The 56878-nt window shown below is 61.4% G+C and carries 50 protein-coding genes and 1 pseudogene (1 of these 51 only partly in view); 18 read left to right on the top strand and 33 right to left on the bottom strand.

Annotated features, from left to right (window positions below; all coding sequences use genetic code 11):
- On the bottom strand, positions 1-792 hold the 5' portion of the coding sequence (locus Q1W70_RS05545) for an MFS transporter (protein WP_302098670.1). The gene continues 444 nt to the left of window position 1, outside the view; 792 of the gene's 1236 nt are visible here — the first part of the coding sequence; its start codon is at positions 790-792; its stop codon lies beyond the left edge, outside the window.
- Between the two features lie 110 nt (positions 793-902).
- On the opposite strand from Q1W70_RS05545, the gene Q1W70_RS05540 reads away from it, so the two are divergent.
- On the top strand, positions 903-1784 hold the full coding sequence (locus Q1W70_RS05540) for a LysR family transcriptional regulator (RefSeq protein ID WP_166588690.1): 882 nt from the start codon (positions 903-905) through the stop codon (positions 1782-1784).
- 94 nt (positions 1785-1878) lie between these two features.
- On the opposite strand, the gene Q1W70_RS05535 is transcribed toward Q1W70_RS05540, so the two are convergent.
- The 15 genes from Q1W70_RS05535 to yaaA form a co-directional block, all read right to left on the bottom strand.
- Positions 1879-2703 carry an SDR family oxidoreductase gene (locus Q1W70_RS05535; protein WP_302098669.1) on the bottom strand — a complete coding sequence of 275 codons (825 nt, stop codon included), beginning with the start codon at positions 2701-2703 and terminating at the stop codon, positions 1879-1881.
- Between the two features lie 35 nt (positions 2704-2738).
- The gene (locus tag Q1W70_RS05530) at positions 2739-3203 is read right to left on the bottom strand and encodes a multidrug transporter (protein ID WP_166588688.1); all 465 of its coding nucleotides are present in this window, start codon (positions 3201-3203) and stop codon (positions 2739-2741) included.
- 151 nt (positions 3204-3354) lie between these two features.
- On the bottom strand, positions 3355-4806 hold the full coding sequence (locus Q1W70_RS05525) for a mannose-1-phosphate guanylyltransferase/mannose-6-phosphate isomerase (RefSeq protein ID WP_166588687.1): 1452 nt from the start codon (positions 4804-4806) through the stop codon (positions 3355-3357).
- A 149-nt stretch (positions 4807-4955) separates the two neighbouring features.
- The gene (locus Q1W70_RS05520) at positions 4956-5609 is read right to left on the bottom strand and encodes an alginate O-acetyltransferase AlgF (protein ID WP_166588686.1); all 654 of its coding nucleotides are present in this window, start codon (positions 5607-5609) and stop codon (positions 4956-4958) included.
- Positions 5610-5624: 15 nt separating this feature from the next.
- Complete coding sequence (locus tag Q1W70_RS05515; RefSeq protein ID WP_166588685.1) at positions 5625-6800, bottom strand: alginate O-acetyltransferase; 1176 nt, start codon at positions 6798-6800, stop codon at positions 5625-5627.
- A gap of 11 nt (positions 6801-6811) precedes the next feature.
- A complete protein-coding gene (locus Q1W70_RS05510) occupies positions 6812-8290 on the bottom strand; it encodes an MBOAT family O-acyltransferase (RefSeq protein ID WP_185818250.1) in 1479 nt (492 codons plus the stop codon).
- 214 nt (positions 8291-8504) lie between these two features.
- A complete protein-coding gene (locus tag Q1W70_RS05505) occupies positions 8505-9626 on the bottom strand; it encodes a mannuronate-specific alginate lyase (RefSeq protein ID WP_302098668.1) in 1122 nt (373 codons plus the stop codon).
- 8 nt (positions 9627-9634) lie between these two features.
- Positions 9635-11083 (bottom strand): alginate O-acetyltransferase, encoded by a 1449-nt coding sequence (locus Q1W70_RS05500; protein WP_166588682.1) that lies wholly within the window; start codon positions 11081-11083, stop codon positions 9635-9637.
- A gap of 11 nt (positions 11084-11094) precedes the next feature.
- The gene (gene algG, locus Q1W70_RS05495) at positions 11095-12702 is read right to left on the bottom strand and encodes a mannuronan 5-epimerase AlgG (protein ID WP_371927738.1); all 1608 of its coding nucleotides are present in this window, start codon (positions 12700-12702) and stop codon (positions 11095-11097) included.
- Positions 12702-14189, bottom strand: a complete 1488-nt coding sequence (locus Q1W70_RS05490) for an alginate export family protein (protein WP_166588680.1) — start codon at positions 14187-14189, stop codon at positions 12702-12704. Before Q1W70_RS05490 ends, algG begins: the two co-directional genes overlap by 1 nt.
- Positions 14186-15727, bottom strand: coding sequence for an alginate biosynthesis TPR repeat lipoprotein AlgK (algK, locus tag Q1W70_RS05485; protein ID WP_436799878.1), 1542 nt, complete (start codon positions 15725-15727; stop codon positions 14186-14188). The genes Q1W70_RS05490 and algK overlap by 4 nt, the downstream gene beginning before the upstream one ends.
- A gap of 9 nt (positions 15728-15736) precedes the next feature.
- Positions 15737-16906, bottom strand: a complete 1170-nt coding sequence (locus tag Q1W70_RS05480; RefSeq protein WP_166588678.1) for an alginate biosynthesis protein Alg44 — start codon at positions 16904-16906, stop codon at positions 15737-15739.
- A 35-nt stretch (positions 16907-16941) separates the two neighbouring features.
- Positions 16942-18423 carry a mannuronan synthase gene (alg8, locus tag Q1W70_RS05475; RefSeq protein ID WP_371927735.1) on the bottom strand — a complete coding sequence of 494 codons (1482 nt, stop codon included), beginning with the start codon at positions 18421-18423 and terminating at the stop codon, positions 16942-16944.
- Positions 18424-18500: 77 nt separating this feature from the next.
- Complete coding sequence (locus tag Q1W70_RS05470; protein ID WP_166588676.1) at positions 18501-19817, bottom strand: nucleotide sugar dehydrogenase; 1317 nt, start codon at positions 19815-19817, stop codon at positions 18501-18503.
- A gap of 813 nt (positions 19818-20630) precedes the next feature.
- Complete coding sequence (gene yaaA / locus Q1W70_RS05465; RefSeq protein WP_182343600.1) at positions 20631-21410, bottom strand: peroxide stress protein YaaA; 780 nt, start codon at positions 21408-21410, stop codon at positions 20631-20633.
- Positions 21411-21565: 155 nt separating this feature from the next.
- Here yaaA and Q1W70_RS05460 point away from each other — a divergent pair, with 155 nt between their 5' ends.
- The 6 genes from Q1W70_RS05460 to Q1W70_RS05435 all read left to right on the top strand — a co-directional run bounded on the left by Q1W70_RS05460 (position 21566) and on the right by Q1W70_RS05435 (position 26695).
- Entirely contained in the window at positions 21566-22690 is a 1125-nt protein-coding gene (locus Q1W70_RS05460) for a polysaccharide deacetylase family protein (protein ID WP_302098666.1), read from the top strand.
- A 346-nt stretch (positions 22691-23036) separates the two neighbouring features.
- Positions 23037-24431: a PhoH family protein gene (locus Q1W70_RS05455; RefSeq protein WP_166588673.1), complete on the top strand. Its 1395-nt coding sequence runs from the start codon at positions 23037-23039 to the stop codon at positions 24429-24431.
- A gap of 129 nt (positions 24432-24560) precedes the next feature.
- A complete protein-coding gene (moaC, locus tag Q1W70_RS05450; RefSeq protein WP_095171238.1) occupies positions 24561-25034 on the top strand; it encodes a cyclic pyranopterin monophosphate synthase MoaC in 474 nt (157 codons plus the stop codon).
- Complete coding sequence (gene moaD, locus Q1W70_RS05445) at positions 25031-25273, top strand: molybdopterin converting factor subunit 1 (RefSeq protein ID WP_166588672.1); 243 nt, start codon at positions 25031-25033, stop codon at positions 25271-25273. Before moaC ends, moaD begins: the two co-directional genes overlap by 4 nt.
- 3 nt (positions 25274-25276) lie before the next feature.
- Positions 25277-25729 (top strand): molybdopterin synthase catalytic subunit MoaE, encoded by a 453-nt coding sequence (moaE, locus tag Q1W70_RS05440; protein ID WP_302098665.1) that lies wholly within the window; start codon positions 25277-25279, stop codon positions 25727-25729.
- A 189-nt stretch (positions 25730-25918) separates the two neighbouring features.
- Complete coding sequence (locus Q1W70_RS05435; protein ID WP_166588670.1) at positions 25919-26695, top strand: ABC transporter substrate-binding protein; 777 nt, start codon at positions 25919-25921, stop codon at positions 26693-26695.
- An 83-nt stretch (positions 26696-26778) separates the two neighbouring features.
- Here Q1W70_RS05435 and Q1W70_RS05430 read toward each other — a convergent pair whose 3' ends face one another.
- The 5 genes from Q1W70_RS05430 to Q1W70_RS05410 all read right to left on the bottom strand — a co-directional run bounded on the left by Q1W70_RS05430 (position 26779) and on the right by Q1W70_RS05410 (position 31992).
- Positions 26779-27405 (bottom strand): helix-turn-helix transcriptional regulator, encoded by a 627-nt coding sequence (locus Q1W70_RS05430; protein ID WP_166588669.1) that lies wholly within the window; start codon positions 27403-27405, stop codon positions 26779-26781.
- A gap of 87 nt (positions 27406-27492) precedes the next feature.
- Positions 27493-28620 carry an NAD(P)/FAD-dependent oxidoreductase gene (locus tag Q1W70_RS05425; RefSeq protein ID WP_185818254.1) on the bottom strand — a complete coding sequence of 376 codons (1128 nt, stop codon included), beginning with the start codon at positions 28618-28620 and terminating at the stop codon, positions 27493-27495.
- Positions 28621-28691: 71 nt separating this feature from the next.
- Positions 28692-29642: an ornithine cyclodeaminase family protein gene (locus tag Q1W70_RS05420; RefSeq protein ID WP_302098664.1), complete on the bottom strand. Its 951-nt coding sequence runs from the start codon at positions 29640-29642 to the stop codon at positions 28692-28694.
- 129 nt (positions 29643-29771) lie between these two features.
- On the bottom strand, positions 29772-31238 hold the full coding sequence (gene rhlB / locus Q1W70_RS05415) for an ATP-dependent RNA helicase RhlB (protein ID WP_302098663.1): 1467 nt from the start codon (positions 31236-31238) through the stop codon (positions 29772-29774).
- Between the two features lie 97 nt (positions 31239-31335).
- Positions 31336-31992: an alpha/beta hydrolase gene (locus Q1W70_RS05410; RefSeq protein ID WP_185818256.1), complete on the bottom strand. Its 657-nt coding sequence runs from the start codon at positions 31990-31992 to the stop codon at positions 31336-31338.
- A 468-nt stretch (positions 31993-32460) separates the two neighbouring features.
- Here Q1W70_RS05410 and Q1W70_RS05405 point away from each other — a divergent pair, with 468 nt between their 5' ends.
- The 6 genes from Q1W70_RS05405 to Q1W70_RS05380 all read left to right on the top strand — a co-directional run bounded on the left by Q1W70_RS05405 (position 32461) and on the right by Q1W70_RS05380 (position 38754).
- Positions 32461-33492: an amino acid ABC transporter substrate-binding protein gene (locus Q1W70_RS05405; protein WP_095171222.1), complete on the top strand. Its 1032-nt coding sequence runs from the start codon at positions 32461-32463 to the stop codon at positions 33490-33492.
- A 65-nt stretch (positions 33493-33557) separates the two neighbouring features.
- Positions 33558-34739 (top strand): amino acid ABC transporter permease, encoded by a 1182-nt coding sequence (locus Q1W70_RS05400; protein ID WP_166588664.1) that lies wholly within the window; start codon positions 33558-33560, stop codon positions 34737-34739.
- 10 nt (positions 34740-34749) lie between these two features.
- A complete protein-coding gene (locus Q1W70_RS05395; RefSeq protein WP_166588663.1) occupies positions 34750-35847 on the top strand; it encodes an amino acid ABC transporter permease in 1098 nt (365 codons plus the stop codon).
- A gap of 10 nt (positions 35848-35857) precedes the next feature.
- Positions 35858-36622, top strand: coding sequence for an amino acid ABC transporter ATP-binding protein (locus Q1W70_RS05390; protein WP_166588662.1), 765 nt, complete (start codon positions 35858-35860; stop codon positions 36620-36622).
- Positions 36623-36788: 166 nt separating this feature from the next.
- On the top strand, positions 36789-37448 hold the full coding sequence (locus Q1W70_RS05385) for a FadR/GntR family transcriptional regulator (RefSeq protein ID WP_302098662.1): 660 nt from the start codon (positions 36789-36791) through the stop codon (positions 37446-37448).
- Positions 37438-38754: a CynX/NimT family MFS transporter gene (locus Q1W70_RS05380; protein WP_166588660.1), complete on the top strand. Its 1317-nt coding sequence runs from the start codon at positions 37438-37440 to the stop codon at positions 38752-38754. The genes Q1W70_RS05385 and Q1W70_RS05380 overlap by 11 nt, the downstream gene beginning before the upstream one ends.
- Before the next feature lie 110 nt (positions 38755-38864).
- Here the strand turns inward: Q1W70_RS05380 and Q1W70_RS05375 are convergent.
- The 6 genes and pseudogenes from Q1W70_RS05375 to Q1W70_RS05350 form a co-directional block, all read right to left on the bottom strand.
- Positions 38865-39407, bottom strand: a pseudogene (locus Q1W70_RS05375) (DUF1120 domain-containing protein); the annotation flags it as partial.
- A gap of 193 nt (positions 39408-39600) precedes the next feature.
- Positions 39601-40221, bottom strand: coding sequence for a DUF1120 domain-containing protein (locus tag Q1W70_RS05370; protein WP_302098661.1), 621 nt, complete (start codon positions 40219-40221; stop codon positions 39601-39603).
- 82 nt (positions 40222-40303) lie between these two features.
- A complete protein-coding gene (locus Q1W70_RS05365) occupies positions 40304-41446 on the bottom strand; it encodes a DUF1120 domain-containing protein (RefSeq protein WP_302098660.1) in 1143 nt (380 codons plus the stop codon).
- A 10-nt stretch (positions 41447-41456) separates the two neighbouring features.
- Entirely contained in the window at positions 41457-43934 is a 2478-nt protein-coding gene (locus Q1W70_RS05360) for a fimbria/pilus outer membrane usher protein (protein WP_302098659.1), read from the bottom strand.
- Between the two features lie 129 nt (positions 43935-44063).
- Positions 44064-44777, bottom strand: a complete 714-nt coding sequence (locus Q1W70_RS05355) for a fimbria/pilus chaperone family protein (RefSeq protein ID WP_436799877.1) — start codon at positions 44775-44777, stop codon at positions 44064-44066.
- 182 nt (positions 44778-44959) lie between these two features.
- Positions 44960-45592 (bottom strand): DUF1120 domain-containing protein, encoded by a 633-nt coding sequence (locus Q1W70_RS05350; RefSeq protein ID WP_166588655.1) that lies wholly within the window; start codon positions 45590-45592, stop codon positions 44960-44962.
- Positions 45593-45972: 380 nt separating this feature from the next.
- Here Q1W70_RS05350 and Q1W70_RS05345 point away from each other — a divergent pair, with 380 nt between their 5' ends.
- Positions 45973-46608 carry a response regulator gene (locus Q1W70_RS05345; RefSeq protein ID WP_166588797.1) on the top strand — a complete coding sequence of 212 codons (636 nt, stop codon included), beginning with the start codon at positions 45973-45975 and terminating at the stop codon, positions 46606-46608.
- Here the strand turns inward: Q1W70_RS05345 and Q1W70_RS05340 are convergent.
- Positions 46569-47105 carry a hypothetical protein gene (locus Q1W70_RS05340; protein WP_302098658.1) on the bottom strand — a complete coding sequence of 179 codons (537 nt, stop codon included), beginning with the start codon at positions 47103-47105 and terminating at the stop codon, positions 46569-46571. The two genes, Q1W70_RS05345 and Q1W70_RS05340, sit on opposite strands and share 40 nt — an antisense overlap.
- 283 nt (positions 47106-47388) lie before the next feature.
- A complete protein-coding gene (locus tag Q1W70_RS05335) occupies positions 47389-48018 on the bottom strand; it encodes a DUF1120 domain-containing protein (protein WP_166588653.1) in 630 nt (209 codons plus the stop codon).
- A gap of 682 nt (positions 48019-48700) precedes the next feature.
- Here Q1W70_RS05335 and Q1W70_RS05330 point away from each other — a divergent pair.
- The 3 genes from Q1W70_RS05330 (at position 48701) to Q1W70_RS05320 (ending at position 50547) form a co-directional block, all read left to right on the top strand.
- On the top strand, positions 48701-49171 hold the full coding sequence (locus Q1W70_RS05330) for a nuclear transport factor 2 family protein (RefSeq protein WP_166588652.1): 471 nt from the start codon (positions 48701-48703) through the stop codon (positions 49169-49171).
- Between the two features lie 41 nt (positions 49172-49212).
- The gene (locus tag Q1W70_RS05325) at positions 49213-49524 is read left to right on the top strand and encodes a GIY-YIG nuclease family protein (protein ID WP_166588651.1); all 312 of its coding nucleotides are present in this window, start codon (positions 49213-49215) and stop codon (positions 49522-49524) included.
- 87 nt (positions 49525-49611) lie between these two features.
- Positions 49612-50547, top strand: a complete 936-nt coding sequence (locus Q1W70_RS05320; protein WP_185818260.1) for a glutathione S-transferase family protein — start codon at positions 49612-49614, stop codon at positions 50545-50547.
- 52 nt (positions 50548-50599) lie between these two features.
- On the opposite strand, the gene Q1W70_RS05315 is transcribed toward Q1W70_RS05320, so the two are convergent.
- Both Q1W70_RS05315 and yejK read right to left on the bottom strand, forming a co-directional pair.
- Entirely contained in the window at positions 50600-50950 is a 351-nt protein-coding gene (locus Q1W70_RS05315) for a glutaredoxin family protein (protein WP_166588649.1), read from the bottom strand.
- Positions 50950-51954, bottom strand: coding sequence for a nucleoid-associated protein YejK (gene yejK / locus Q1W70_RS05310; protein ID WP_166588648.1), 1005 nt, complete (start codon positions 51952-51954; stop codon positions 50950-50952). Before yejK ends, Q1W70_RS05315 begins: the two co-directional genes overlap by 1 nt.
- Before the next feature lie 396 nt (positions 51955-52350).
- Here yejK and Q1W70_RS05305 point away from each other — a divergent pair, with 396 nt between their 5' ends.
- Positions 52351-52632, top strand: coding sequence for an HU family DNA-binding protein (locus Q1W70_RS05305; protein WP_007905514.1), 282 nt, complete (start codon positions 52351-52353; stop codon positions 52630-52632).
- 78 nt (positions 52633-52710) lie between these two features.
- Here Q1W70_RS05305 and rlmF read toward each other — a convergent pair whose 3' ends face one another.
- Both rlmF and Q1W70_RS05295 read right to left on the bottom strand, forming a co-directional pair.
- Positions 52711-53733 (bottom strand): 23S rRNA (adenine(1618)-N(6))-methyltransferase RlmF, encoded by a 1023-nt coding sequence (gene rlmF / locus Q1W70_RS05300; RefSeq protein WP_166588647.1) that lies wholly within the window; start codon positions 53731-53733, stop codon positions 52711-52713.
- 166 nt (positions 53734-53899) lie between these two features.
- Positions 53900-56746 carry a valine--tRNA ligase gene (locus tag Q1W70_RS05295; RefSeq protein ID WP_185818261.1) on the bottom strand — a complete coding sequence of 949 codons (2847 nt, stop codon included), beginning with the start codon at positions 56744-56746 and terminating at the stop codon, positions 53900-53902.
- Between the last annotated feature and the right edge of the window lie 132 nt (positions 56747-56878).

The following is a 56878-nucleotide window of genomic DNA, read 5'->3' as shown; positions in this document are numbered from 1 at the left end:
GGCAATCGCCAGCGCCGAGCCCAGCGCCCACGGCAGCATCAGGGCGCCGATCTGCGCGTTACCCCAACCTTGTTGGTGCAGGTACAGCACAGCGATCAGGCTGGTGCCGATGAACACGCCGGGAATCAACAGGTAGACCCACATGGCCAGCCGCAGGGACGGGCTGTGCAACAGCTGCAGATCGAGCCAGGCCGACAGATTGCCCGCGCTATCCTGGGCACGTTGCGTGGCCCGCGGCGCGTCGGCCTGCAGCCAACAGGCCGCGAGCACCAGCGCCAGCAGGGTCAGCGGCAGATTCAGGTAGAACACCCAGCGCCACGACAGCGCTTGCACGATCAGCCCACCCGCGGCCGGCGACAGCGCGGGCACCAGCAACGCCACCGACATCACCCAGGTGGTCAGTTGGGCCCGTTGTTGCGCCGGGAATTGGCGAAACGCCAAGGCCTGGCCGAGGGGGATCAACAGCCCGCCACTGAGCCCTTGCAGCAGCCGCCAGCCGATCAGCGCTTCAATCGACTGGGCACCGGCCACCAACAGCGACGCGCAGCCGAACAGCAGCAGTGACGCGAGGATCAGCCGGCGCTCGCCGAACCGCGCCGCCAGCCACACACTCAGTGGAATGATCAGGGTCAGGCCGAGCATGTAGGCGTTGCTGATCCACGCCAGTTGGGTCACCGAGGCGTGCAATTGCAGCGCGATGTCGGGGTAGGCAATGCTGGCGACGAACATGTTCATCAGGTCGAGGGCGAACCCCAGCAGATACACCAATGCGACTTTCCAGCGATAGGCCATGACAACTTCCCGGTCCAAGAGACGGGCAGGGTAGTGCGCTGCAAATGCTAGAGAAACACTGATTTGCCTGCTAGTTTGTCAAAATTATTTTGACAAGGAACGCCGTCACCATGGTCAGCCTGGACCGTTTCGATACCTTCAAGGCCGTCGTCGAGGCCGGCTCGTTGACCGCCGCAGCCGATCTGCTGGGGCAAACCCGGGCGGTGGTCAGCTTCAACCTCAAGCGTCTGGAAGCCGAGTTGGGGGTGACCCTGCTGACCCGCAGCACCCGGCAACTGGCGCTGACCGATGCCGGTGAGCGCTTTTATCTGCGCTGCTTGCGCACCCTGGATGAAGCACGCCTGGCGATCGAGGAGGCGCGCTCCGAGCACACCCAGCTCAAGGGCACGCTGCGGATCACCACCACCCTGGAGTTTGCCCTGGCCCAGGTGGTGGCCGCGTTGGAGGTGTTCCGCCAGCAGCATCCGCAGTTGAACATTCACTTATCGACGTCCTCGACCCATGCCGACCTGATTTCCGAGCGGTTTGACGTGGCGATTCGTCTGGGGCGTATGCACGACTCCAACCTGCGCGCCGTGCAGTTGTCGACCTTCGAGATTTACCCGGTGGCGACGCGCACGCTGCTCGAACGCCACGGCCCAGTGACCCGCCTGGCCGAGCTGGAGGCACTGCCGACCCTGGGGCACGGGCGGGTGCCCGAGTTGACGGTCACCGACCCCGCGGGCACTGAGCATGTCTATCAACCTCAACCTGGAAAGACCGCGATCATCGCCGACAACTCGGCCACCCTGCGGGCATTTGCCCTGACGGGGCAGGGGGTGGCGATTCTGCCTGAATGGCTGATCGCCGAGGATCTGCAGCAGGGCCGCTTGCAACGCTTGTTGCCCGATCACCGGTTTGCCCAGCAGGGGGTGTATGCCTTGTACCCGGACACCCGGCACCTGCCGCTGAAGGTGCGGGCGTTTATTGATTTCATGAAGGAATGGAGCTGAGGTTGGTAGGTGCCTGTTCGGTCGCCATCGCGGGCACGCCCTGCTCCTGCACCTCTCCTGTGGGAGCGGGCTTGCCCGCGATGCTTTTCGACCTTCAGAGCTGCCCGCGCAAGCCAAACCGCTTCTTCAACACCCACTCCAGCAAGCCCTTGGGCACCCACGCCGCCAGCAGCGGCAGGGCGCGACTGCCGTTGCCCACGCGCAGCAAGCGCGGAGGTCGGTCTTGCTGCACGGCCTTGAGCAGGTCGGCGGCGAACTCGCTGGCGGCGGTTGGCTTGTCCTGGGACGCCTTGGCCCGGGCGCGAATGCCTTCGCGCAGCGGGAACCACGGCGATTGTTCGCTGATCAGTCGCTCGGCTTCGTGGCCGGCATTCTTGGCGAAGCTGGAGGCGATGGCCCCCGGCTGGACTTCCATCACCCGCACACCGAACGGCGCCAGCTCCATGCGCAGGGCATCGCTCAAGGCATGCACGGCGGCTTTGGACGCGCAGTAGGCACCAGCGAACGGCGTGACCAAGACGCCGGACACACTGCCGATGTTCACCACCAGCCCTTTGGTCCGGCGTAGCACGGGAAACATTGCGCGCGTGACGCCAACGATGGCGAACACATTGGTTTCGAACTGACGCTGCATGGCCGGTACGCCTCCATCGAGCAGAGGGCCCATGGCACCGTAACCCGCGTTGTTGATCAGCACATCCAGGCCGCCATGTTGCTGGTTGATGCGCTCGCTCAACTGTTCCAGCGCCGGGCCATCGTTGACGTCCAGTTGCACGGCGGTGAAACCGGCGGCGGTCAGGGTTGCCACGTCTTCGGGTTTGCGGGCGCTGGCCCAGACTTGGTAGCCGGCGGCTTTGAACACCTCGGCCAGGGCACGGCCGATGCCGCTTGAACATCCGGTAATCAACGCAACGGGCATGGCGCGGTCCTTGTGCAAAAAAAGGGGGGGAGGGCTCAGTCGGAGAAACTACCCTGCAAACGCTCGGCGCGAAACTCCAGGGTGTGTGGGCGATAGCCAGGGCGCAGTGGCGGCATTGGCAGGCAGTCTTGCCAATGGGCGCCGGCCTGCAATTCGCCGGGACCTCGGTAGCGCGGTGCGGCGTATTGATTGTCCGCCAGGTTGACCGTATCGCCCGGTGCATAGGCGGCGATCCGCCAACGCAATTCGGTCAGCGGCACAGCGTTGCCGTTGTTCATTGTCAGCAGCAAGGGACGGTCCGCCGGGCACTGCTCGGGGGCGTAGGTGATGCGCAACTCCAGGCGTGCCAGTTGCTTGGCCTCGCGGTTGTCCAGCCACACCACCCAGACAGCCACCAACCCCAACCCGAGCGCCGCCGCCAATGACACAGGCAAGGCCTTGGCCGGGTAACGCAACAATAGGACCAACCAGGTAATGACCAGCAAAACGCCGATGAACATGGAGCAAACCTCGCAAGCGGGAACCCGCATCCTACCTAAGCGTAGGGGAGGTTGGCGATCAGGCTGGCTGGGGACGCAAAAAAGCCCCCGCCCAACCCACTGCGGATAGGGGACGCAGTCGGCTGGACGGGGGCTGGTTTGTTGCCTGTGATTACTGGGCGATGGTCTTCACCGACACCCCACGCTCAAGCGGAGTCGAGCGTCCGTAGATGTCCTCGAACCGCTCGATATCGTCCTCGCCCAGGTAGCTGCCCGATTGCACCTCGATGATCTCCAGCGCGATCTTGCCCGGGTTGCGCAGGCGATGCACCGAGGCAATCGGGATGTAGGTCGACTGGTTTTCGGTCAGCAGGAACACGTTTTCATCGCAGGTCACCTCGGCCGTGCCGCTGACCACGATCCAGTGTTCGGCGCGATGGTGGTGCATCTGCAACGACAGGCACGCGCCCGGCTTGACCGAGATGTGCTTGACCTGGAAACGCCCGCCCATGTCCACCGAGTCGTAGGAGCCCCACGGCCGGTAAACCTCGCAGTGGTTCTGGGTTTCGCTGCGGCCCTGTTCGTTGAGGGTGTTGACCATCTGCTTGACGCCTTGGACCTTGTCCTTGTGGGCGATCATCATGGCGTCCTTGGTCTCGACCACGACGATGTTGTCCAGACCGATCACCGACACCAGTTTGCCGTTGCCGTGGATCATGCAATTGCGGCTGTCCTGGATCACCACGTCGCCCTTGCTGACGTTGCCGTTGCTGTCTTTCTCGTGCACATCCCACAACGACGACCAGCACCCGACATCGCTCCAGCCGGCGGTCAGCGGCACCACGCAGGCGCGCTGGGTTTTTTCCATCACGGCGTAGTCGATGGAGTTGTCCGGGCAGCAGGCGAAAGTGGCTTCGTCGAGGGTCAGGGTGTCGGCATCCTGCTCACTGCGTTCGAGGGTCAGCAGGCAGGTGTCGTAGATGTCCGGGTCGTGTTTTTTCAGCTCTTCGAGGAAACGGCTGGCGCGGAACAGGAACATGCCGCTGTTCCAGAAGTAGCCCCCGGCCTGGACGAACTCGGTGGCGCGCTTGACGTCGGGTTTTTCGACGAAGTGCGAAACCCGGCTGACGCCTTCGGGCAGCAGCGCATCGTTGCAGGACTTGATGTAGCCATAGCCGGTTTCCGGTTTGGTCGCCGGCACGCCGAACAGCACCATCTCACCACGCTCGGCGGCCACGGTGGCCAGGGCCAGGGCGCGTTGCAGGGCTTTCTGGTCTTCGAGCACGTGGTCGGCCGGCAGCACCAGCATCAGCTCGTCGCGCCCTTCGTTGACCAGCATCATCGCCGTCAGCGCCACGGCCGGTGCGGTGTTGCGTCCGAAGGGTTCCATCAGGATGCGCTGGGCTTCCAGCTTGCGGGTGCTCAGTTGCTCATTGACGATGAAACGGTGGTCCTTGTTGCAGACCACGATGGGCGTGTCCATGCCCTCGAACACCAGGCGCTCGAGGGTCTGCTGGAACAACGTGTGCTCACCGGTCAGGGCGAGGAATTGCTTGGGGAACTGTTTACGCGAAAGCGGCCAGAGACGTGAACCGCTACCACCTGACAAGATCACTGGAATCATGGTGTTACTCCTCGACAATCGTTTGATTAGGCCTTTGTGGGAGCTAGCCTGCTAGCGATGGCATCACCTCGGTACACCGGTAAAGCCGAGTTGCCTGCATCGCCGGCAGGCCGGCTCCCACAGAGAGCCAGGACATTTCTGGAAATGTATTAGCGGGTCGACACCGGGCGCTTCACCCACACAGGCGACAGGCTGCTGCCGTTGCCGGTGACGTACAGCACCGCGGCTTCACCGCGCTCCAGGGCGACCGGCTTGAGGTCGCCGACTTTTTTCTCGCCCTCGTACAGCGCCAGGCTGACTTTCACCGGGTTGATTTCCCGCTCGCCACGGCCCTTGGCGGCGACGCTCTTGACCACTTCGGTCTTGCCATCGGCGGTCTTCAGCGTCAGGGCCTTGTCGGTGAGGTTCTGCACCCGTACCAGGGACTTCTGCTTGTTCTTGAACGGCGGTTCTTCGATCAGTTGTGGCTGGCCACTGGCGTTGTTGACCAGGGTGTAATAGTGGTCGGCGGCCAGCTTCACCGGCAGGGTCTGGCTGCCGACCTTGGCGCTGTAGTCGCCGCCGGGCATGAAGCTGAAGTCACTGCTGGCCAGCGGTGCAACTTCGCTCAGCTGGGTGCTGCCGACCGTGGCGCTGACTTCGGCGTTGCTGGCGTTGTAGATGCGCACGAAGCTCGAGCCCTTTGGCGCAACGGGACCGTAGAGGGCGGCATCGCCGGCGAAGGCCGACAACGACAGCATGCTCATGCCGGCAACGAGGGCGAAGGTTTTGGCGAGACGACGAGGAGTGGAAGTGCAAGTCATGGGAGTTACCTCTTTTCAGTTTTGCGCCCGGTCGGGCGTCTCGGATTGAGTGTTTGCGGCTACGTTCTGTTGGCGCGCACCGGCTTGTTTGAGTTCTGCGACCCACTGCGGGTCGGCGTCGCCGATTTCGTTGTTCACGGGCAGATAACGTTCAGGAAACTCCCAGATCAGCACCTGGGGCGGGCTGTTCTTGAAGTCGTCGCTTTTCAGGTAACTGAGCATCGGCAGGATCGGCCCGTGGCCGTCCTCGGCGTAATTGACCACGTCGCTGCGCAGGGCCTGCTGCAATGCACCGACGAAGTTCCAGTTGGGGTTGGCGCTGTAGCTGGTGCCGATCAGCGCTACGGGCACTTCGGTGTTGGCGAACAGTGCGTCGTCACCGGCGGGCTGGTCGGAAGCGGCAACGGTGGTGCGCTTGTGCAGCGGTTCTTGCGCCGGCATCAGGTTTTCGAACAGCGGGTCCAGCGGCAGGAACAGGCGCAGGTCGCCCTTGTGCGTGACGTTCTGCGCGGGTTGGGTGACGAAGTCTTGCGGGGCACCGCTCAGCGGGAACTTGTCGGCAATGGTCTTGGCCAGGCGGTTGGCGGCGACCTCGGCACCCTCCGGGGTCCAGTGGGTGTCAGTGCGCAGGAACACTTGCTTGCCGGCGTGCTTGGCCGCTTGCAAGGGGCCGAGCAAATCAGGTGCAGGGATCCGGTCAGCCGCCAGGCGCTGGTGGAAATCCTGGTAGAGGTTGGCGTGGATGCTGGCCGGCTTCACCTCAGCGAGGTGTTCCGGGTACAGGCGCACCTTGGCCGGCACCACTGCCATCACCAGTTGCACGCCTTTCTCTTTCAGCGTCTGGCGCACGCCTTCGACCAGCGCGTAGTTGCCTTGCAGGTTCAGCTCTTCGTTGACGATCGGGTTGAATTCTTCATCGCTGTACAACCACTGGTCGCGCCCGAGCACCACGCCCGGACGGCCTTCGTTGAACAGCTTGAAGTCCAGCGCGGCCCACAGGTTGGTGCCCAGGCGCTTGATCGGGAACTGCTCGTCGTAGTGGGTTTCCACGGCCTTGCTCCAGCGGCCGTTGAGCACGGTCGCCTCGGCGTTGGTGCTGAAACCGAAGAAGCTGCGTACCGACCACAGGCCCAGGACCATCAGGGTCACCAGGAACAGGGCGATGTAGAACACGCGTAATGAGCGGGTCATGGTCAGAGCCCTCAGAACTGGAAGTAAAGGAACGGCGAGAAGCTTTGCGCCGAGAGTTTCAGGATGGAGGCGAGGAACAGCAGCAGCACCAGGGCGCGCATGGCGTAGCGTGGCCAGACCGCCACCGCGCCACTGGCCAGCACCAGGCTGTCACCACCGCGCGGCGGCTTGGCCGCTGTGCCTTGGGGGGCGGCAGGGCGGTTGCGGTAGAAATCCCGCAGGCCAAAGAACGCCAGGGTCGCGTAGGCCACCACCAGGGTTGCCACTTGCAGGCCGGTCAGGCTGGCGCGGTTGAGCTCCGACAGCGACCAGTCGCTGAAGCTGAACATCGCGCCGTACATGCGCCCGGCGACGTGCAGGTTTTCGGCGCGGAAGATCACCCAACCCATTACCACCAGCAGGAACGTCAGGGCCCAGCGGATCGGGTTGAAGCGGTGCGGCGAGGTGTTCAGGCCGATGGCTTTTTCGATCGCCAGCCACATGCCGTGCCACGCGCCCCAGACGATGTAGGTGATGTTGGCGCCATGCCACAGCCCGCCAAGCAACATGGTCAGGAACAGGTTGCGGTAGGTGGTCAGGGTGCCTTTGCGATTGCCGCCCAGGGTGATGTACAGATAGTCGCGCAGCCAGGTCGACAGGCTGATGTGCCAGCGCCGCCAGAACTCGGTGATCGACTGGCTGATGTACGGCTGCTTGAAGTTTTCCATGAAGCGGAAACCCATCATCAAGCCCAGCCCGATGGCCATGTCGCTGTAGCCGGAGAAGTCGAAGTACAGCTGCGCGGTGTACGCCAGGGCGCCCAGCCAGGCGTCGCCGGTGGTCGGGTTCTGCAGGGCGAAACAATGGTCGGCGACCACCGCCAGGGTGTCGGCGATGAACACCTTCTTGATGAAACCCTGCATGAACCGCGTGCAGCCCTCGGAGAATTTATCGAGGGTGTGGGTGCGGTGGTTGAACTGGTCGGCGAGGTCGCGAAAGCGCAGCACGGGACCGGCGATCAGGTGCGGGAAGATCGCCACGAACGCCGCAAAGTCGATCAGGTTGCGGGTGGCCGGCGTGTCGCCGCGGTAGACGTCGATGATGTAGCTGATGGACTCGAAGATGTAGAACGAGATCCCGATCGGCAACAGCACGTGGGTCAGGATGAACGGCTCCAGCCCCACCGAGGTCATCATGGCGTTGATGCTGTCGACGCCGAAGTTGGCGTACTTGAAGTAGCCGAGGATGCACAGGTCCACGCCCACGCCCAGCAGCAACCAGCGCTGGGCCGGCTTGGTGCGCACGCCGGCGGCACCGACCTTGAGGCCGATCCAGTAGTTCCACAGCGTGACGGCGGCGAACAGCGCGAGGAAGTCCACCCGCCACCAGGCATAGAACACGTAGCTGGCGATCAACAGCAGCAGGTTGCGATAGCGTTGCCCGCTCAGGTAGTACAAGCCGAGGAAGATCGGCAAGAACAAAAACAGGAACACGTTGGATGAAAACACCATCCCGATCTCTCCTAGTTGAACTCACATTCAAGGGCCAACGGCCCCCCCCAAACCCCCCCACGAAAAATCGGGGGGCTAAGTCACACAATTCAAACCTGACACCGACCCTGTGGGAGCGAGCCTGCTCGCGATTGCGCTCGGACATTGATCAACGATGTCGACTGACCCGGCCTCATCGCGAGCAGGCTCGCTCCCACAGGGACTGGTGTTTGCGTTATGAACCTTTGTCCTTTTCACCTGCCGGGTCGTAGACCCTGGTCAGGTCACCTCCCAGGCGAAAGGTTTTGAACGGTTGCATCTCGCGCTTCTTCTCCAGCACGTCGGCCGGGCAGCTGTAGAGGCTGCAGAACGGTTCGAGCCAGGCGAATTTCGAGTCGACTTTCAGGTCGGTCATGTCCTGTTCCTTGCCGCTCTTGTCCTCGAACGCGTCCGGGTCTTTCACCCCGGCGAGCACCCGATCACCCAGGCGCTTGAGGGCACCCTGGTTTTCCTGGCGCAGGTCGACACCGTTGACCTGGGCGAAGCTGGCGATCATGGCCAGCGGCGGCAAGGCGTAGTTGTGGTAGGCCAATGCCCGCTGCTGGCGCTTGAGTTCGTTGGGCAGGAACCCTTCGGCGTCGACCTGGTGGGCGCCGACCTTGAATTCCTTGACGGACCAGTCGAACAGGTCGCGGCGGTTGGTGGCGACGGCGGTGGCCATCACCGACCAGGCGGCCCAGTACGAGTGGTTGTTGGTCTTGTCCAGCGGCAGGTTGTCCCAGTCGCTGACGACCTGGTCGGCCATCCGGCTGAACCAGGCCTCGATCTGTTGCGCTTGCGGTTGGTGAGTCGCCAGCAACTGGGAGCTGGAGAACTTCAGGCGAATGTAGGCCGAGGCCATGCTGCCCAGCGCCCATTTGCGCATCGACTTGCCGGTGTGGTTGAAGTCCTTGGACATCAAGGCGTCGGCGCTGGCCCAGGCGGCCAACTGGTTGAGGGTGCATTCAAGCTGTTGCGGGCGACCGTCACGCATGAACTGCATCACCTGTTTGCTGGTGCCCCGTTCGATGCGGGTGATGTCGGCGGTGGCGTCACGAAAGGCTTTTTCCGATTGCACGTTGAGGGTCGAGCGGGCCTTGTCGGAGCCTTCGTACTTGCTGCGAAATTGCAGGGCGCCGGTGTAGGGCGTCGGCGTGGCATCGCAGTGGCTGTTGCTGTCGCCGGTCTTGAACTTCTCCACCGGGGCCAGATAGCCCTGGGGTGGACGCAGCGGCGCGGCGGCCTGCGTGGCGCCGGCGAACAGGGCCAGGCTGAGCAGGGCGGGTGCCAGATGGCGGTGCAGTTTTCGGTTGTGCATGGCAGACCTCATTGCCCGGCCTGGGCGGTACGTTGCCCAGTGCTCGGGAACACGTTGCGTTTGCAGATTTTCGCTTCGACTTTCTGTGGCGCAGCACCCGCTTGCGGGCCCTGGACTTCAACGGCCAGCAGGTTCTGCGTGGCCCAGTCTTCATCGGTGCGCAGTTCAAAGGCGAAGCGACCGTCGGTGTCGGAGGTTTCCGGTTTGTCGATCTTGATGTCCTCGTGGCGACCGTTCATGTACCAGAGGGTGGCTTGCAGGGTTTTCACCGACGGGTCGGCGAAGCGGATATCGATCTGATGGCTGCTGTTGCGCAGGTCCATGTTCTGGCTGTTGACCATCAACTCGTTCTTGCCCGGCTTGAGGGTCGAGTGGCTGCTCAGGAGCGCGTCCTTGCCTTCGCAACCGTTATCGAGCAGGGCCATCATCTGGCGGTAGATGGTTTCCTGGTCCAGGCGATACAGCGGCGAGAACTCCCAGATGAGGATCTTCGGCGGGGTCTTCTGGAACTCTTCGCTGCCCAGGTATTGCAGCATCGAACCTTCCAGGCCACCGCCGGGGAAGGCGACGTTGAGGATGTCGGCGCCGATGGCCTCTTCCAGGAAACCGGCGAAGTTGTAGTTCTTGCCGCTGTGGCTGGTGCCGACCAGGGTGATCTGCGGGTTGCCGGCATCGCTGAACAGGTCGCCGTCCGCCGCCTCGCCCTTGGGCTCGGTGGTGAACTGGTCCATGTACTGGATGGCGTAGCTGGTGCCGCACAGTTGCCCGGCCATGTTGTGCAGGGTGCCGGTCTTGCCCATGCGCCCGGACTTCCTGGTCTCGAATTCGCGCTTGGGAATGTCGGCGAACCCGGGCAGGTGCTTGACCTTCTCGGCGACGATTTTTGCCGTGCGCTGGGCGCCATAAGGGGTCCAGTGCTGGTCGCCACGGAAGTAGAAGTCATGGGCCGGCAGGGTCTCGGGCAGTGCCTCGTTGGTCAGCGGCGAGAGGTCCGGCACCACGTAGCCCATCTCGGCAAAACGAGCGAGCATGCCCTGGTAGTTTTTCAGGGCCTTGTCGTAATCGAACGCGGCTTTCTCTTGTGGGTTGAGCTTGTTGCGGTTCACCAGGCCACGGGTCGGCTGGTAGACCACCACCAGTTCAATGCCCTTGCTCTTGAAGGCTTCGCGCAGTTGCTTGAGACGGCGAAAGCCCGCCGGCGTGGTGGTGAATTCGGTGCGCAGGTCTTCCTGGGTACGGAATAGCCAGTCGCCCTGGGCTTGTACCAGGGTGGTGAAGTTCTGCTGGTAGCGGGTGGTGTAGTTCTTCGCGTCATGGGCTTCGGGGCACAGGTTGCAGCACGGCTCGGCGCTGAAGTTCGGCGCCTTGGCGGCATCGGCGCTGGCCGCGTCACTGACGCTGAACAGGGCGGCGGCCAGGCCGGTGAGGCCGAGCAGTTTGATCAAGTGGGGTTTCATGGATGTCATCCTCAGTCGCGCATTTCGGTCTGGCGTTCGACGGGGTCGATCAGCACGGCTTTTTGCTGGCGCACCAGCAGGTCGAGGATTTCGTCCTGGCGTTCGCCGAGGATCCCCGAGAAGCTGATGCCACTGGATTTGGTCGGGGCAAGCATCGACACCCGGTACAGCTCGACGCTCAGCGGCGAGTCGATGGACAGCGGTCCGCTGCCGTTGGCGGCCAGTTCACCGCCGACCACGATCAGCGACACCTGGGCGTCGAACGGGTCGAGTTCGATGTCGCGGTCGGTGTCGGAAAGGTCCTTGATGTGGCCGTAGACCCCGGTCAGGCCGTTGGCCATGGCGATGTTTTCGTAGAGGCGGATGTTCACGCTGTTACGAATGCGGATGCCGTGGCGCCGGTTGTTGATGACCTTGTTGCCCCACAGCAGGTTGTCGCCACTCTCGTAGAGGGTGATGCCGTCGGTGTGGTTGCGGTAGATCTCGTTGTAGGCCACCAGGTTGTTGACGCTGTTACGGTCGATCACCAGCCCCGACAGTTTGTTGTCGTAGCTGCGGTTGTTGAAGATGAAGCTGTCGTTCACTTCCCGGGAAATGATGATCCCGTGCTTCTTCTTGGTGCCATGCACGGTGTTGTCGGCAATGATCAGCCCGTGGGAGCGGTCATGGGGGTCGATGCCGTAGACGATGTTGTCTTTGTAGGTGTTGCCCTTGACCACGAAGTCGCGGGTTTCATAGCAGTAGAAGCCGTACCACATGTCCGAGAACTCGGAGTCGACGATCCAGCCGGTCGGCTCAGGGCGCTTGAGCACCTTGGCCATGTTCGGCGTGTACTGGGAAATACTGACCCCGTAGGACTTGCTGTTGGCGTAGCCGAAGCTGGCCATCTGGCTGTTGACGATGTAGGTCTGGGTGCCGCCCCAGGCCAGCAGGAACGGGCGGAATTCCTTGGGTGAGCGGAAGGTGGCCGGGCCGTTGGTTTTCTCGCGCCAGCCGGTGATTTTGCTGTCGCGCACAAACAACTGGCCGTCGTTGACCAGGAACGAGCCGGCTTCCTCGGACAGGCGCAATTCTTGGGTCTGTTTGTCGATGTCGAGGATGCCCTTGGCCCCGACCACGATCGGCAGGCGGGCCAGGAACACCCCGGGTGAGGTTTCGCTGAAGTACTGTTTGGGCAGCTGCTTACTCAGGTCCTTGAGGTTGAGGTAGCCGTCGTCGATGAAGATCGCCTGGGGGATGCCGTGTTGGCGCACCACCCATTCGGCCATCTTGTTGTCGCCGCCGATGAAGTCCTTCAACGCGTCTTCCTGCATCATCCGCCGCACGCTGACCTTGCCGGCCTTGCTGCGCACGATCTTCGCCTCCACCGCTTGCGCGGTGTAGCCGGACAGGTCGGGCAGCGTCGGCGCGGCCAGCTCCAGGGGCGCCGTCGGCGCACTGCTGACGGTGTAGGTCTTGGCCTGTTGCAGCTCCTTGGCCACGGTCGCCGGCGGGTTTTTGCCCACCGCTGCGCCAGGCTCGACGCTGGCGAACGCAGCGTTGCCTGCCAGCAGCAGGGCAGCGGCCAACAGGTTGATCGCGGGGTTGTTCATCCGGGGCACTCCCTTGGCGGCTCGCATCAGAAGCGCCAGATCACGTCGACGAATGCGCGGTGCATGTACGAGTCGACCTGGTTGCCGTAGGCATCGCCGGGCTTGAACACGCCGCCACGAAAGCGCACCAGCGCCGCCGGCTCGTCGATCGACTTGCTCAGGCTGGCTGGCAGCAAGCCTTGCTTGAAGTACTTGGTGACCACCAGGTCGACTTCCTGGCCGAGGTCCTTGTTGCCGTCTTCCAGGGGCAGCGAGGTGCTCGACAGCAGTGCGCCGGTGACGTCGTCGTAGTTGTTGTCCACGGCATTGATGCCGTTGCTGCCCACCGGCTTGTTGCCGTCGACGCGCCAGAACTTGTGGTAGACCAGGCTGGCGTCGTAGTCGTCCTGGAGCATCCAGGAGCCGAACAGGGTGGCGCTTTGCATGTTGTTCATTTCGCCACGGAAGGCCTCGCCGAAACGGTGGACCCGGGCGCGGGTGCCGGTGTAGTTGGAGCGGTTGCTCTGCAGGCCGTTCTGCTCGTAGTCGGCGCTGGAGCGGGCGTAGGCGGCACCAACCTGCCACTTCGGATCAAGGCGCAGGCGCACCCCAAGGTCAGTGGCCCAGCCGTCGACATCGCCACTGCGCTTGGCTTCGGTCGGGCGGCTGCCATCGGCGTTGAGCGGGTTGACCGTGTCGCGGTCGCCCGACATGCCGGTGATGCTGGCCCAGTAGTTGACCGGGTTGGTATTGCGCCAGTTGTAGGCGTCGCTGTTGGCTTCCAGGCCGACCCAGCTCAGGTCGCCATTCTGTTTTTTGTCGGTGGCCTCGCTCGCTTCGCCCGGTGTCGGGTAATCGAGCTTGCCGTCATCATGGGTGTGATGGGCGCGCAGGCCGACCCATTGCCCCGGTGTCCATTGAGTCGCGACGTCGCCGAACACATGCAGGCGGTCCTTGTCCTGGGGGGACAGTTCGGTGAGGTCGGTGCGGTATTCGCTGAAGCGTTCGGCGACCCCGACGTTGGCTTTCAGCAGGGTGGTGTCGAAGGTCCAGTTCAACGCTTCGATGTTGGTGTCGCGCCATTGCCCGTCGTCGTTGCGCAGGCGCTGGCGACCGAACTTGAGGACCTCGCCGGGGTAGGGGGTCAGGCCGCCGTAGGCGACCCAGAACTCGCGCATGGCCAGGTAGTTCTTCTTGCTCTTGCGACCGTCGTCGTTGCTGCCCTGGGTGCCTTCAGTGTCGGACTGCTGCAGGGTGTCGGTCTCGATGATGTCGGTGGAGGTAACGGCCTGGCCCATGGCGTAGGCGCTCCAGTTGCCGCTTTCGCCATAGACCCACGGACGCAGGTCCAGGCCCACGCCGTTGACATCGCCGCCAGGGGCGGTGCCCAGGTCGCGGTCATCTTCGGATTGACCGGTGATCTTCACGTCCAGGCCCATGTGCTGGGTATCAGTCATCGCCGCCAGGGTCGGGCAGGACCACAGCAGGGCGAAGCTCAGGCCGATGCCAGCCTTTACAAAGGGATTCAACTTCATAGGGATTCCTCACCATCTTCTTGCAGGGCCTGCACGTTCAAGGGGGTCTGGCTGACGGCGCCACGGATCGCCTGTTCCTGTTGCAACAGGCGCCGCGCCTCAGCCCGTTGTGCGGGCGGCAATTGGGCTTCGAGTGTCTGTGCCAGCTCAGTGGCTTGCGGGGTGTTCTGGGCCTTGGCCAGTTGGCTGAAGACATAGGCGTTGAGCAGGTTGGGCTGGGTGCCCTTGCCTTGGGAGAACAGCTGGGCGATGGCGAAGTCGGCGCTGTTCTGGCCGTTGCGCGCAGCGGTCAGCAGGTGCTCCAGGGCTTTTTGCGAATAGACCTGGCCCAGGTAGCCACGGCGGTAGATCTGGCCGAGGTAGTAGTCGGCGGCGACTTCCCGGCCCACGGCTTTCTGGAAATGCGCTTGCGCCTGCTGGGCGTCTGCCGGTACCCACTTGCCGTCGTAGTAGAGTTTGCCCAACAGCAGTTCGGCCCGTGGCTGGTCGGCGGCGCGGCCGTTTTCCAGGTACTCCATCAGCGTGTCGACATCCCCCAGTTCAGGGAAGTCGTAGAGCAACTGGGCCAGGCTGACCCAGGCGGCGGGGTAGGCGGGGGCGATCTGCTCCAGCATGGCCTGGGCGGTTTTTTCGTCCGGGGTGCCGAGGCTGGCATCCGCCAGGACCCGCGCCACGCTGTCGATGCGCTGCGCCGACACGGTGCCGCGGCTGAAGCCGGCCTGCAGTTGCTTGAGCAGTTCGGCCTGCTGTTCGGGTTGGGCACGTTTCTGATAGACCGTGGCCAATTCGACGTAGCAGATGTCGGTGCTGTTGAGCTCGGCATTGCAGATTTTCTCGACGTCATCCAGGTGCTGGTCGTAGGTGCCCTGGGTGCGATACAGCAGCACCTGGGCCAAGCCGGCTTGTGGGTAACCGGCGCTGCGCCATTGGCTGATCTGCTGCTGTGCATTCACGTCTGGAAAGCTGTGGGGATATTGCAGGTACAGCATCGCCAGTGGGATCAGGGTATTGACCTCGCCGTTGGCGAAGGCCTTTTTCAGCAGGCCCTCGGCTTCGTGCTGCTCGGATTCGCTGGACCCTGGCTTGGCCACCAGCAGGCGGCCCAGGCGGGCCTGGGCACGCGGCGAGGTTTGGGCGGCGGCACGGTAAGTGGCTTCGGCGGCCTTGATCTGCGCCGGGTCACGGGTTTGCACTTGCAGGTCCGCCAGGCCAACCTGGGCTTCGCTGTAACCCAGCGCTGCCAGTTGCTGGTAGTTCTGCTGCGCCAGCGCCGTGTCGCCACGCTTCAGGGCTTCATTGGCCAGGCGTTGGTCGGGCAGGCCGGCGCAGCCACTGAGGCCGATGGCCAGGGCCAGTGCGCAGAACGCATAACCCTTGTGCAAATAGGCTTTTGTGGGCGCCGGGCTTGCCCGCGATGGGCATGGTTGGGTGTGCCCGGCGGACCGAGGCGCTGCTTTCGCGGGCAAGCCCGCTCCCACAATGGCTCGCTCCCACAGAGGCTGCGGTGTTCTTTGGAATGGGGGCGTGATCACAGGCATGTCCTCCGCTTAAAGACCTTTGGCCATGGCTTTGTCGATCAGCCAGTTGAGGGACGGACCACGGTCGCTGCTGACTTCCACCGGGCGGCCGGCGAAGGTGCTGTCCAGGGGGGCGTCTGGCTTGATCTGCACGCGGATGTCGGAGGACAGGTCGGCGCTGTTGAGGCTGGTGCTGCTGACGATCTTGCCGCTGCGCAGCTCGTCGTCGCCGGCCACCTGGAAGCTCACGGCGGTGCCTGGGCGCACGTCGGCGAACTGGCGGTAGGTGAAGCGTGCCTCGACGTTGGCCTGGCTGTTGCGCGGCACCAACTGGAAGATCACGTCGCCCTTGCTGGCGTACTGGCCGTCGGCAACCATCTGCTGGGCCACGGTGCAGTCGCAGGGGGAGGTGAGGGTGCCGGTCATCTGCTTGCCGAACAGTTCCTCGACCTTGGCCGGCTGCAACTGGTCTTGGTCCAGATGGCCCTTGAGTACGTCGAGCATGCTGGTGCTGAAGGTCGCCAGGGGCGCGCCCTTGGCGGCCACGCCGTCGGTTTGCACCAGGCTCTGTACCGTGCCGTCGCGGGGCATGGTGACGTTCATTCCCGGCACGCTGACCAGCCCGGCCTGGGCGTGGCTGACGAAGTACATGCCGTACACCGACTTGAGGATGAAGCCGAATGCCGCCAGGCCCACGATGAAGATCCCGGCGCTGAAGGTCACGGCGCGCAGGCGACCGAAGGCGGTCATGCCGCTGCCACCGTCCTTGACCTTGCGCGCCTTGGTGAAGTTGTCCCGCTGCAGGGTCGCCAGCACGTCGCCCATGGTCACGATATCGCCGGACAGGTGCGAGGTGATCAGGTGGCGCAGGGTCGAGATGTCCTGGGGTTCCAGGTTCTGGAACTGGCAGCCGACGCGACCGGTCTGGCGGTCGAACGAGCGGACCATCAACTCGACGTCCATGGCCAGGCCAAGGTTGTCGATCAGAAACTGCAGCCGCCCCTTTTTCACCTCGCCGACCTTGAACGGGATCTGCCCGCCATTGAAGCTCAGGCCACCGGCCGACAGGTCGATCAGGCGCGCCTCCACGGGCGTGCGGTCCGGGCCGAAGAAGCGCAGCTTGGCCGGGATCTTGACTCGGGCGTGTTGGCGTTGGGCTTCGGATTCATGCACTACGTTGACGTTCACGGCGGTATTCATAGGGGCGATTTCCTAGTTAATTCAGGCAAGGCGGGTCAGACCATCATCAGCAGCACGGCGACGAAAATGCTGCCGGCGGAGAAGGTCATGGTCCGAGACGACCAGGTGTTGAACCAACGTTGAAAGCTGGCGAGATCACGGGTCAGGGAAGTGGGCTGGCGCGTCCAGGACTGCTGGTCGAGGCGAAAGAACACGTAGATCTTCACCAGCGCGCCGACGATCTGGTTGTAATAGAGAATCACCGGGTAGGCCGGGCCGATCCGGTGACCGGAGCAGGACAGCAGCAGGGTCAGGAGCAGCCGGGTGATGCCGATCCACAGCAGGTACACCAGGATGAAGGCGGTGCCGTACTTGAAGCTGGCGATGATCGCCACGGTCAGGCCCAGCAGTGAGGTCCACATCGACACGCGCTGGTCGAACAGCACCACCGAGGTGAACAGGCCCAGGCGTTTCATCCCCAGGCCCAGGGCCCGGGAGTTCTGCCGCAGGTTGTTGCCGTACCAGCGGAACATCAACTTGCGACTGGCCTTGATGAAGCTCTTTTCCGGCGGGTGTTCCACGGTGTTGATGGCGGCGTCGGGCACGTAGAAGGTGTCGTAGCCCAGGCGCATCAGGCTGAACCAGCTGGACTTGTCGTCACCGGTGAGAAACTTGAAACGGCCCAGGCGCCAGTGTTGCAGCGAGTCGCTTTCGACGTCGGCGATGAAGTCCGGGTTGGTGACCACGGTGGCGCGGAATACCGACATGCGCCCGGTCATGGTCAGCACGCGCTTGGACAGGGCCATCGAGCACATGTTGATGTGGCGCTGGGCGAAACGCAGCTTGTGCCATTCGCTCATGATGTAGCCGCCACGCACTTCGCAGAATTCGTTGGTGGTCAGGCCACCGACGTTTTCGAACAGTTGGAACCAGGGCACGGTCTTGCGCACGACACCTTCGGCGAGCACGGTGTCGCCATCGATCACGGCGACCACGGCGCGGTTGTCCGGCAGGTGGCGGGAGATGGCGCGAAAGCCGTAGGCCAGGCCGTCTCGCTTGCCGGTGCCGGGGATGCGCACGAAGTCGAGTTTGACGTGGGCCGGCGGGTTCATTTTTGCCCACAGGCTTTTCACCAGCAGCTCATCGGACATTTCCACGATCGAGCAGACCAGGGTGGTCGGGAAGCCGCACTCGATGGCTTCGCGGATCACCGAGCTGTACACCTGGGCGGTGGTCAACGCGTCGATGCGAAAACTGGTGACCATCAGAAATACATGGGACGGGTCCGCCGCGCTGCCCAGCTTGCGCACTTTGCGCCGCAGGTGCGGGTAGACCACGTAGAGAAACAGCATGCCGCGCAGAAAGTGCGTGGCACCCATCGAATAGCGCCAGATACCCACGGCGCCAATCAGGAAAATAAAGTCCTTGGACTCGGCGTCGAAGGTGGACGCGGGCAACAGCAAGGCCAGGCCCATCAACAAACATAAAAACAACAGCCAACCGGCGGCCTGGAGTAGGCCGTGCTTTAGCCTGTGCATAAGCTGCATCCGTCTAGATCTCGGGTTAACGCAGGCGTACAAACCCGTAGGAGCGGGTGCCCGCTCCTACAGGGTGCTTACCAGCAGATGCCTTCGGTGCGACCGCTCACGCTGGTGGCCTTGGACATGAAGCCCACCAGGTCGATGACCTGTTTGCCGTGGGGGGCGTCCAGGGCCAGGGCGCGGAATTTCTCGTCGCGGTTACCGAGGATGATCACGTCGCAGTTGTCGATCACCGAGTCGAAGTCCGAGTTGAGCAGGGACGAGACGTGGGGGATCTTCGACTCGATATAGTCGCGGTTGGCGCCGTGAACCCGGGCGTACTCGACGTTGCTGTCGTAGATGCTCAGGTCGTAGCCCTTGCCGATGAGCATTTCTGCCAGGTCCACCAGCGGGCTCTCGCGCAGGTCGTCGGTGCCGGCCTTGAAGCTCAGGCCGAGCAGGGCGACTTTGCGTTTGTCGTGGCTTTCGACGATGTCGAAGGCGTTCTGCACCTGGGACTCGTTACTGCGCATCAGTGAGTTGAGCAGCGGCGCCTCGACGTCCAGGGAGCTGGCGCGGTAGGTCAGGGCGCGCACGTCCTTGGGCAGGCAGGAACCGCCAAAGGCGAAGCCGGGGCGCATGTAGTACTGGGACAGGTTGAGGGTCTTGTCCTGGCAGACCACGTCCATCACATCGCGGCCATCGACGCCGACGGCCTTGGCGATGTTGCCGATCTCGTTGGCAAAGGTGACCTTGGTGGCGTGCCAGACGTTGCAGGTGTACTTGATCATCTCGGCCACGGCGATGTCCTTGCGGATGATCGGCGCGTCGAGTTCTTCGTACAGTGATTGCAGAACGTCGCCCGAGGCGGTGTCGAATTCACCGATGACGGTCATCGGCGGCTGGTCGTAGTCCTTGATCGCCGTGCTTTCACGCAGGAACTCGGGGTTGACCGCAACGCCGAAGTCGACGCCGGCCTTCTTGCCCGAGCAGTCTTCGAGAATCGGGATCACCACATTGGCCACGGTGCCCGGCAACACGGTGCTGCGTACCACGATGGTGTGGCGGGTGGTCTTGTCGCGCAGGACAAAACCAATCTCGCGGCATACCGCCTCGATGTAGTTGAGTTCCAGGTCGCCGTTTTTCTTGCTGGGCGTACCCACGCAGATCATCGACAGGTCGGTGTCGCGAATGGCCTCGGCGAAGTTGGTGGTACCCCGCAGGCGACCGGTCTGGATGCCTTGTGCGAGCAACGCTCCCAGGCCCGGTTCAACGATCGGCGAACGACCGGCATTGATCATATCGATCTTGTCTTTGGCGACATCGACGCCGATAACGTCATGGCCCCGTGCAGACAGGCAACCGGCACAAACTGCACCGACGTAACCCAAACCAAATATGCTGATGCGCATCGCATTTACCTCTGTGTTTATCACGCCATTAAATGGCCGAAGTTAATAGTGTTCAGCGGTCGTCATTAATGCGGAAGTGCGGCAGGCGAACACCGCACTGCCTTTTACTGGCATGCTCAATGGCGAGTGTCTAAATAAGTGCACTCAAGTTGTGCGTAACTTGGCCTGATTATGTTGGCTCGCCCTGACAGGCAGCCGGGCTCCCTTGGGGGAAGCCGTGGTGCAACAGCCGGGTGGTTCCAAGGTTCGGCAAAATGCCAGTAACCTCAATCACTTAGGTGCTCGTGTGAGCACGCTTGTGGGGGCGCAGCCTTGGCCTATTGGGCAATAGTGAGGTGAGGCAGTCTCCTGTCGTTCACTGTTATCCCGATTTAATGGTGCGTCCTGCCAAGTTCACGCTGACAACTTTGTGAGTGGCTTGGCACTTGGCGTAAGTTATCTCCTACAGCGGCGTGGAGAATCGTTACCGGTGGTATGAGCGGCGTATTTTCAGATAGTTCATGGCCGTTCATCCCTCATTCTGAAATTTCTTGAAATATTGGCAAAGATGGCACTGCTCTCATATTGATAGCACTTACCGTTTGGCCCTTTATTAATGGGGCGTTAATTGGCGAAGATAGTTTTATGCCACTACCGGATTAAAAAACCGGTGCCACTAGTGAAAAAAATCACCCCTGTCGAGTGAAATTAAAGTTAGCGCAACGGGCGGGTGGTTTTTTGGCGCCATGAAAATGGCGTGATGGCGCGCAGAGATGGGGGGGAGTCGAGCGGGGCGCACGTACCGCTGGTCGGGCCGTGCGCCAGGAGGGGGCGTCAGTCTTCGGCGTGGTCGCGCAGGAACACTAGGTTGTCGGGTTTCGACTGTTCGGCGCTGTAGCGGTAACCCTGCAGGTCAAACTGCTTGAGGTCGGCGGGGGTGTTGATGCGTTCCTGGATCACGAAGCGGCTCATCATGCCGCGGGCCTTTTTCGCGTAGAAACTGATGATCTTGTACTGGCCGTTCTTCAGGTCCTTGAACTCGGTATTGATGATCCGGGCGTTGAGGGCGCTGCGCTTGACCGCCGAGAAGTACTCGTTGGAGGCCAGGTTGAGCAACACGTCGTCGCCTTGCTCGGCCAGGGCTTCGTTCAGCCATTCACTGATCTGGGTGCCCCAGAACGCGTACAGGTCCTTGCCCCGGGCGTTGGCCAGCTTGGTGCCCATCTCCAGGCGGTATGGCTGCATCAAGTCCAGCGGGCGCAGCAGGCCGTACAGGCCCGAGAGCATGCGCAGGTGCTGCTGGGCGTAATCGAAATCGGTTTCGCTGAAGGTCTGGGCATTCATCCCGGTGTAGACGTCGCCCTTGAAGGCCAGCAGCGCCTGCTTGGCGTTCTCTGGGGTGAACGCCGGGGTCCAACTGCCAAAGCGTGCGGCATTGAGGCCGCCGATCTTGTCGGAAACGTGCATCAGTTCACTGATCTGCGCCGGGCTCAGCTCGCGCAACTGCTGGATCAGCGCCTGGGAATGATCGAGGTATTGCGGCTGGGTGAAGCGCTGGGTGGCCGGCGGTGTTTCGTAATCGAGGGTCTTGGCGGGGGAAATCACCATCAGCATGAAGTCGTCTCCTTTAATCGTGCGGGGATTCTAGGGGGTTGGGCGGTTTGACTCCAGCTATGAGGGCGATAGGCGCCGGGCGGTGTGCGTGAGATCGGAGAGGCGACGTGCGGATGGGCTATAGTGCCGCGGGGTTTTGGAACGGAGACATCCCTTTGCGTATCGCTTTACTGTTTGGCGCCTGGCTGTTCAGTGCGGGCGCGCTGGCCGCGCCCAACGAACCGGCCACCCTCGATCGCAGCACCTGGCCTGAGCAACTGAGCAGCCCGACCCTGTTCGATGTCGCCTCGCGGGCGGAGATCCTCGCGTTCTCTCGGGCCCTGCTCGACAGTGAAGGGCTCGACGAGACGGCCCTCAAGCAGCGCCTGGGCTTGCGCATGATCAATCTCGAGGCGATCAATGCCCTGCGTGAGCGGATGTGGTTGCGCCTGTTGGCCAACTACGGCTTCGCCGAGCAAAGCTGCGACCAGGATGCCTCCTTCTGTTTCCTGGTCGAGGACCGCGAGACCTTGCGCCAGCAGGCTGCCAAGTTCGAACTCGGGCCGGACTCGTTTTACACCCGCTGGGCCGAGCCGAGCCGAGAGTTCCACCAGCGCTACCTGGACGAACAATTGCGCAAGGCCGCGTTGCTGCCCCAGACGAGCAGCGAAGTCGAGCTGTTTGGCGACTATGAGCGCAATGGCGAGCCCCTGCATGACCGGTTGTTTGTCCTGAGTTTCGACAGCGGTGCCAATCTGGTGCCGGATCACACGGCATGGCTGACCGAGTACCTGCGCAAGGCCAATCTGTCCGGGGTGTTCTTTGTCTTGGGCAGCGATATCCAGAGCCGCCTGGCGCAACAGTCGGTGGCCCAGTTGCAACAGCTTTACGCGCGCCAGTGCGTCGGGGTCCAGGGGTGGCAGTTCCGTTCCCACAGCCATTGGCAGGACTGGCAGTACTCGGTGACACGCAGCGTCGAGCTGGTGAAGAACCGGCTGCCGGACAACTACGTGCCGCTGTTCCGCCCACCCAATGGACAACGACGCGCCGATGCCGCGGGGTTTTTCGAGGCTCAGGGGTTACAGGTGGCGCTGTGGGACATCGATCCGGCCGACAGCACCCGGCAACTGACGGGGGAGCAGAGTGCGCAGCGGGTCTTGACCCTGATGCTGCTGTGGCGCCACGGGGTGATCAATTTCAACACTCGGCAGGATGGGGTGAAAACGGCGCTGCCCTGGCTGTTGGCGCGAACGGCGCAAAGCGGGATCGGTTGGGAGGAGTGTCGGCAGGCTTTTCGCTGAAAAGGCAAAAGCCCGGAATCATTGGGCTTGGGCCGATTTCGGGGGGTAATTCGGTGCAGGCGGACTTCCGACTTTAACGGTGCTGGCGCCATGCGCCAAGCGGTATTTATCGGGTTAAAAAATAAACTTCAAAAAAGCATCAAAGTGCTTTTTTCTGTCACGGGTTTTGGAGTATTACGAAGACAGACCGCCGAAACCTGCAACACAGGTGGCGTCTTCCAAGACCCCTTGTGTGCAATTCACTTGAGTCGTGCCGTAGGCGCACGGTCAGTGAATTCGGTGGCCACTTCGAGGCGCAGCACTGTCACGGTATTGCGTCGAATGGCTCCCACAAAGGTGACCGAGTATGGATGATCACGGACGTAGTTCTTCCTCCAACCAGCCAATCCTTTATGTACTCGATACCAACGTATTGATTCACGATCCCAACGCGCTGCTCAACTTTGAAGAGCATCACGTTGCCATCCCGATGACCGTCCTTGAAGAGCTGGACAAGCTCAAGAGTGGTCATCACAGCGTTGCCGCCGAATGCCGCCAGGCCATTCGCCTGATCGACAAGACCCTGGGCGATGCGTCCCCTGAAGACGTTGAACTGGGCGTGCCGATCCAGCGTGGAAAAAGCGGGCCCAAGGGGCTGCTGTCGATTCTGATGAGCAAGCGCGCCGAACCGAACATCGTTCTGCCCGAGCACCTGAACGACAACATCATCATCAACCAGTTGATCGACCTGCACGCGCGCGAGCCGGAGTTGCCCGTGGTGCTGGTCACCAAAGACATCAACATGCGCCTCAAGGCCCGCGCCTGCGGGATCGCGGCGGAGGACTACAGCACCGACCAACTGGTTGATGACGTGTCGTTGCTGCCCAACGGTTATCACACCATGACCGGCTCCTTCTGGGACCGCGTGAGCAAGGTCGAGACCCGTCAGGACCATGGCCGCACCTGGCACCAGGTGCAGTTGATCGACAACCTGCCGGCGGTGCACATCAACGAATTCATCATCGACGAGCAGGGGTTTGTCGGCTGGATCAAGGAAATCCAGGTCGACAAGCTGCTGATCCTCGATCTGCATCAGGAACCCCTGTTGCACCAGGAAGCCTGGGGCCTGAAACCTCGCGACATCTACCAGAGCCTGGCGCTGTACGCGCTGCTGGACCCGGATATCCACCTGGTCAACCTGTCGGGCGCTGCCGGTTCCGGTAAAACCATCCTGGCCCTGGCCGCGGCCATCGAGCAGACCATGGTCAGCAAGCGCTACCGGCGCATTATCGCCACCCGCAGCGTGCAGGGGCTGGACCAGGAGATCGGCTTCCTGCCAGGTACCGAAGCAGAAAAAATGGAGCCTTGGCTTGGCGCCATCACCGACAACCTCGAAGCCTTGCACATGGATGACGAAAGCACCCATGGCAGCGTCGACTACATCCTCAGCAAAGTGCCTTTGCAGTTCAAATCCCTGAACTACATCCGCGGTCGCAGCTTCCAGCAGAGCCTGATCCTGATCGACGAATGCCAGAACCTCACGCCGCACCAGATGAAAACCATCATCACCCGTGCCGGCGCCGGTTCCAAAGTGGTGTGCCTGGGTAACCTGGCGCAGATCGATACCCCTTACCTGTCCGCGACCAGCTCCGGGCTGACGTACCTGACCGAACGCTTCAAGGACTTCCCCAACGGTGTACACATCACCCTGCAAGGGGTGCCTCGTTCGATTCTGGCCGAATACGCCGAATCCCATCTGTAACCTCCTCGGCAAACACGGGCGGCTCAGTGCCGCCCGTGTTCGTTTGTGGAGCGGACTGATCCAATAATCCTGCGTGCGAAAAATTGACCCGCGGGTTTACAATCGGCGCTCCTGATCAGGAGTAACCCCGTGCTGACTCATCTCGATTCCCAAGGTCGCGCCAATATGGTCGACGTCACCGAAAAAGCCGTGACGTCCCGTGAGGCCACGGCCGAAGCGCTGGTGCGCATGCTTCCCGAAACCCTGCAAATGATTGTCAGCGGTGGCCATCCCAAAGGGGATGTGTTCGCCGTGGCCCGCATTGCCGGAATCCAGGCGGCGAAAAAAACCTCCGACCTGATCCCGCTGTGCCATCCACTGATGCTGACCGGGGTCAAGGTCGAGCTCAGTGCCGAAGGGGTTGATGCCGTGCGCATTACCGCGCGGTGCAAGCTGGCCGGGCAGACCGGGGTGGAAATGGAGGCCCTGACCGCCGCCAGCATCGCGGCGCTGACCATCTATGACATGTGCAAGGCCGTGGACCGGGGCATGGTCATTGAAAGTGTGCGCCTGCTGGAGAAACTGGGCGGCAAGAGCGGGCACTATCAGGTGGCCGGACAATGAACCTCACCGTGAAGTTTTTTGCCCGCTACCGCGAGGCACTGGGGGTGGATTCGGTAAAGGTCGAGGGCGATTTCGCCACGGTCGACGATGTCCGGGCCCTGCTGGCGCAACGTGACGGCGCCGAGGTGCTGAGCGAGCAGAACCTGATGTGCGCGCGAAACGAAGAGCTGTGCCAACTGGATGAGCCGGTCGGCGACGGCGATGAAGTGGCGTTTTTCCCCACTGTGACCGGAGGCTGAGCCATGGCGATTCGCGTGCAGGGCTCGCCCTTCGATCCGGGCGCTGAAGTCAACGCGATGCACGCCGCCAATGTCGGCGTGGGCGCGGTGGTGAGTTTTGTCGGCTACGTGCGCGACTTCAACGACGGCCTCGATGTGGCGGGGATGTTCCTGGAGCACTACCCGGGCATGACACAGAAGGCCCTGGCCAAGATTGCCGAGGAAGCCGAGCAGCGCTGGCCGCTGCTCAAGCTGGAAGTGCTGCATCGCATCGGGGCGTTGCAGCCGGGCGAGCCGATCGTGTTTGTCGGCGCCGCCAGCGCCCACCGCCAGGCGGCGTTCGACGCCTGCGCCTTTGTCATGGACTACCTCAAGACCCGCGCGCCGTTCTGGAAAAAAGAACTGACCAGCGACGGTCCGCGCTGGGTGGACGGGCGTGACAGCGATCATGCGGCGGCGGATCGCTGGAAACCGTAACCTCCAACGCTTGATATCCCCCCACTCGACCAATGGCCGAGTTACCTCCGTTCGCCTGATTGACGACCAATACATAAAAGTCCAGTATGGAATTATAAGTATAAAAATACGCTTGAAGCTTCAAGCCTTGAGCGCGCAATTGCTTCTCTTCCTCTTGCCAAACCAACAACAACTCGCGAGAAAATCACCATGAAGAAGCTTCCCCTTATCAGTGGTCTGGCCCTCAGCCTGTTGGCGTGCAGCTCGTTGTTCGCCGCTGAGAAAACCCTGCGCCTGGGCATTGAAGCGGCGTACCCACCCTTCGCCTCGAAAACCGCCGAAGGCACGATCACCGGTTTTGACTACGACATCGGCAATGCCCTGTGCGCGCAGATGAAGGTCAAGTGCGAGTGGGTCGAGGGTGAGTTCGATGGGCTGATTCCTTCCCTGAAAGTGAAGAAAATCGACGCGGCCCTGTCGTCCATGACCATCAACGAAGACCGCAAGAAGTCGGTGGATTTCAGCCACAAGTACTACTTCACTTCGTCGCGGTTTGTGATGAAGGAAGGCGCCGTGGTGGATGACCAGTACGCCAGCCTCAAGGGCAAGACCCTGGGGGTTCAGCGCGCCACCACCACTGATCGTTTTGCCACTGAAGTGCTGGAGCCCAAGGGCGTGCTGGTCAAGCGCTACAGCAACAACGAAGAAATCTACATGGACCTGGCCGCCGGACGCCTGGACGGCATTTTCGCCGACACCATTCCGCTGAGCGACTTCCTGTCGATGCCGCGTGGCAAGGGTTATGCGTTCGTCGGGCCGGAACTCAAGGATCCGAAATACGTCGGTGAAGGCGCCGGGATTGCGGTGCGCAAGGGCAACACCGAACTGGTTGCCGAGTTGAACAAGGCCATCGACGGCATTCGCGCCAATGGCCAGTACCAGCAGATTTCCCAGAAGTACTTCAAGTCGGACATCTACGGCGACTGATCAACCGCGATCGCAGGCACGTCTTGCCCCTACCGATTCACTGATGCCGGTAGGGGCAAGGCGTGTGCGCGAACACAGTCGGTTCAGCCCTTCAGTTCCTTCAGGTGTTTGTACACCGTCGCCCGTCCCATATTCAGCACATTGGCCACATAGTTGGAGGCGCTTTTGCCCTTGAAGGCGCCTTCGGCATGCAGGGCCAGCACCAGTTCGCGCTTGTGCTCGCGAGTCAGGACGCTCAAGCCCAGTTGTCGCTCCCGCAGCCAGTTGTGCAGGAAGGTGTTGATGCGCTCCTGCCAGTCATCGCGAAACAGCGAATCGGGCTGTGGGATCAGCTTGCTGGGTGACAGGAACAGGTCCAGCGCGGCCTTGGCGTTCTCGAACAGCGAAATGTTCAGGTTGATGCACAGCACGGCCATGGGATGGCCATTGCTGTCGCGCAGGACGCTGCTCAGGCTGCGGATTTTCTGGCCATCCCAATTGAGCTTCTCGTAGGGGCCGATGTTGCGCTCGCTGATGTCGTCGCTGAGCATGTCTTCGAGCGCCGCATCGCCGCCGATTTCGCGCTTGGACAGGTTGTTGGCGATGTAGTCGATTTTTTGCGTGCGCAGGTCGTGCAGCACCACCTCGGCGTGGGGGAAAAACAGCGTGGCAATGGCGTCGGCGATTGCCCGGAAGTTATCCAGTGCAGGGTCTTGTAGAGGTGGGGTCATCGGTGTTGCTCCAGGCAATCGGCGCCCCGTGAGCCGGGGCGCTGGAAGTTTGCCGCAATCGGGATCGAACGTCACCCCGGCGCCGGTTCAGCCCAGGCGCGAGGGGGAGAGCATGCTGGCGCTGAGGCCAAACTGTTGCAGTGCCGGCGGCAGGTCTTGCCCACGTACCAGCGCGGCGCTGGCCTGGCCCATGGCGGGGGAAGTCTGGATGCCGTAGCCGCCCTGGGCGGCCACCCAGAACAACCCGGGTACCTGTGGGTCGAAGCCGCTGACCAGGTCACCATCGCTGACAAAGCTGCGCAGGCCGGCCCAGGTGCGGGTCGGGCGGCGGATGGTCAGGGTGGTGGCCTCCTCGATCTGGTAGATGCCCATGGCGATGTCCAGTTCTTCGGGCTGCACGTCGTGGGGCTCGACGGGGTCGGCGTTGGCCGGCGAGCCGAGGAACATCCCGGCGTCGGGTTTCATGTAGAAGGATTCGTCGAGGCTCACCAGCATCGGCCAGGCGTGGCAATCGAGGTCCTTGGGACCTTCGAAGATAAACGCCGCGCGCCGCTTGGGAATCAACCCCAGCGGCCGGGCGCCGGCCATGGTGCCGAGGTGATCGGCCCAGGCGCCGGCGGCATTGATGATGATCGGCGCGCTGAACGTCTGGCCGGCGGTCTGCACGTGCCACTGGCCCTGGGGATCGCGGCTCAGGCCCAACACTTCGCAATCGGTGTGCACCTGTCCCTGATTGCGGCGGATGCCCCGCAGGTACCCCTGGTGCAGGGCATCGGTGTCGATGTCGGTGGCGGTCGGGTCGTAGATCGCGCCAAAGACCTTTTCCCGACGCAGGATCGGCAGGCGCGCCAGGGCCTCGTCGGCGCTGAGCAACTGCATCTGTGGCACGGTGGCCTTGGCGCTCAGGTACTGATTGTGCAACTCGTCGGGGTCGCCGGTGAAGTCCACGGTCATTTCGCCACGGGGGGTGAGCAGCGGGTGTTCGCAGAAACCCGCTGGCGGGGCATCGAAGAACTCCCGGCTGGCCTGGGTCAGTGCGCGCACCTGCGGGGTGCCATACGCGGCGGTGTAGAGCGCCGCGGAACGTCCGGTGGAATGGTAGGCCGGGTGGGATTCGCGCTCGAGCACGATGACCCGGCCGTGGGGCGACAGCCAGAAACCGGTGGAAGCCCCGGCGATACCGCCGCCGATGATGATGAAGTCTGCCTGGGTCATGAGTGTTTCCTTAAAGGCGTAACCCCCACCCCCTGTAGGAGCAAGCGCCTACAGGGGGGGGGCGGCGTGGGTCAGTTGAGCCGCTGGTAGATGGCATTGGCCAGCGCGATGTCTTCCAGGCCCAGGCCGATGGAGCGGAAGAACACGTGGCGCTCGTACGTCGGGCGTGGTGTCTGTCCGCTGAGCAGTTGGGGCAGGTCGCCGACGATCGCCGTCGGGTTCCAGTCGTGTTGTTCGCGGGCGATCAGCATTTCCCCGGCAGCGTCCGGAGTGGTCCGGCGGTAGTCGCAATACACCTGCATCTGGCCGAGGCAGTGCGGCGGGACTTCGTGGGCGCGTACCGCGTTGGTGCTGATGGAGGTGATCAGGGCGGGCTTGCGCAAGCGCAGTGGGTCGATCACCGGGCCGGCAGAGGAGGTGCAGAGCATGATCACATCGGCATCCTCGAGCGCCGCTTCCAGGCTGGCCTGGATCTGCAGGCGCGGGTCCATGGCCATCCAGGGCGCCAGTGCCTCTGGATTGCGCTTGGCCAGGCTTGGCGAATAGAGGCTGATGGTCTGCCACTCGCGCAGTTGCCGGGCGTAGTGCAGGTGCGCTTGGGCCACCGGACCGCTGCCGATGATCACCAGGCGAGTGGCGTCCGGCCGGGCCAGGGCGTCCACCGCCACGGCCGTGGTGGCGGCCGTGCGCGCGGTGGTCAGTTCGCCGGCATCGCACAACAGCAGTGGCTGGCCGGTGTGCATCGACATCAGCAGCGTCCAGGCGGTCACCAGCGGGCCGCCTTGCGGGCGCACGATGTAGGGCGAGGTTTTCACCCCATAGACGCCGTCTTCGGCCAGCACCCCGAGGTAATTGATGAAGTCCCCGGCGCCCTGGGGAAACTCCACCAGTTGCTGGGCCGGCTGCACGGCCTGGCCCGCTGCCAGGTCACGGAACAGCTTGCGCAGGATCTGCGGCACGTCGACCTGTGCCAGCAGTTCGCGAGCCTGGGCTTGGGCGATCACAAAAGGGGAAGGGGGCATGCGCAGGCTCCGTGGATGTGCGATTGAACTAATTTGTCCATTGTGGACTTATTGTTCTGATTGGCAATATCCAGGCGTAAAAAAAGCGCAGTCGGTGGCCGGCTGCGCTTGGGGTGTGACGACCCGATCTTACGGACGCTTGCGCTCTACCGGGCGCAACAGATGGGTCGGCGGGGTTTCGCAGCTGATCTTGCGGCCCAGCAGCGCCTCGATGGACGGTAGCTGGTAGGAGTCGTCTTCACCGGCAAAACTGATGGAGACGCCTTCAGCGCCGGCACGACCGGTCCGGCCGATGCGGTGCACGTAGTCGTCCGGCACTTCCGGCAGGGTGAAGTTGATCACGTGGCTGATGCCGTCGATGTGAATCCCACGGCCGGCGACATCGGTGGCCACCAGGACGCGGATCTTGCCCTCGCGGAAACCTTCCAGGGTCTTGATGCGCTTGTGCTGCGGCACGTCGCCCGACAGTTGGGCGGCGTTGACGCCGTCGCGGACCAGGCGTTCTTCGATGCGCCGCACTTCGTCCTTGCGGTTGGCGAAGACCATCACCCGTTCCCAGCCGTTGTCGGTCACCAGGTTGTAGAGCAGCTTGTACTTATCGGCACCGGCAACGGCGTAGATGTGCTGTTCGACGTTCTCGCTGGCGACGTTCAGGGCTTCGATCTCGACGATGGACGGGTCGGTGGTCCATTGCTTGGCCAGGTTCATCACGTCTTCGGTGAAGGTGGCGGAGAACAGCAGGGTCTGGCGTTCGCTTTTCGGTGGGGTCTGGCGAATGATCTGACGCACTTGTGGGATGAAACCCATGTCGAGCATCCGGTCCGCTTCGTCCAGCACCATGACTTCGACCATGTCCAGGTGCACGTCGCCGCGCTGGTTGAAGTCCAGCAGGCGGCCCGGGGTGGCGACCAGGATGTCGCAGTGACGCGCCTCCAGGTGCTTGAGCTGCTTGTCGAAGTCCATGCCGCCGACAAAGGTCATGACGTTGAGGCCGGTGTACTTGGTCAGGTCGGCTGCGTCCTTGGCGATCTGCACCACCAGTTCACGGGTCGGCGCGATGATCAGGGCCCGTGGCTCACCCATGTAGCGCTCTTTCGGCGGTGGGGTCTGCAGCAACTGGGTGATGATCGAGACCAGGAACGCGGCGGTCTTGCCGGTGCCGGTCTGGGCGCGGCCGATGGCGTCTTTGCCGGCCAGGGTGAAGCCCAATACCTGCGCCTGGATCGGCGTGCAGTACGGGAAACCCAGGTCCTGGATGGCGTGCATCAGTTCCTGGGCCAGCTTGAAGTCGTGGAAGCGGGTCTTGCCTTCCTGGGGTTCGACGACGAAGTCTTCGAGTTTCCAGGCCACGACCGGCGGTTTTGGCGCGCGTTCGCGACGCGGCTTCGGGGTCTCGCTGCGCGCTTTTGGCGGGGCAGCGTCGGTGGCCGGTGTGTTCACCGGCTCGTTTTGCGGTGCCGCGACAGCTGCGGTCCGACCAGGCTGATGACCGTCGGTGCGGTGGCTGGCGGTTGGGGAGGGTGCGCTGGAGCTGGGCGCGAGCTGCTCAGCCTCGCTTTTACCGAACATTTTCTTGAGTGCTTTGAGCACGGTCATCTCATCAATTGGTTAAGGAATGTACGCCGGCCAGTGTAATGCAAGAATCGGGCGCGGCGTAGTGCGTTGGTCACACTGCTACATAGATGTGGGCGGATTAGCGCAAACGGTCGGCGAGCCAGACGCCAATATCGCGAATTTCTTCGGGTAACACTTCATGACCCATTGGGTATTCCTGCCATGCCACGGTGACACCACGGGTCTTCAGGTACTCATAGGCGCTGCGGCCCATGGCGTTTTGCACCACCTCATCGTACTGGCCATGCAGGCACAGCACCGGGATCCGTTGCTGGCTGGCGGACAGCTCGAGGTCTTCAGTGAAGGTTGGGGCATAAGTCGAGAGGGCAAGTACGCCACCCAACGGACCCTGCCACTTGAGGAAGGTGCTGTGCAGGACCACCGCGCCCCCCTGGGAAAAACCCGCGAGGAAAATTCGCGAAGGGTCTATTCCGCTCGCGCGCTGCTCTTCGATCAATTCGATGATGCGTTGCGCCGACGCTTCCAGTTGCTCGCGGTCGATCGCCCGGGCCGGACTCATGGCCAATATGTCGTACCAGCTGGGCATCTCGTAACCACCGTTGATGGTCACCGCGCGGGTCGGCGCCTGGGGCAGCACGAAGCGTGTGGTCTGCAGGGTTTCCTGCAGGGCTTCTGCCACGGGCAGGAAGTCGTAGCGGTCGGCGCCCAGGCCGTGGAGCCAGATGACACAGGCGTCTTCCGGTTTGGCGGGGTGAAGAATCAAGGGCTCGGTCATGGCTGCTCCATTGTTGTGCGTTCGCCCGCTTTGAGTGCGAGCTCAAAGTGCACGGCGGGTCGATCAGTTAAGAAGTTGTCGCAAGGTTGCAAGTTTTGCTCTTGACCTGCGGCTGAATCGCTTTAGCGCCCGGTGTGGTACGGGCCTTGCTATGGGAAAACCTGTACGTGCGATCCTACGCTTGGCGGTAACACTATCAGGCAACCGCCCGGCGCGGGAGAGCAAAAAATCCGGTGATGGACGTTCGCCAATGGCCGCTACGGGCTTGGCAAACAAGAAAGGGCTACAGCCCGTTCGGCCGATTGGTGAGCAGTGAGTTTTCCATGATGTGGATTTTCTCCTACTAGACTCATAGCTAAGGTCTTACGCCGCTTGACCCTAAAACAAGCCAACACGGGTCAACAGCGCCTCATAAGGGTGCGGCAGGACTCAAGCTCCGACACAACAAGAGCAAAACTGGAGGTTTGAATGAAGATGTTGAAATCCACCCTGGCAGTGATGACTGCGGCCGCAGTACTCGGTGTCAGCGGGTTCGCTCAGGCGGGTGCAACCCTGGATGCAGTGCAGAAGAAGGGTTTCGTACAGTGCGGCGTCAGTGACGGTCTGCCGGGTTTCTCGGTACCGGATTCCACCGGCAAGATCCTCGGCATTGATGCCGACTTCTGTCGCGCGGTGGCCGCCGCGGTATTCGGCGACGCAACCAAAGTGAAATTCAGTCAGTTGAACGCCAAGGAGCGCTTCACCGCGCTGCAGTCCGGCGAAATTGACATCCTGTCGCGCAACACCACCATGACCAGCTCCCGTGATGCGGGCATGGGCCTGAAGTTTCCTGGCTTCATCACCTACTACGACGGCATCGGCTTCCTGGTCAACAACAAGCTGGGCGTCAAGAGTGCCAAGGAACTGGACGGCGCCACCATCTGCATTCAAGCCGGTACCACGACCGAGCTGAACGTTTCCGACTACTTCCGCGGCAACGGCCTGAAATACACCCCGATCACTTTCGACACCTCCGACGAAAGCGCCAAGTCGCTGGAATCCGGTCGTTGCGACGTGCTGACTTCGGACAAATCCCAACTGTTCGCCCAGCGCAGCAAGCTGGCCGCACCGAAGGACTACGTGGTTCTGCCGGAAACCATTTCCAAGGAGCCACTGGGCCCTGTCGTGCGTAATGGCGACGACGAGTGGCTGGCCGTGATCCGCTGGACAGGCTACGCCATGCTCAACGCTGAAGAGGCCGGCATCACCTCGAAAAACGTCGAAGCCGAAGCCAAGTCCACCAAGAACCCGGATGTCGCTCGTATGCTCGGGGCGGACGGTGAATACGGCAAGGACCTGAAGCTGCCCAAAGACTGGGTCGTGCAGATCGTCAAGCAGGTCGGCAACTACGGTGAAGTGTTCGAGAAAAACCTCGGCAAGGGCACTCCACTGGAAATCGACCGCGGGCTGAACGCTCTGTGGAACAACGGCGGCATTCAATACGCACCACCCGTGCGCTGATGGTTCTATCACCCGGTGGGCCAACCACCGGGTGATGTTCTGTACCATTACTTCTGGGGCACTCCATGCAAAACTCTATCGGCGCACCAAAGCAGAGGCTCAGCCTCAGCGATCCCAAAGTGCGTGCGTGGCTATTCCAGATCATCACCATTGTGGCGGTGGTCTCGATGGGCTGGTATCTGTTCGACAACACGCAGACCAACCTGCAACACCGGGGTATTACCTCCGGCTTCGACTTTCTTGAGCGCAGTGCCGGTTTCGGCATCGCGCAGACCCTGATCGACTACACCGAATCGGACAGCTATGCCCGGGTGTTTGTCATCGGCCTGCTCAACACCTTGTTGGTGACCTTCATCGGCGTGATCCTGGCGACGATCCTGGGGTTTATCGTCGGCGTATCGCGGCTGTCGAAGAACTGGATCATTGCCAAGCTGGCGACCGTGTACGTGGAAGTTTTCCGCAACATTCCACCGCTGCTGCAGATCCTGTTCTGGTACTTCGCGGTGTTCCTGACCATGCCGGGACCACGCAACAGCCATAACTTCGGCGACACGTTCTTCGTCAGCAGCCGTGGCCTGAATATGCCCGCCGCGTTGATGGCAGACGGCTTCTGGCCGTTTGTGGCGAGCGTCGGCGTGGCCATTGTGGCGATTGTGCTGATGAACCGCTGGGCCACCCGACGCTTCGAAGCGACCGGTGTACCGTTTCATAAATTCTGGGTGGGCCTGGCGCTGTTCCTGCTGATCCCGGCGCTCTGCGCGCTGATCGTCGGCACTCCGCTGCACTGGGAAATGCCCAAGCTGCAAGGCTTCAACTTCGTCGGTGGCTGGGTGCTGATCCCGGAACTGCTGGCACTGACCCTGGCCTTGACCGTCTACACCGCGGCGTTCATCGCCGAAATCGTGCGTTCGGGCATCAAGTCAGTCAGCCACGGCCAGACCGAAGCGGCGCACTCCCTTGGCCTGCGCAACGGCCCGACCCTGCGCAAGGTGATCATTCCCCAGGCGCTGCGGGTGATCATTCCGCCGCTGACCAGCCAATACCTCAACCTGGCGAAGAACTCCTCGCTGGCGGCCGGTATCGGTTACCCGGAAATGGTCTCGCTGTTTGCCGGCACGGTGCTGAACCAGACCGGGCAGGCGATCGAGGTGATTGCCATCACCATGAGCGTGTACCTGGCGATCAGCATCAGCATTTCCTTGCTGATGAACTGGTACAACAAGCGCATTGCGCTGATCGAGCGGTAGGGAATAGCGCATGAGTACTCATACTTTCAAACCGGATATGCCTCCGCCGAGCAGCAGCATCGGCGTGGTGGCGTGGATGCGCGCCAACATGTTCTCCAGCTGGCTCAACACCCTGCTGACGCTGTTCGCGTTTTACCTGATTTACCTGGTGGTGCCGCCGCTCCTGCAGTGGGCGATCATCGACGCCAACTGGGTCGGTACCAGCCAGGCCGACTGCACCAAGGACGGCGCCTGCTGGGTGTTCATCCAGCAGCGCTTTGGCCAGTTCATGTATGGCTACTACCCGGTGGACTTGCGCTGGCGCGTGGACCTGACCGTGTGGCTGGCGGTCATCGGCGTGGCACCGCTGTTCATCTCGCGCTTCCCGCGCAAAGCGGTGTACGGGCTGAGCTTCCTGGTGCTGTACCCGATCATTGCCTGGTGCCTGTTGCATGGTGGGGTTTTCGGCTTGACCCAGGTGGCGACGAGCCAATGGGGCGGGCTGATGCTGACCCTGGTGATCGCCACGGTCGGGATTGCCGGAGCGTTGCCGCTGGGCATCATCCTGGCCCTGGGACGGCGCTCGAACATGCCGGCGATTCGGGTGGTCTGCGTGACCTTCATCGAGTTCTGGCGCGGCGTGCCATTGATCACGGTGCTGTTCATGTCCTCGGTGATGCTGCCGCTGTTCCTGCCTGAAGGCATGAACTTCGACAAGCTGCTGCGGGCGCTGATCGGGGTGATCCTGTTCCAGTCGGCCTACGTCGCCGAAGTGGTGCGTGGCGGCCTGCAAGCCATTCCCAAAGGGCAGTACGAAGCGGCTGCCGCGATGGGCCTGGGGTACTGGCGCAGCATGGGCCTGGTAATCCTGCCGCAAGCCTTGAAGCTGGTGATCCCCGGTATCGTCAACACCTTCATTGCGCTGTTCAAGGACACGAGCCTGGTGATCATCATCGGCCTGTTCGACTTGCTCAACAGCGTCAAGCAAGCCGCCGCCGACCCGAAATGGTTGGGCATGGCCACCGAAGGCTACGTGTTCGCGGCCCTGGTGTTCTGGATTTTCTGTTTTGGTATGTCGCGCTATTCCATGCACCTGGAACGCAAGCTCGACACTGGCCACAAGCGTTAGGAGTTCTGTAATGAGCGAAGCAAGCAAACAGCCGGTGAGCCCTGAAGGCATTATTCAGATGCAGGGCGTGAACAAGTGGTACGGCCAGTTCCATGTGTTGAAAGACATCAACCTCAACGTCAAGCAGGGCGAGCGGATTGTCCTGTGCGGGCCTTCGGGTTCCGGCAAGTCGACCACCATTCGCTGCCTCAACCGCCTGGAAGAGCATCAGCAGGGGCGGATCGTGGTCGATGGCGTGGAGCTGACCAATGACCTCAAGCAGATCGAAACGGTGCGCCGTGAAGTCGGCATGGTGTTCCAGCACTTCAATCTGTTTCCGCACCTGACGATTTTGCAGAACTGCACCCTGGCGCCGATGTGGGTGCGCAAGATGCCCAAGCGCAAGGCTGAGGAAATTGCCATGCACTACCTGGAGCGCGTGCGCATTCCGGAGCAGGCGCACAAGTTTCCGGGGCAACTGTCGGGTGGCCAGCAGCAGCGGGTGGCGATTGCCCGGGCGCTGTGCATGAAGCCCAAGATCATGCTGTTCGATGAGCCGACGTCGGCGCTCGATCCGGAGATGGTCAAGGAGGTGCTCGATACCATGATCGGCTTGGCCGAAGATGGCATGACCATGCTTTGCGTGACCCATGAGATGGGCTTTGCGCGGACGGTGGCCAATCGGGTGATCTTCATGGACAAGGGGGAGATTGTTGAGCAGGCGGCGCCGAATGACTTCTTCGATAATCCGCAGAATGAGCGGACCAAGTTGTTCTTGAGCCAGATTTTGCATTGATCGAGCCCAGGCACTGAAATAAACCCGGACTGCGTTCCGGGTTTATTTTTGCCTGTGATTTATCGCCGTTCAGAATCCCTGTAGGAGTAAATCCGTTGCCCTCCGTGCTGATGTTGACTAGCATGCCGATAAATACATCCTATGATTGGATGAGAGGGCGAATTTCATGTCAGAAATATCTCCATTGGTGAAACGATCCCTGGTCGATCAGGCCCTGGACCAACTGCGCCAGCGTATTAACCAAGGCTTTTGGACCGTGGGCCAGCGGTTGCCTACTGAGCCCGAGTTGTCCGCCGAGCTGGGTATCAGCCGCAACACCGTGCGCGAAGCCATGCGTGTGTTGGCGTTTTCCGGGTTGATCGAGATTCGCCAGGGTGACGGCAGTTACCTGCGGGCGGTGGTCGATCCGTTGGATACGATGAAAGCCCTGTCCCGTTGCTCCCATGAACAGGCCCGGGAGACCCGGCATATTCTCGAGGTCGAGGCGATTGGCCTGGCGGCGTTGCGTCGCACCGATGAGGACCTGGTGGCCCTGCGTGAGGCGCTGGCGGTCAGTGGTGCTCACTATCACGGCGACCTCGACAGTTACATCGCCTGCGACATGGTGTTTCACCGCCGCCTGGTGGATGCCGCGCACAACCCCACCCTCAGTGAGCTGTACCGCTATTTCTCCAGCATTGTCGGCGCGCAGTTGCGCGAGACCTTGAACATCGTCCCCAGACGCCAAGCCGTGTTCGACTTGCATGTCGATTTGCTCGATGCCGTCGAGCAGCGCGATCCGGAACGGGCCAAGGCCCTTTCCCGGCAGTTGATCAATGAGCCTTGAAACCGAGAATTCCATGTCCAGCCAACCGGCCAATACCCGCGATACCGTCTCCCCCAAACGCTCGGCAGAGCTCGAAGAACTGCTGATCGATGCCGAGGCCGATGACGAGCAAGTCCAGCAGAGCCAGCCGCTGTTGCGGCGTCCCTGGCTGTTGTTGCTGGGGCTGATCCTGGTGGCGTTGAACCTGCGTCCGGCGTTGTCGAGCATGGCGCCGCTGCTCAGCGAGGTGTCGAAGAGCCTTGGCTTGTCGGCGGCCCAGGCGGGGTTGCTGACCACCTTGCCGGTGTTGTGCCTGGGGCTGTTCGCGCCCTTGGCGCCGATCCTGGCGCGGCGTTTTGGTGCCGAACGGGTGGTGTTGGGGATTCTCCTGACCCTGGCGGGTGGGGTTCTGCTGCGCAGTTCGTTCGGCGAGATCGGCCTGTTTGCCGGCAGCATCCTGGGCGGCGCCAGTATTGGGGTGATCGGTGTATTACTGCCGGGGATCGTCAAGCGCGATTTTGCCAAGCACGCCGGCGCCATGACGGGCGTCTACACCATGGCCCTGTGCCTCGGTGCCGCGATGGCCGCCGGGGCGTCGGTGCCCTTGAGCGAACATTTTGGGCAGAGCTGGGCCGTGGGCCTGGGGTTCTGGATGGTTCCGGCGCTGCTGGCGGCGCTGTTCTGGCTGCCGCAGGTGGGGCCCAAGCACGGCGCCCACAATGTTGCGTATCGGGTGCGCGGGCTGCTGCGTGATCCCCTGGCCTGGCAAGTGACCCTTTACATGGGCCTGCAATCGTCGCTGGCCTACATCGTCTTTGGCTGGTTGCCGTCGATCCTGATTGGCCGTGGCCTGACGCCGACCCAGGCCGGTTTGGTGCTGTCGGGTTCGGTGATCGTGCAATTGGCCAGTTCCCTGGCCGCCCCCTGGCTGGCCACGCGGGGCAAGGACCAGCGCCTGGCGATCGTGGTGGTGATGCTGATGACCCTGGGCGGGCTGTTCGGTTGCCTGTACGCGCCGATTGAAGGTTTGTGGGGCTGGGCGATCCTGCTGGGCCTGGGCCAGGGCGCAGCCTTCGCCCTGGCGCTGACCTTGATTGTGTTGCGCTCGCGTGATGCCCATGTGGCGGCGAACCTGTCGAGCATGGCCCAGGGCTTCGGTTATACCCTGGCGTCCATGGGGCCGTTCGCGGTCGGGATCGTGCATGACTTGACCGGTGGCTGGTCGGCCGTGGGCTGGATTTTCGCGGTCATCGGCGGCGGCGCGATCATTGCCGGGCTCGGTGCCGGGCGGGCGTTGTATGTGCAGGTCGAAAGCGAAAAGGTATGAGCGTGAAGGGCATCGGTCCATCACGGTCTGGGACAGCATCGTGGATATCCAGAGCCGATAGATGCCGCCCCTTCGGTCGGAGGCGCACCGAAGGGGGCGGCGTTGCAGGCCTACAGGTAGGCCAATTCGAAGGTTACCGAACCATCAAGGGTGATGTCGTCGGTCAGGGTGAGGCTGTCAGTAGGGTGGATCGTGGTTTTTATCCGCATATCCAGCGTCGCGTTGTTCACCCTGATCGGTGTGGTGTGGTCAGTGGTGGAACTGACCGACCACAGATCATCACGGTAAATTTCTGAGGTGGCTTTCCAGGTTGTCCCCCCATCGATGGAGTAGATCGACTGGGCGCTCACCCCATCCACCAGCGTTTGATCGATATCGAGGTAAAAGTACCCCGGCTTTTCACCGGCGGGCGTTAATGCCATTCCAAAGTAGGTGTAGTCAACCAGGTCCAGATACGGGCGATTGTCGATGACCTTCAGTGCCATCAGTGTTGGCTCGCCACAGGTGACATTCAATTGCAGCGCGCGATCATTCAGTTCAGTGGGTACGGTGGGGTTCAGATCTTTGACCAGGATCTTGCCGTAGTCCACGACACTGCTGCCGGTAAAGCCAGGCGTGCAGGCGTGCGGGGTGATGGTGCCGGTGACGCTCAGGTCAGTGCTCGATGCCGCGAGGGCATAGGGTGCAACGCCGATCAATGCAGTGGCAGCGAGTGCCGCAAAATATTTATGCATGGGATTGAGCGCTTCTTTTCAGTGGTTGTTTTCCATCCCCGGCAAAAACGCCGAGGCTGGGGGGATGCCGAACCACTCGCTCTGATGCCGTGAACGGTTCGGCGTCATACGCTTACAGGTACATCACTTCGAGGGTGATTTCTCCGTTGATGTTTTGCTCGTCAGTCAGCGTCAAACCGTTTGCCGGGGCGATGAAGGTCGTTACAGAAAGCGGTACGCTGAGATCTTTTATCGGGATCGGCGTGCCGAGATCAGAGTGATGAGCGAACGACAGGAGATTGTTTGTAAGTAAGGTGTGCTCATCCTCCCAGCTTGCTCCGCCATCGTATGAGGCAATGGTGGCTACCGACAGCCCATCGGCCACTGGACTCAATAAGCCAAGCTTGATGGCACCCAGTTTTTCGCCAGCCTGGGTGAGTCCTACACCAAAGTAACTCGGCTCATGTTCAGTACCCGCCATGTGATCGATTGCATTCAGTGCGAGTAGGGTCGGCGAGCCACACTCCACGGTCAATTGCAACGTGTTTTTGCCCACTTGTGTGCTGCGGGTTGGGTGAAGGGTATGCGATTGGATTTTCCCAAGGTCTATCTGACCGCCTCCGAGCAGGATTGGCCTGCAGGCTTCCGGGGTGATGGTGCCGGTGACGCTCAGGTCAGTGCTCGATGCCGCGAGGGCATAGGGTGCCAGGCTGATCAGGGCGGTGGCGGAAAGTGCAGCGACGTATCTGTTCAAATTTACTGCTCCAGTTGCTGGTGTGTTCTTGACGAGCCCAACGCACTTCAATGTGTGCAGGCAGCGCCAAGCAGGTTGGGTGTTACAAGTAAACGATTTCGATCGTGCCCGAGCCGTCGAGGTTGACGGCGTTGCTCAGGTCCAGGCTTTCGGTGGGGGCGATGACCGCCTCGACCGTGACGGCGGCGCTCAGGTTCTGGATCGCGACGGGCCCCGAGGTGCTGCCGGCGAGGTCGGTGAACCCCAAGTAGCTGTTTTGAGCGAGTGGAATCGCGCTCGTGCTGGCCGTGCTCCAGGCCGTGCCACCCGTGGTGGAGTCGGTTCGAAATAGCCGCGCATAGCTGTCGGCGCTGGCGCTGCCCGGGTCGAGGGTCAGCGAATACAGGCCGATTTTGTTGTTGCGGCCGTCCACGTCCAGGCCGTAGTAGATTTCGCTGTTGACCGTCGCCGAACCGGCGCGGTTGTCGTGCATGCGCAGGGCGAAATGCGTCGGTGCATCGCAGCCGACCTGCAGGTTCAACCCCTTGGGCGGCAGGCGCGTGCTTTTATCGGTGTTCAGGTCGTTTTTCGACATCCGGCCAAAATCCACCAGGCCACCGTTTGACAGGCTCACATTGCATGCCCCGGGGGCGAAGCTGGCCCGCAAGGCGATTTCCCTGGAGCGCCCGGCCGCGACCGCGTCGAGCAGCCCTGTGGCCTCCCAGACCACCGCGTCGCGCACTTGTGATGCCTGCTCCTGGGCCCAGGCCGTCAGTTCAAGTTGTGCCGAAAAGCTCTGCCCCTTGGCAACGGCACCTGCCCGCACCGGGACGATTGCCTGTTCCGGTCGCCACAGCAGGCTGGACGCCGTGGCTTCCGGTGTCTGACCGGTGGCGGAGACCAGTCCCAGGTCGACCGACTGCCCATCGAGCACCGCATAGCCCACGCGCACGGCGTAGCTGCCCTGGTCGGCCAGACGAAAGCGTTCGGCGGTCGCGGCCATGGCGCGATAGAACAGGGTCATGTCGGTGGGGTGCGAGCAGCTCAGGGTCAGGCTCACGCGGCGTTCGCCTAGCGTGCGTTCAGGCAGGCTGTCGGCGCGGATCGCACGGTTCATCAAGCCGTAATCGAGTACGGGCTGGCTCACGTTGAGCTGACAGTCGTTGGCGTCGGCCCAGGCGTGCGGTGCCATTGTGCTCAGCGATAGAGCGCCAAGGGTCAGAAGCAAGGGGTGGGACAGTTTCATGCAGTGATCCTCAAATCGCTCGGCACTGGGCGGCGGCGGTTTCGTAGTACGCGTCGGTATCGGCCTTGGCCGGCAGTTCGAAGCTCAATTGGCAGCGGTCCATGCCCGGCGCGGTGATCCACAGGGTCGGGGTTTCCAGTACGTTTGGCAGGAACACCACGCCGCCTTCCTGGGCGAGCGTGATGAACTCGCCGTCCTCGGTATTCACCGTGGCGCCACGGGGCAGTGGCGCACCGTTGGCGGTGGTGACCTTGAGCAACGCACGGCGGGTCTGGGTGATGCCGAAGTCGATGTTGTCGACGGCGCCGCGCCCGGCGGTGACTACTGCCAGCCCATTGTGGATATCGAGGTTGCGCGGCAGCGAACGGGTGTCGACTTCCACTGCGCTGCGACCATAGGCCGTCAGTTGCGACACTACCGCGTTGCCTTTGCTGTCGGTCCAGACCGGACCACTGGGGGTCGAGACCTTGATCGAATCGGCATCGCCGACCGACACCAGCGCAAAGGTTTCGCGCACCGGGTAGGGCGTGAACGTCACGCCGTCACCGTGCACTACGGCACCTCCGCGCGCGCCCACCTGATAACTCGAACGCTCGGCATCGGTGCGGGTGTAGTTCAGGTCCAACTGGCTGTAGCGCGGCAACAGCGAAACACCGGCGGTGGTCTGCACTTGCTTGTCACGGGTGTCGTGTTCGACGCCGACCCGGTAGCTCAGTTGATCATTGACCTGCTCGTTCAGGCCGACGCCGCTGCGGTATTCACCGCCGGCATTGCGCACCCAGGTACGCCCCCGGCGGTTTTCACCCAGCGGAATACTCAGGTTCAGATACACGCTGTCATCACTGCTCTGGTTACCGCTGACTTGCCATTGCGCCGAGGCCGACACCGAGACGCCGCCTACATTGGTGCCCCACGAGAGCAGCGCGCGGTTGCTGCTTTGCCCGTCAAACGAGGTCGAACGGCTGAGACTGCCGCTCAAAGCGCCCAGCCCCGGCGGTGACCAGTTCAGCCCCAGCGTTTGCTGGTCGCGATTACGGGAGTGGCTGCGCTCGGACTCGATTTCGGTCACGGCTTGCGACAGATCGCTGTAACCGAACGTGCGGTGCGAGGTGCTGGCATTCACCGACCACTGTTCACCCAGGCGTTGCGACACGCCCAGATCTGCCTGAACACCTTTTGCAGGTTGCCCGACGCGGGTATCGGAGGCTTGCAGGGTGGTCTGGATCTGCGTGCGCTTGCCGGGCTGCAAGCCCAGGCCGGCACCCGCGGCGAGGTAGTCGGTGGCACCGGTGGCGCCGGCACTCAATTGCATCAGCGGGCTCAGTGATCCGCTCCAGCCACCGCTGATCACCCAAGGGGCGTTACCCTGGGTGTCGCCGGTGTTACGTGCCTGGCCGGCGGCCAGGGAAAAACCGGGGGCCGGCAAGCCGACGCCGAGCATGGCCGCGGGGATGGTAAAACGCTGCTCGCTGCCGTCGGTTTCCTTGACCGTGACTTCAACGTCGGAACGACTATCGAGGCGGCGCACGTCGTTTAACGAGAAGGGACCGGCCGGCACCACCGTTGAGTGGATCAGCGAGCCGTTCTGGTGGACTTCCACCTGAGCCTGGCTTCTGGCAATGCCTTCGATGGGCGAGCCTTGGCCTTCGCTTTGCAACGCCTGTTCGGTCATCAACTGCAGGCCAGTGATCTGCGCCCCGGCCAGTACCGGGTTGTAGAGGCTGATCTGGCCTGCCTGCAGCACCGTTTCCTGGCTGGCAAACGTGCGTTGGGCGTAGGCCGCCAGATGAGTGGTGGTCGACACGTCGTTTTGCCAGGTCTGCACCTGGCGGCTGCGCACGATCCAGTCCCCGGCGTTGAAGCCCAGTTCGGTGTTGGCCGACAGGTAGCGACTCGACTGGCCGGCGTTATCGCTGAACAGGCTGTTGACGTCGTAGTTGAGCAACGCGGCGAAGCCACCGGTTTGATAACCCGTGAAGTCCCGGGCCGTTGGACGTATGGCGTCGGTGGGGACGATCAGCTTCACACTGAGGTTTGCCGGGTCTTGTTCGATGGCCATTTGTGGCCAGGTGCCGACGGCATCGAAACAGCGCTGGCCGTCGACCGGGTCAGTCGGGTCCAGCAGGTTGGCGGCATCGAGCAGGGCAAGGTCAAAGCACAGTTCACCTTCGCGATTGAACGCCACATCCACCCGTCCATGGGGCTTGCCGTTAACGACGAGGGTGATCGGGTACTTGCCGGCAGTGAAGCGCGGTGCCTGCAGCAATGAGGTTGCCAGTGCCGGGTCGATACCGCGTTGCGTCAACATTTTCTGGTCGAACGAGGTCGGCAGTGCCGCGCCGCTGAGGTCTTCGGCACGTGCATCGAGCAACAACAGCGCGTTACTCAGTAGCGCCACGGTACTGGCACGCAGCGTCGACAGACGAGCGTTTACAGCCTGTTTTTCAGGCATGGCTTCGCCATCACGGTAGTTGGATACGGTGTTCATGGGTTCACTGAGTGATTGCCGCCGTGCTGGCCTGATCCATTGCCGCTGCTGGCTTGCGTTGGGGACGGTAGCGACCGTCAGCCCGAAAGTTCACGCCTGTTTTCCCTGGGGCGCTGGTTCTAAGGTGGTTCAGGGCTTGAGTGGTGCCTCGAACGGCGGCGCTGAGAAGCCATACACCGTGGCCGGCTGGATGCGTACCTGTTGGGCGGTCTGGCTCGATGCCGCGACGCTGAGCTTTTCGCCCGGCAACACGTAGGCTTTTGGCAACATCGCATTGCCCGATGGCAGCAGTTGTACTTCCTGGGCCAACCGAACGACGTAAGGCGTATCGTTGCTGACGGTCAGTTGGCCGTTGTTCAACGACCATTGCAGGTCGGTCCATGGCGTGCGATTGGGCTTGAGGCCCTTGGGGTGCAAAATCACCGGCAGGTTCTGGCGCACCGTCACACCCACGCGGGCGTTGCCTGTCTCGGCGTGGGCTTTGCCTTGAGGGATGCCTTCAAAGATCACCCGCTTCAGGCGCTGGGTCACCAGGGGTTTTTCCGATTGCAGGATGAAACGGATCAACTGGCTTTTCGAGGCTTCGACCCGGGCCAGCGGTGGGGTCACGAACACTAGCTGCTCGGTGTCCTCGGGGATGTCTTGCAGGGTGATATGCAACAGGGCCAGGTTGGTATCGGTGTTGGTCACGGTCACGGAGGCTTCGCCATCGGCCTCGTTGACAATCACCACCGAGGTGTCGGGGACCATGCCGTCGGCCTGGGCCTGGGCAGCCATCAACAGCGCGAAGCCGCCGAAGCCGGTGTAGATCAAATGGTGTGTGAACTTGAAAATTTTCTTCATGACATGCCTCGTTGATTGATCACGCCGTTGACCGCCAGGTGTGTGCGGTGAACGGTGGAAACAGGGGCGCGCAGGCGATCAGCAGCGCTGTCGCGAGGGCAGGGTAGTGAATGTTCAGTGGGCTTTTCTTAATGGTTGGGTGGGCAACTCACGCCAGGTTCGTTGCCCGGTATTTATTTGAATTACAGGTATACGATTTGCAGGGTGGCTGAGCCGTCGAGTTGTACTTCGTCGGTCAGGGTGAGGCCGTCGGTGGGGTTGATGGAAGGCTTGACGGTGATGTCCATGGTTGCACTTGTAATATCACTAGGGCTAAAGGGAGGCGTCAAACTGCCGACAGCGATCAAGCTCTCACGCAAAATTGCGGTGTTATCGACAATGTTAGACCAGGTATTTCCGCCATCTGCTGATTGAATGAGCCTCGAAGGAACGTCTGCGTTCAGGTTTGTTAAAGTCAGCGTATAGAAGCCGAGCTTCTCACTGCCATTGATTATTCCCAAGCCAAAATGCTCAGGCATTGGGCCCTGCGAATCGCTTCTATTATCAATGGGTTGAATTGCAAATTGAGTAGCGGCGGTACCGCAGCTCACGGTCAGTTCCAGCGTTTGCTCGTCAAGCTGGGTGTTTGTCGTCGCGTTCAAATCTTTCGCAGATATTCTCCTGTAATCAACGACTCCGCCGTTCTCAAGAGTCGGCGTGCAGGCAGCAGGTGTGATGGTGCCGGTGATGGTGAGGTCGGTGCTGGAGGCGGCGAAGACGGAAGTCGTGGCGCCAAGCAACAAGGCCGTAGCCAATATTGTCAGTTGTTTGATCATGGGGGTGTGCTCCTCTCGAAGAGTATTTTGAGGTTAATGTCCAATGCGCAGCGCGATGTTGGGTGGCGGTTGCTCAAAGGAAATGCAATGTATCGATCGAGGTGAGGAGCGCAAATGCAACAAATACGAAAGTACTACTTGGTGTAAAGACAAGTGTTGCAGCATGCGTAGGTTTTCGATTTTTTAAGTGTGCGATTTGCCAAGGTTTCGTAGGGGAATTTAGTTGTATTCGTAGGATTAATCTTATTCTTTGTGCGGGTGTGCTCTCGAGGGCTTGAGGGCTTTGAACTTGCTTGGGGCGAGGGGCATGTCTGGTTGTTGTGGTGTCGTTAAAACAGAGGTACTTTCACGGCATACATTCATGTAGGACAGCTCCCACAATGCGAGTCGTAATCGCTGACGATCATTCCTTTGTTCGCTTAGGAATGCGAACATTCATCAATACCAGCAGTCAATGCGAAGTTGTCGCAGAGGCCGATGGCGTAGACAGCCTGATGAACGTGCTTTCAAACACCCCCTGTGATCTGTTGATCACCGACTTTTCCATGCCGGGTGGGCAGCAGGCTGATGGCCTGAAAATGTTGAACACCCTTCACCGTCTATACCCGGCAATGCCGGTGATTTTGGTGACAATGTTTACCGGCGTGGCCACGGCGAGGGCGGTGCTGGCTCAAGGGGTGATGGGCATCGTCGCGAAAAACACCTCGGCGTCCGAGCTGCCGGCGGCAATCAATGCGGTGAGGCAGGGGCGACGCTACATCAGTGAGTTCCTGCGCGAACGGCTGGACAACGCGGACAACCAGCTGGGGGAATCGCCACTGTCGGTCAAGGAGCTTGAGGTGGTCAGAATGTTGGCCAACGGCATGACCGTCAGCGAAATCGCCCAACAGGTTAAACGCAGCGTGTCGACTATCAGCAAACAGAAAAACATGGCCATGCTCCGCCTGGGCATCCGTACTGACGTCGGGCTTTTTGCCTATGCCCGCGACAGCGGCATGGCCCACTCACCGCATTGATCACTCGGGCCAGGAATTTCTCCCAGAGTTTCGAGAGCGTCCGTGCCGATGCGCACGCGAGGGCTGCCTATTGGATGGCGACCTAGCTGTTCAGTCAGACCGACAACATCGTAGTCAACGACATCCAGGTACATCGGCAGCTTGTTCGGTTGCCTGTATGTGCCGTTCAAAGGCTTGTGGGGCTGGATCTTCGGCGTCATTGCCTGAGTACGATCATCGCCGGCCTCGGTGCTGGGCGGGCGCTGTATATGCAGGGCGGCAGTGAGGGAATTAGCCATGACTGGAATCTCTAAATAGATGAGTTCCAGGATTACCGAGCCATCAATGAACACGTCTTGACTCAAGTCCAGCGTCGAGGTCGGTGCGATGATCGCCTGCTGGAGGATCCGGCTGGACAAGTTCCGGATCGCAATGGGCCCTGCGGTGCTGGCTGGCACATCGGTCAAACCCGGATAACTTCGTGCAGCGTTCGGTGTGGGGCATCGGGATGCCTCCATGCCCGCTCTCCGGTGGTGGAGTCGGCTCGATACACTTGAGACAGAGCCCCCACTGCGCTGTTTCGAGAGTCGAAACGCAGCGAATTCAAACCAACGCCATTTTCCGCAGCCCATGAGCGTAATAGCTCCCCAGGTACAGATGTCCGGGGGAGCCGAATGTCACCAAATCTAGCCACGACAAACCACGACGCTTTCGTTATGCCAGGTGTGGCGACTGTCCGAGGGATTATCTGTGTTTTTGTTATGGTCTCGGCAATTGGATTGTGCGGGCTAAAACTGCAAATTACAGGTAGACCATCTCGATTGTGGCGGAGCCATCAATGGTTACTTCATTAGTCAGGTCCAGATTTTTCTTTGCATCAATGTGTGCATGAACCCTCAGTTCTGCACTCAATTCCTTGACCTCAATAGGTAGATTCGGGCCACCCAATGATGCGGCAGAGACATATTCATCCGGAGCCAAATATGCGTTGGATGGTATTGGCCTCCAAGTTGCTCCAGAGTTCGAGGATATGATCGCTGCAACGGCGGCGGTATCGGCATGGAGGGGGATGAACTGCATGCTGGCGTAGCCTATTTTTTGATTGCCGTTTATCAAGCCCAAACCGAGAGCTCTTGAAGTGGTCGATGTTCCTGACTGGTTATCCACGACATTTAGAGCGATCAGGCTTTTTTCATCGCAGGTTACGTCAAGTTGAAAATCAGCTCTACCGACCGAGGTGGGCAAGTCCTCATTAAGGTCGTTCACTGAAATTTTTCCTAGATCGAAGATGCCGCCTTTAGATATTGTCAGATCGCATGCATTCGGTGTGATCAGTCCCTTAACTGTCAGGTCAGTGCTGCTGGCTGCGGATACAGAAGTGCTAGCCGTGACGATCAGGGTCGCAATGAGTTTGGAGGTGAAGCTTTTCATGGTAGGTCCCTCTAGTTGGTAAGTGCGACAATTAAAAGCGCTTGGAGGTTGAGTTCGTGTTCAATACTTAAACTCGTCGATTTAGTTTTATGTAGCGCCGCCGCAGAAGCCACTCGGCGGAATTTCGTCGAGTGAGGCGCAATTTAGCGAGCAGGTGGAGAGGGAGGAATGCAACTAGTACGAAAGCTGGCGGGTGTGGGAGGGAGGAGTGTTACAGACTACGTAGCGTTTTCCAACGAATAGCCCTTTGATTGAAGTTCGCTGACGTAGTTTTTACGATGAAGTATGGGAGTCGTCTGTTTTTCAGGTGGGCAAAAGAGTTAATCCGTTGAATACGTGAGGTTGTGACCTCAGAGGCTTTTTCGGGGCGTTGTGGAATGGATAGGAAGGGCGTTATTTTCCGCGCCTTTGCGCCTCAAGTAGGAAGTATCCCGCAGTGCGAGTCGTAATTGCTGACAGACTGCTCTGTCGTTCGTGTCGGCTGCGCATACTCATCAACGCCAGCAGGCGATGCGTGATCGTCGGTGAGGCTGACAATGCCGACAGCGCAATGACGTATTGAAATGACGTGAACAGTCCCCGCGTTGTTTTCGTCATGAATGCAGATAGTGTTCGATGCATTTACAGACTATCGTGCAGGCAATCTTTTGAAGCCATTATGCAAGTCCAGGGGGACCCGCAAATGAGTGACGCCCATAGCGCCTTGATCACCCGTTTCTATCAGGCTTTCCAACGCCTCGATGCCGAAGCGATGGCGGCCTGCTACACCGATGATGTGGTCTTCAGCGATCCGGCGTTTGGCGAGTTGCGCGGCCGCGATGCCAGCGATATGTGGCGCATGCTGACCACCCGGGCCAAGGACTTTTCCCTGACCTTCGACAGCGTGCAAGCCGATGAGCGTAGCGGCAGCGCACACTGGGTTGCCCGCTACCTGTTCAGCCAGACCGGCAACACCGTGGTCAACGATATCCAGGCGCGCTTCGTCTTGCGTGACGGCAAGATTTGCGAGCATCACGACAGCTTCGATCTGTGGAAGTGGTCGCGTCAGGCGTTGGGTTTCAAAGGCCTGCTGCTCGGTTGGACGCCGTTGGTGAGCAACGCTGTTCGTGCCCAGGCCTTGAAGGGGCTGAGGGCATTCCAGGCCAGCCGCTGATAAGATCGCGGCTTGTTTCCCTTTCAAGCACAGATCGCTCCGTGAACACCCCCAGCGAAAACCCTGTCGACACTGCCATTGCGGTGAGCAAACCCTGGTTCGTCTATCTCGTGCGCGCGGCCAATGGTTCGCTCTACTGCGGGATCAGCGACGATCCCGTGCGCCGATTCGCCAAGCATCAAAGCGGCAAAGGAGCGCGCTTCTTCCTGTCCAGTCCGGCCATGGCGCTGGTCTATACCGAAGTCTGTCGCGACAAGAGCGAAGCATTGCGCCAGGAGCGCCTGATCAAAAAGCTCAAGAAAAGCGCCAAGGAATGCCTGGTGGCCAGCGCCGCCGCAGGCTTATCACTTTGACTGATCAGGTCCTATCAGGCAGATCTGTAGGCTGCTAACCGATTGCGCGCTAAGCTGCGACTTCCTATTCGTGCGGCGGAGCCGAGCATGTCCGAGTTGATCCTGCATCATTACCCGACGTCCCCATTTGCCGAAAAGGCGCGATTGCTGCTGGGCTTCAAGGGGCTGTCCTGGCGCTCGGTGAAGATCTCACCGGTGATGCCAAAACCCGATCTGACCGCGTTGACCGGTGGCTATCGCAAGACCCCGGTGCTGCAAATCGGCGCGGATATCTATTGCGACACTTCGTTGATCGCCCGTCGCCTGGAGCAGGAAAAAGCCCTGCCGGCGTTCTTCCCGGAAGGCCAGGAAATGATCGCCGCCAGCTTCGCCAGTTGGGCCGACTCGGTGGTGTTCCAGCATGCGGTCAGCCTGGTGTTCCAGCCGGAGTCGATCGCGGTGCGCTTCGGCAATTTGCCGCCGGAAGCGATCAAGGCCTTTATCGCCGACCGCGCCGGGCTGTTCAGCGGTGGCAGTGCGACACGCCTGTCGGCGGAGCAAGCCAGGCATCAATGGCCGACGATCATGTCGCGGTTGGAGCAGCAGCTGCAGCGTGAGCAGGGTGATTACCTGTTCGGCGAGCCGTCGATTGCCGACTTCGCCCTGGCGCATTCGCTATGGTTTCTGAAAGCGACGCCGGTCACCGCGCCACTGGTCGATGCTTACCCGGCGGTTACCGCGTGGCATGCCCGTGTGTTGGGTTTCGGCCATGGCGCCTCAAGCGAGATGAGCGCCGAAGAAGCGCTGCAGGTGGCGCGAACGTCCGTTCCGGCGGCATTGCCGGACGAGCAGTTCGATGAGCCAAACGGGTTCAAGGCCGGCCAACAGGTGGTGATCGCGGCCACGGATTATGGCGTTGATCCGGTGGCGGGTGAGTTGTTGTTTGCCGGTCGCGAAGAACTGATCCTGCGCCGCGAAGACCCGCGTGCTGGGGTGGTGCATGTGCACTTCCCACGGTTCGGGTTCCGCATCGAGGCTTGCTGACCGCGGGAAAGGATCGCCGCCTGCGGTGCAGGGGGCAATCTTCTGAGGGGGGTTACTTCAACGCCGCCAGAATCGCTTCGGGCTCATAGCCGCGAATCAGCGTGCCGTTCACGTCCAGCACCGGAATGCCGCGCCCGCCCAGGGCCTCATAGGCCTTGCGCGCCTCGGCATCCTTTTCGATGTCGTATTCCTTGAACGGTATGCCCTTCTGGTCAAGGAAGCGCCGGGTCAGCTTGCAGTAGCCGCACCAGTCGGTGGCGTAGAGCACCACCCGGGCGTTGGCCCGGACCTGCTCGGCGACCCCCTGCGAGGGGTTGAACAACCGCTCGATCTTGCCCCAGTTCTGATAGACCACCAGCACCAGCACAATCAGCAGGACCTTCTTCAGTGCGCCTGCGAGCATCAGTTGCGACGCTTGAGCTGGTCGGTGAGGGAGGTCGGCAGGCCCTTGATGACCAGGGTGCCGGCTTCTTCGTCATACTCGATCTTGGAGCCCAGCAGGTGCGCTTCGAAGCTGATGGACAGGCCTTCGGCGCGACCGGTGAATCGGCGGAATTGGTTGAGGGTGCGTTTGTCCGCCGGGATCTCCGGCGACAGGCCGTAGTCCTTGTTGCGGATGTGGTCGTAGAAGGCTTTCGGGCGTTCTTCGTCGATCAGTTCCGACAGCTCCTCCAGGCCCATGGGCTCACCCAGTTTGGCCTGGCTGCTGGCGTAGTCGACCAGGGTCTTGGTCTTCTCGCGGGCGGAGTCTTCCGGCAGGTCTTCGCTTTCGACGAAGTCGCTGAAGGCCTTGAGCAGGGTGCGGGTTTCGCCCGGGCCGTCGACGCCTTCCTGGCAGCCGATGAAGTCGCGGAAGTACTCCGACACCTTCTTCCCATTCTTGCCTTTGATGAACGAAATGTACTGCTTGGACTGTTTGTTGTTCTGCCACTCGGAGAGATTGATCCGTGCGGCCAGGTGCAACTGGCCCAGGTCCAGGTGCCGGGACGGGGTCACGTCGAGCTGGTCGGTCACGGCCACCCCTTCACTGTGGTGCAGCAGGGCAATGGCCAGGTAGTCGGTCATGCCTTGCTGGTAGTGGGCGAACAGGACGTGGCCGCCGGTCGACAGGTTGGACTCCTCCATCAGCTTTTGCAGGTGCTCCACGGCAATCCGGCTGAAGGCGGTGAAGTCCTTGCCGCCATCGAGGTACTCCTTCAGCCAGCCGCTGAACGGATGTGCGCCGGACTCGGCGTGGAACAAACCCCAGGCCTTGCCTTGCTTGGCGTTGTAGCTCTCGTTGAGGTCGGCGAGCATGTTCTCGATGGCGGCGGATTCGGCCAGCTCCGAGTCGCGGGCGTGCAGAACTGCGGGTGTGCCGTCGGGTTTTTTGTCGATCAGGTGGACGATGCAATGGCGGATCGGCATGGGCTTCTCGGCTGTATGAATGGTGGAGGGCGTGCTCCCCCGAAAAAGTGCCCAGTGTACCGCACCTGCTGGTTTTGGCGGTGCTCGAAGGGACTGGGAGGCAGGTCATCCCGGGCTTATGCGCTTTTTTGCGGATTTAGAGCAATAAAGCTGACCAAATGGGTAGGTAGAGGCGGATATTTCCCCGTCTCTGTGCTAGTTTTGCCCGGTCTTACGCGAAGTCACTGCGTTAAGCGTGCATTCAGCATTTGTCAGGTCGAACCAAACCCTGATTTCGGTATCTATAACCCCGACCCGTCGGTGTTGTAGCCGAGGGTGCCAGATCCAGAAGATCGGGCTCGATGGCTGACACTGCACTCTGCAATCCATATGAATTTGATAGGGAAGGAACACTACATGGCTCTTACTAAAGACCAACTGATCGCCGATATCGCTGAAGCTATCGACGCGCCTAAAACCACTGCGCGTAACGCTCTGGACCAACTGGGCCAAATCGTTGCTGATCAACTGGAAAACGGCGGTGAAATCACCCTGCCAGGTATCGGTAAGCTGAAAGTGACCGAGCGTCCTGCCCGTACCGGCCGCAACCCTTCGACTGGCGCTGCCATCGAAATCGCTGCCAAGAAAGTTATCAAGCTGGTTGTGGCTAAAGGCCTGACCGACGCTGTTAACAAGTAAGACGCATAAAAAAGAGCCGCGCCTCGGAGCAATCCGGGCGCGGCTTTTTTGTGCCTGAAATACGGTGTCAGGCGAAACTCAGCTTTTGCGAACCCAGCGCTCGCGCCAGACTTGCTGCTCGGATTTGGTCTGGAAGGTCCAGGCGACAAAGCGGCTTTGTTTCTGCCCCTGAGACATCTCCACGACCTGGCTCTCCAGCACACCGGCCTTTTTCAGCGCGGTCTGGATGGCGGGCAGGTTTGACGCTTTCGAGACCAGGGTACTGAACCACAGCACCTTGTGTTGAAAGTGCGCGCTTTCGGCGATCAGTTGCGTCACGAACCGCGCTTCACCGCCTTCACACCACAACTCGGCGGATTGTCCGCCAAAGTTCAGTACCGGCAGTTTGCGTTTCGGGTCGGCACGGCCCAGGGCGCGCCATTTACGCTCGCTGCCCTTGGTCGCCTCGTCCATCGAGGCATGGAACGGCGGGTTGCACATGGTCAGGTCAAAACGCTCGCCCGGTTCCAGCAAGCCCAGCAGGATGTGCTTGGGGTTGCTTTGCTGGCGCAGCTGGATGGCTTTGTTGAGGCCGTTGGACTGCACAATGGCTTTGGCTGCCGCCACGGCGGTCGGATCGATTTCCGAGCCGAGGAAGTGCCAGCGGTAGTCGCTGTAGCCGATCAGCGGATAGACGCAGTTGGCGCCCATGCCGATGTCGAGCACCTTGACCGGTGCGCCGCGAGGGATCTCACCGTCGTTGACGCTGGCCAGCAGGTCGGCCAGAAAGTGCACGTAATCGGCACGCCCCGGAACCGGTGGGCACAGGTAGTCGGCCGGGATGTCCCAATGGGCGATGCCATAGAACGACTTGAGCAATGCCCGGTTGAACACCCGCACCGCATCCGGGCTTGCGAAGTCGATGCTCTCTTTGCCATAGGGGTTGATGATCACGAACTGCGCCAGTTCCGGCGTGGTCTTGATCAGCGCCGGGAAGTCGTAACGGCCCTGGTGGCGGTTGCGCGGGTGCAGGCTGGCCTTTTCGCGGGGCTCCACGGCTTTGGCCGGGGTCGCGGAATCAGGCTTTTTGCGCGCAGGGCGGGGTGTGCGGGGGGTGGTCATGGGCGTAGTCGATTCGGGTGTGGCTGAAAGAGACGGGCATTGTCCCACATCCAGGCGCTGTGAACCCATTTTCGCCAACAACGAGGATCCCTGCGGGAGCGGGCTCTGGGGGCGGGCACAAAAAAGGGAGGCCGTTGCGGGCCTCCCTTGTTATTGCAGTTTGCCGTTACAGGCTGGCAATCCGCGCGTGTTGCTCGGCCAGCTTGCCCAGAGCCTGTTCGGCTTCGGCCAGTTTGGCGCGTTCTTTCTCGATGACTTCGGCTGGGGCCTTGTCGACGAAACCGGCGTTGGACAGCTTGCCGCCGACACGCTGCACTTCACCTTGCAGACGCTGGATTTCCTTGTCCAGACGGGCGAGTTCCGCACCCTTGTCGATCAGGCCGGCCATTGGCACCAGCACTTCCATCTCGCCGACCAGGGCGGTGGCCGACAATGGCGCTTCTTCGCCGGCTGCCAGCACGGTGATGGACTCAAGCTTGGCCAGCTTTTTCAGCAGGACTTCGTTCTCGCTCAGGCGACGCTGGTCTTCGGCGCTGACGTTCTTGAGGAAGATCGGCAGGGGTTTGCCCGGGCCGATGTTCATCTCGCCGCGAATGTTGCGCGTACCCAGCATCAGGCCCTTGAGCCATTCGATGTCGTCTTCGGCCGCCTGGTCGATGCGTGCTTCGTTGGCCACTGGCCAAGGTTGCAGCATGATGGTCTTGCCGTCGATGCCCGCCAGCGGTGCGATGCGCTGCCAGATTTCTTCGGTGATGAACGGCATGAACGGGTGCGCCAGGCGCAGTGCCACTTCCAGTACGCGCACCAGGGTGCGACGGGTGCCGCGCTGGCGTTCGATCGGGCCGTTTTCGTCCCACAGCACGGGCTTGGACAATTCCAGGTACCAGTCGCAGTACTGGTTCCAGATGAACTCGTACAGGGCCTGGGCGGCCAGGTCGAAGCGGAACTGGTCGAGTTGGCGGGTCACTTCGGCTTCGGTGCGCTGCAGCTGGGAGATGATCCAGCGATCGGCCAGCGACAGCTCGTAGGCTTCGCCGTTCTGGCCGCAGTCTTCGCCCTTGTCCAGCACGTAGCGCGCAGCGTTCCAGATCTTGTTGCAGAAGTTGCGATAGCCTTCGACGCGGCCCATGTCGAACTTGATGTCGCGGCCGGTGGACGCCAGCGAGCAGAAGGTGAAGCGCAGGGCGTCGGTGCCGTAGCTGGCAATGCCGTCGGCGAACTCGTCGCGGGTCTGCTTCTCGATCTTTTTCGCCAGTTTCGGCTGCATCAGGCCGCTGGTACGTTTTTGCACCAGGGTTTCCAGGTCGATGCCGTCGATGATGTCCAGTGGGTCAAGGACGTTGCCCTTGGACTTGGACATCTTCTGGCCTTGGCCGTCGCGCACCAGGCCGTGTACGTACACGGTCTTGAACGGTACCTGGGGCGTGCCGTCTTCGTTCTTCACCAAGTGCATGGTGAGCATGATCATCCGGGCAACCCAGAAGAAAATGATGTCGAAGCCGGTCACCAGGACGTCGGTGGAGTGGAACTTCTTGAGGAATTCGGTCTGTTGCGGCCAGCCGAGGGTGGAGAAGGTCCACAGGCCCGAGCTGAACCAGGTATCGAGGACGTCGTTGTCCTGCTGCAGGGCAACGTCTGGTCCCAGGTTGTGCTTGGCACGCACTTCGGCTTCGTCGCGACCGACGTAGACTTTGCCCGACTCGTCGTACCAGGCCGGGATCCGGTGGCCCCACCACAGCTGACGGCTGATGCACCAGTCCTGGATGTCGCGCATCCACGAGAAGTACATGTTTTCGTACTGTTTGGGTACGAACTGGATGCGGCCGTCTTCCACGGCGGCAATCGCAGGCTCGGCCAGCGGCTTGGTGGACACGTACCACTGGTCGGTCAGCCACGGTTCGATGATGGTGCCGGAGCGGTCGCCCTTGGGTACTTTCAGGCCGTGATCGTCAACGCTGACCAGCAGGCCGGCGGCGTCGAACGCTGCGACGATCTGCTTGCGTGCTTCAAAACGGTCGAGGCCGGCGTACTCGGCCGGGATCTTGCCGTCGATGCTTTCGTTGAGCGTGCCGTCGAGGTTGAACACCTGGCAGGCAGGCAGCACCGCGGCGTTCTTGTCGAAAATGTTGAGCAGCGGCAGGTTGTGACGCTTGCCGACTTCGTAGTCGTTGAAATCGTGGGCCGGGGTGATTTTCACGCAGCCGGTGCCGAACTCGGGATCACAGTAATCGTCAGCGATGATCGGGATGCGGCGGCCAACCAGCGGCAGCTCGACGAATTGGCCGATCAGGGCCTTGTAGCGTTCATCGTTCGGGTTAACGGCCACGGCGGCGTCGCCGAGCATGGTTTCCGGGCGAGTGGTCGCGACGATCAGGTAATCGTTGCCTTCAGCGGTCTTGGCGCCGTCGGCCAGCGGGTATTTAAGGTTCCACAGGAAACCTTTCTCGTCGTGGTTTTCCACTTCGAGGTCGGAAATCGCCGTGTGAAGCTTGGTGTCCCAGTTGACCAGGCGCTTGCCGCGGTAGATCAGGCCATCTTCGTGCAGGCGTACGAATGCTTCCTTGACCGCTTCCGAGAGACCGTCGTCCATGGTGAAGCGCTCGCGGCTCCAGTCCACCGACGAGCCGAGGCGACGGATCTGACGGCTGATATTGCCGCCGGACTCATCTTTCCATTCCCAGACCTTTTCCAGGAATTTCTCGCGACCCAGGTCGTGGCGGCTCTGGCCTTTGGCTTCGAGCTGACGCTCCACCAGCATCTGGGTGGCGATACCGGCGTGGTCGGTGCCCGGCTGCCACAGGGTGTTACGGCCCTGCATGCGGCGGAAACGGATCAGCGCGTCCATGATCGCGTTGTTGAAACCGTGACCCATGTGCAGGCTGCCGGTGACGTTCGGCGGCGGAATCATGATGGTGTAGGAATCGCCCGCGCCTTGCGGGGCGAAGTAGTTCTCGGACTCCCAGGTGTTGTACCAGGAAGTTTCAATGGCGTGCGGCTGGTAGGTCTTATCCATGCGCGGCGGGACCCTATTGGCATTTATTCAGGAAAAGCCGGCAAGTATAGCGGGGATGTCGCCTGGGGCGTAGAGCGAGCTGATGGCAGGAGGGAGAAATCTCCGTTTTTTTCCAGGGGCGGTCGAGGTGCG

The organism is Pseudomonas kielensis, from assembly GCF_030505375.1.
GTDB classification, from domain to species: Bacteria; Pseudomonadota; Gammaproteobacteria; order Pseudomonadales; family Pseudomonadaceae; genus Aquipseudomonas; species Aquipseudomonas kielensis.
The sequence above is the reverse complement of the archived record's forward strand: the minus strand, read 5'-3'. Positions and strand labels throughout refer to the sequence as shown.

Excerpts from the sequence above, each read along its gene's own strand:
- Q1W70_RS05305 (WP_007905514.1), top strand. The coding sequence starts at position 52,351 with ATGGCTCTTACTAAAGACCAACTGATCGCCGATATCGCTGAAGCTATC.
- Q1W70_RS05315 (WP_166588649.1), bottom strand. The coding sequence starts at position 50,950 with ATGCTCGCAGGCGCACTGAAGAAGGTCCTGCTGATTGTGCTGGTGCTG.
- Q1W70_RS05530 (WP_166588688.1), bottom strand. The coding sequence starts at position 3,203 with ATGTTCATCGGCGTTTTGCTGGTCATTACCTGGTTGGTCCTATTGTTG.
- algG (WP_371927738.1), bottom strand. The coding sequence starts at position 12,702 with ATGCGAGCCGCCAAGGGAGTGCCCCGGATGAACAACCCCGCGATCAAC.
- Q1W70_RS05435 (WP_166588670.1), top strand. The coding sequence starts at position 25,919 with ATGAAGAAGCTTCCCCTTATCAGTGGTCTGGCCCTCAGCCTGTTGGCG.
- Q1W70_RS05455 (WP_166588673.1), top strand. The coding sequence starts at position 23,037 with ATGGATGATCACGGACGTAGTTCTTCCTCCAACCAGCCAATCCTTTAT.
- rlmF (WP_166588647.1), bottom strand. The coding sequence starts at position 53,733 with ATGACCACCCCCCGCACACCCCGCCCTGCGCGCAAAAAGCCTGATTCC.
- Q1W70_RS05430 (WP_166588669.1), bottom strand. The coding sequence starts at position 27,405 with ATGACCCCACCTCTACAAGACCCTGCACTGGATAACTTCCGGGCAATC.
- Q1W70_RS05405 (WP_095171222.1), top strand. The coding sequence starts at position 32,461 with ATGAAGATGTTGAAATCCACCCTGGCAGTGATGACTGCGGCCGCAGTA.
- yaaA (WP_182343600.1), bottom strand. The coding sequence starts at position 21,410 with ATGCTGATGGTGATTTCCCCCGCCAAGACCCTCGATTACGAAACACCG.
- rhlB (WP_302098663.1), bottom strand. The coding sequence starts at position 31,238 with ATGACCGTGCTCAAAGCACTCAAGAAAATGTTCGGTAAAAGCGAGGCT.
- Q1W70_RS05515 (WP_166588685.1), bottom strand. The coding sequence starts at position 6,800 with ATGACCCGCTCATTACGCGTGTTCTACATCGCCCTGTTCCTGGTGACC.
- Q1W70_RS05360 (WP_302098659.1), bottom strand. The coding sequence starts at position 43,934 with ATGAACACCGTATCCAACTACCGTGATGGCGAAGCCATGCCTGAAAAA.
- Q1W70_RS05330 (WP_166588652.1), top strand. The coding sequence starts at position 48,701 with ATGAGTGACGCCCATAGCGCCTTGATCACCCGTTTCTATCAGGCTTTC.
- Q1W70_RS05470 (WP_166588676.1), bottom strand. The coding sequence starts at position 19,817 with ATGCGCATCAGCATATTTGGTTTGGGTTACGTCGGTGCAGTTTGTGCC.
- Q1W70_RS05355 (WP_436799877.1), bottom strand. The coding sequence starts at position 44,777 with ATGAAGAAAATTTTCAAGTTCACACACCATTTGATCTACACCGGCTTC.
- Q1W70_RS05510 (WP_185818250.1), bottom strand. The coding sequence starts at position 8,290 with ATGGTGTTTTCATCCAACGTGTTCCTGTTTTTGTTCTTGCCGATCTTC.
- Q1W70_RS05520 (WP_166588686.1), bottom strand. The coding sequence starts at position 5,609 with ATGACTTGCACTTCCACTCCTCGTCGTCTCGCCAAAACCTTCGCCCTC.
- Q1W70_RS05500 (WP_166588682.1), bottom strand. The coding sequence starts at position 11,083 with ATGAAACCCCACTTGATCAAACTGCTCGGCCTCACCGGCCTGGCCGCC.
- moaD (WP_166588672.1), top strand. The coding sequence starts at position 25,031 with ATGAACCTCACCGTGAAGTTTTTTGCCCGCTACCGCGAGGCACTGGGG.
- alg8 (WP_371927735.1), bottom strand. The coding sequence starts at position 18,423 with ATGCACAGGCTAAAGCACGGCCTACTCCAGGCCGCCGGTTGGCTGTTG.
- Q1W70_RS05295 (WP_185818261.1), bottom strand. The coding sequence starts at position 56,746 with ATGGATAAGACCTACCAGCCGCACGCCATTGAAACTTCCTGGTACAAC.
- Q1W70_RS05480 (WP_166588678.1), bottom strand. The coding sequence starts at position 16,906 with ATGAATACCGCCGTGAACGTCAACGTAGTGCATGAATCCGAAGCCCAA.
- Q1W70_RS05380 (WP_166588660.1), top strand. The coding sequence starts at position 37,438 with ATGAGCCTTGAAACCGAGAATTCCATGTCCAGCCAACCGGCCAATACC.
- Q1W70_RS05425 (WP_185818254.1), bottom strand. The coding sequence starts at position 28,620 with ATGACCCAGGCAGACTTCATCATCATCGGCGGCGGTATCGCCGGGGCT.
- Q1W70_RS05365 (WP_302098660.1), bottom strand. The coding sequence starts at position 41,446 with ATGAAACTGTCCCACCCCTTGCTTCTGACCCTTGGCGCTCTATCGCTG.
- yejK (WP_166588648.1), bottom strand. The coding sequence starts at position 51,954 with ATGCCGATCCGCCATTGCATCGTCCACCTGATCGACAAAAAACCCGAC.
- Q1W70_RS05335 (WP_166588653.1), bottom strand. The coding sequence starts at position 48,018 with ATGAAAAGCTTCACCTCCAAACTCATTGCGACCCTGATCGTCACGGCT.
- Q1W70_RS05410 (WP_185818256.1), bottom strand. The coding sequence starts at position 31,992 with ATGACCGAGCCCTTGATTCTTCACCCCGCCAAACCGGAAGACGCCTGT.
- Q1W70_RS05535 (WP_302098669.1), bottom strand. The coding sequence starts at position 2,703 with ATGCCCGTTGCGTTGATTACCGGATGTTCAAGCGGCATCGGCCGTGCC.
- Q1W70_RS05340 (WP_302098658.1), bottom strand. The coding sequence starts at position 47,105 with ATGGAGGCATCCCGATGCCCCACACCGAACGCTGCACGAAGTTATCCG.
- Q1W70_RS05420 (WP_302098664.1), bottom strand. The coding sequence starts at position 29,642 with ATGCCCCCTTCCCCTTTTGTGATCGCCCAAGCCCAGGCTCGCGAACTG.
- moaE (WP_302098665.1), top strand. The coding sequence starts at position 25,277 with ATGGCGATTCGCGTGCAGGGCTCGCCCTTCGATCCGGGCGCTGAAGTC.
- Q1W70_RS05385 (WP_302098662.1), top strand. The coding sequence starts at position 36,789 with ATGTCAGAAATATCTCCATTGGTGAAACGATCCCTGGTCGATCAGGCC.
- Q1W70_RS05525 (WP_166588687.1), bottom strand. The coding sequence starts at position 4,806 with ATGATTCCAGTGATCTTGTCAGGTGGTAGCGGTTCACGTCTCTGGCCG.
- Q1W70_RS05400 (WP_166588664.1), top strand. The coding sequence starts at position 33,558 with ATGCAAAACTCTATCGGCGCACCAAAGCAGAGGCTCAGCCTCAGCGAT.
- Q1W70_RS05350 (WP_166588655.1), bottom strand. The coding sequence starts at position 45,592 with ATGATCAAACAACTGACAATATTGGCTACGGCCTTGTTGCTTGGCGCC.
- Q1W70_RS05505 (WP_302098668.1), bottom strand. The coding sequence starts at position 9,626 with ATGCACAACCGAAAACTGCACCGCCATCTGGCACCCGCCCTGCTCAGC.
- Q1W70_RS05490 (WP_166588680.1), bottom strand. The coding sequence starts at position 14,189 with ATGAAGTTGAATCCCTTTGTAAAGGCTGGCATCGGCCTGAGCTTCGCC.
- algK (WP_436799878.1), bottom strand. The coding sequence starts at position 15,727 with ATGCCTGTGATCACGCCCCCATTCCAAAGAACACCGCAGCCTCTGTGG.
- Q1W70_RS05320 (WP_185818260.1), top strand. The coding sequence starts at position 49,612 with ATGTCCGAGTTGATCCTGCATCATTACCCGACGTCCCCATTTGCCGAA.
- Q1W70_RS05395 (WP_166588663.1), top strand. The coding sequence starts at position 34,750 with ATGAGTACTCATACTTTCAAACCGGATATGCCTCCGCCGAGCAGCAGC.
- Q1W70_RS05540 (WP_166588690.1), top strand. The coding sequence starts at position 903 with ATGGTCAGCCTGGACCGTTTCGATACCTTCAAGGCCGTCGTCGAGGCC.
- Q1W70_RS05345 (WP_166588797.1), top strand. The coding sequence starts at position 45,973 with ATGCGAGTCGTAATCGCTGACGATCATTCCTTTGTTCGCTTAGGAATG.
- Q1W70_RS05390 (WP_166588662.1), top strand. The coding sequence starts at position 35,858 with ATGAGCGAAGCAAGCAAACAGCCGGTGAGCCCTGAAGGCATTATTCAG.